This is a genomic window from Streptomyces sp. NPDC051322, assembly GCF_040689485.1.
Classification (GTDB): Bacteria; Actinomycetota; Actinomycetes; order Streptomycetales; family Streptomycetaceae; genus Streptomyces.
This window is the reverse complement of record NZ_JBFBAK010000005.1, coordinates 1-57,671: the sequence shown is the minus strand read 5'-3', so window position 1 is coordinate 57,671 and position 57,671 is coordinate 1. Positions and strand designations below refer to the sequence as shown.

Below are 57,671 nucleotides of genomic sequence, written 5' to 3'. Positions count from 1 at the left end.
AATGTCAGCCTTGAACATCACCGCTAAGCGATACATCATCGTCGGGGCTATAGGGATGACCCTCGCAGTCTCGGGCACGGCGTCCGCGGACGATACCTTCGACGGCACTGCACAGAATCCCACGGCATCCGGCAACGCCAATGGACAGGACCTCGAAGCCCGGGTCGAGAGCGGCGGGGTGCTCACCAAGTCGGACAACAACGGGAAAGGCCCTTCTGTCGGCCCGCTCACTCCCGTTTCCAACTGGACGCCACCTCCTTGCTGGTACGCCCCGACATACACCGCCGCAGAGTTCAAGAAGGATCAAGAACACACCTGGTCGCTCGGATCCACAGGACCCGAGTGGGACTCCAAGCAGCGCGACCATTATGCGGGCGGCCATCCGTACAAAGACTTCAACATGGCCAAGGCCGACAAAGGCTACTGGTGGACTTCGGGTGTTAACAAGAGCTTTCCACCAGGCTGGGACTCCTGCAAGGAACCTACTTTCTGGGTGGATAAGGGGGACCCTGCACCGCCGAAAGCAGCGAATCGGGCAGTAACCCCGGAGATCCTCGCTCACATCGCCTACGCCACAATCCGTGTCCCGGACACCAAGGTCAAGCTCGCCCCGGCCGGGGCGACCAAGGTCAACCTCCCCACCTGGGCCTGGCTCGATAAAACCGACTTCAAACCCGTCTCCGTTACGGCGTATGTACCGCTCACCGGCATGAGTGCCACCACCACTGCCACACCGAAGTCCCTCAAGCTGGAGCCCGGCACTGCGGACGCTGAGACCTATCCCGCCTCCGGCGAGTGCACCTTCGTGAACGGCTCGATCGGCACCCCCTACGCCAAGGGCGACGCCGACAAAACCCCGCCCTGCGGTGTCACTTACCTCCGCGCCTCCGGCAACAACGGGCCGTTCAAGCTGAAGGCCACCATCACGTGGAAGATCACATGGACCGGCCCAGGCACCGCCGGCGGCCGCCTTCCCGACGGCGCCTTCGGAAACACCCAGGACGTCACCGTCGACGAAATCCAAGCGATCAACCGCTGAGCGCTCCGAAGCTCCGGGACGCCGACGCTGATGGGAACTCGCCGAATGACCGGTTTGGGCACCGGACTACCGGGGACGGGACAAGCTTCGCTTGTTCGCTTCGCGGACTTTGGCGAGTAACTCCTCGCGTCGGCGTAGCTGCGCGGCCTCGACGTCGTCGCCATCCTGCGGCTCGGGCACGTCCGTCACGTGGCGTGCCTTCGCAGGGTCTCAGCCAGGCGTCGGGCCACGCTGGGGTTGCAGCATCCGAGTTCCACAAGTGGCGTCAGGTAGTCGCTGGTGAGGGAGATGGGGTCGAGCCCCAGCGACGGCAGCCGGATGTCCACTGCCGCCAGCGCCCTGCGCAACTCGTCCCGGGCCGATTCCGCATCTCTAAGTTGAGCGGCTTCCGTGCTGAGGTCTGCCGTGCCCATATCCGTTGTGCCTTTCGCTGTGCGTACACGTTCCACTGATGAGCATCGGTGCGTGCCGTTACGATCACCAGGGGTAACGGTTTTCGGAGCCCGGGAACGAAAACGGGAGTGACAGTGCCCGCACCGAAGGAACTTGACCCGTCTGCTTCCCTTGCCGCGCTCTACGGCGCCAAGGTGCGCAAGCTCCGGGTGCGGGCGGGTTGGACGCAGCGGGAGTTGGGCGACCAGATCCCGATTGCGCACAGCCGCATCGCCCAGTTCGAGCTGGGCAACGAGACTCCACCGGCCGACGTCAGCGGCAAGCTGGACGTCCTGCTGGGGGCAGACGGCGATCTGGTGGATCTGTGGGTGCACATCAAACGCACACCGATCCCGGATTGGGCGCGCAAGTTCGTGGCCTACGAGGCCGGCGCGACCAAGATGCTCAAGTACATGGCACACGCTGTTCCCGGTCTGCTCCAGACCGAGGGGTATGCGCGTGCACTGTTGCGGATCAGTCGGCCCCGTGACACCGATCCCGAGATCGAGGCGCTCGTCTCGGCAAGGATGGAACGCCAGGCCATCCTTGGCGGGCGCGTCCCACCCTTACTGTGGTGCATTCTGGACGAGGCGGTGATTCGCCGTCCGGTCGGCGGTCGTGCGGGCTCGCGTGAGCAGCTCGAGCACTTGCTCCGTATGGCCCGCACCCCTCACGTGGTCCTCCAGGTCCTTCCGTTCGACCAGGGTGAACATCCCGTCATGGGCGGATCGCTGACCCTGCTCAGCTTTGAACGCGGGCCGGACGTGGCGTACACGGAGAGTTCGCACTCCGGGGAGCTGATCGAGTCTGCGGAAACGGTGGCCGAGTATGCGTTGGCCTACGATCTGCTGCAAGCCAAGGCGCTACCACCTGACGCGTCCCTGACCGTGATCCGTTCGGCGATGGAGGAGTACAGCTGATGAGCGTGAACCGAGCACACCTGACCTATGCCCGGTGGCGCAAAAGCACGTACAGCAACGGACAGGGTGGCGACTGCCTGGAGATTGCCGATGGGGTGCCAGGCCTCGCGCCCGTCCGTGACAGCAAGAACCCCACCGGGCCCGTCCTGGCCTTCCAGACGACCGCGTGGGTGGCGTTCATAAGCAACGTACGTCGTTGAAACCAACTCCCTCTCCCCCACGCCGGCCCTGTGTCTACGGCCCCGCTCCGTCTGTGAACGTGTAGCCGCGGGACTCTCCAACCGTGCAGCCGGGCCCGAACCTGCCTATGGCCCTTGGCTGAAGTCACGTGCGGAGTACAAGTCGTCGCTGGCGAACCAGTGGCCTGGACGCCCAGTTCGAGCACGTTGTCGACCACGCCGACGATTAGCTGCCGTTTCGTCGCGGACATGGCAAACCGACCCCACGTTCCTCGTCCGCGGCCCAGACCTTCGAGACTCAGGGTGCGGTCGATCGCCGCCCGCACCGACTCGGCGACCCCGGCCAGATGCACGCCGACCTGGCACAGTCCGACGCCTGCCGCCCGAGCAGGCGGCCTCCACCCAGTTGCGGTCACGCTCCCGAAGCTCGGGGTCCGGGGTTCGAGTGCCGAGCTTCGAGCGCCAGTGGGAGCCCCCGAGCTTCGAGAGCCGGGACACGAGCTTCGAGAGCCGAGCTTCTTCTTTACCGGTAGGTAGGGGGGTTGGGAAAACCTCCCCGCCCGACCCACCGTGGTAACGGTGAGGAAATACGACTAATCCGGACCAACTTGCGGCGCGCGGGCGCGGCTGTTTACGGTGCGAGCAACTAAACGACCCCGACGCGGTGTTACCAGCACCAAGCCGGGGTCTCACCCCAAGATCGAACAGGACGATCTCGTGGCTACCCAAAACTCTAGCGCCGCCTTGCGCGCCCCCGCAGCCTTCCCCGCCCACCCGATGGCAACTGCCGGCTACGGCAAACGCTCGGCCCCCGACCAGACCCCACGCCAGGCCGACGACTTCCTGTTACTGCCCGAGCGGGAGCGGTACATCGCCGCCTTCATCGACCGGCTGCGCGACGGCGCCGCGATGACGATCAAGACCCTCGCCAAGCAACTCCCCCACTACGGACAGCAGGCCGTCAGCACAGCCCTCACCGCACTGTCCGTCGCCGGGCACCTGCGCCGAGTGCGCTGCCTGACCGGGACCGGCGACCAAGTCCGCTGGGCGTTCAGGACCTTCTGGTCACGAACCGCCCGCGACAACGAGTGGTGGACCACCTTCCTCGCCGCCGAGGGCAACTGCGTCGCTGGCAAGGACCCGGAGACCACCGCATCAGCGCCTGACCGGGGCCCGGCAGACGCGCCAGTGAAGGTACGGAGGGCGCCCGCGCCCCCGGCCGCCGCCGCTCGGGCCACACCGCCGGCGCCTGCGCCCACGCCGGTCACACCACAGCAGCCGGAACGGGTCCCGGAACACTCCTCGCCCGCGTACCAGGCGCTGGCCCAGCTCGGCGTCGTAGAGCAGCGGCTGGCCCTTTCGGCCGAAGACTGCGAGGAGTTGGAAGGGCTCGCGATGGAGTGGCTGGCGCGCGGGGTGACGCCCGCGTACATCGTCCAGGTACTGGCTGCCGGACTGCCCGCCAAACCGATCAACTCCCCCCTCGGCTTCGTCCGCCACCGCCTCAGGGAAAAGACACCACCGCACCAGTCAGCCACCCCAACGCCGAACGCGGTCGGCGCTCCGTCCCCTGGCCTGATGGTGGAGTGCACGAAATGCGGCACTCCCGGCCGCCCCGAAGCCCTTCCCGACGGCCTCTGCCGCCCCTGCCGCCGCACACCACCCAGCACCCAAGCGACCACCAACGCCGACACCGGCGCCCAGACGGTGCCCCCACGCGACGTCCACACCCACGTCGAAGCCCTCCGATCCCTGGCACGCAACCTCTGAGAATTTCAATACGAGGATGACTCACGTTATGAGCTTTACGAGTCTCTCGTAGCAAGTGAGGGCCGCAGCGAGGCCAAGGGGGTGGTTGAATACCGACCGCTCGCCCACGGAGCTGTACCACCGCCCCGTGGGTGATCACGTGAGTCACTCAGAGATCAACTGACCATGTAGGACACGGTCCTAGTTGAGGCATCCTGATGGCTTTCTGGGCGGCGTGGCGGTATCTGTTGCGGCCGCACCACGATCCGGACGAGGCTCTATGGACCGCGCTCTGTCAATCAATTGCGGGAGGAGATGACGGAATCGTCACGTGTGTCCGACAGCGCGCTTCACTGTATGCATGCTTAGCCATAGCCGTCGCCATATTGACGAGATTACGTTGAAGTGACCCCGCATCCTCTTTGGCCTTCATGAACGACTCGACGCTAATACTGAGACTCGTCGGCTCAGCAGACGAAGTGCCTGCGGCATTACATTTCACATAAATGGCCGCAACACTCTTCCCGACGATACCCTCGTCTCCCACATGGAACGTTGCCTGAGCATGCCGAGGGCCGATACCTGTATCTCTTTCGATGGACTCACGCCAATCTTCAAGCCGGCCGGTGGGCTGCAGTTTCGCCGAAAGTGTGAGTTTCAATTTCCTATCAGCAACCACTCGACAGTTCGCCGAATACTCGCCAGGATTTACGGCGTACTCGACGGATTGCGATGAAGCCGGAGCACCTCTTGGGATAGAGTCCTCCAACGAGCGCGTTGCACTCGCACTGGGAGGACCGAATAGATTAGAACAACTCTGAACATCGCGTGAAGCTCCGCTCGAACTTCCGTCCTCCGAATTGCCTCGCAGGACGTAGCCAACCCCTCCTCCCACCAGGAGCGCCAAGAGGATCGGCAATGAAATCCTAACAAACTGAGAACGTATCACTGCACTTCCCATGCTCGTTCACTATCAATCGGATGCTGGCAAGACAGCGTAGGACTCACCCTCAAATGCGCGCCCGATATCCCTGTCTGAATCATTGAGTCCGGCTTCGATTGCATGATCTGCGACGTTCCGCAGATCAGTGCGGTTCAGACCTTCTCTCGCGAGAACATGGTCCAGTGTATTTCCTGTTGCCGCTTTCACACTGTCCGCGATCTTTTGCCATTCGGCGCCGGTCTGGAAAATAACTTCATTATGGTTGTCGTGCTTCAGATTGTCGAATATGCCACCGACCACTCCGGAAGCGGAACCCCCTATCTGCCCGCCTGCGAATTCGCCACCCCGGACTCCCTCCAATGGCGAAGTGACGTAACCGACGCCAACTCCAACCAGTTTGTCCGCCCAACCCGCGGCCACCCCCAAGGCCTTGTTGTACTTTTCATCTTTCTCGTCAGAAGTATGCTCCACTTCCCATTCCCGGCCGTGACCGATTATTCCTTGGATCTCTCCAGCGTCCTGCGACAGATACCCCACGAGTTTATTTACACGCTCGGCGTGACTACCACTCTGACCGTCAAGAAACACCTCAGGGTGGTCAAGATGATAGTGCAGCAGGTTGGCGGTGTAGTTGCGCTGCCCCAGGTTAATTGCCGCATATCCGTCTGGGTTCCGCCCAAGCGTGTGCAGAAAGCGAATTACGTCATGTTGGTCGTCAAGACTTGCGGACGCTCCCTCGATGGGGAACATATTTTCCCGGATTTCCGAATCTGTAGTAGAATCAATAATTCGATGAATATCAGGCATATACTCCGCGCTGATACGTCCCAGGTTGTCGGCCATACCTGGCCGTACGAGATCGGGCTCCTTCGATATAGCAACCACAATGTCGTGCATAAGACTGGCTTGTTCCGGCGTGTGAATTGTCGCTGCGGACAGGGGGTCGGACCCGAAGTTGTGCCCTGTTGTCGCGGACTCCAGCGCCTTGCCCAGTGCGTCAAAACCCGGAAAATGTTGCGTCTGATTGGCACGCGGCGCAAACTTGCCGTTATCCTGCGGCCACACGCGCACATTATCGCCCTTGCCGACGAGATAGTTGAAGTGCTCCTTGTCGTGGAAGAATCTTGTCGAGGCAGCATGATTGTTCCCCAGAGCATCGAGGAACCCTGTCATGGGGTCAACACCTTGGTCATTCTGGCCGCCAGCGAAATTGAGATCCTCGTGAAGCATACCGCCCGAGTTCCAAAGGTTTGCGGGAGACGTATGTTTCTCGAAGCCGATCAGCTTGTTGCCGTATTGGTCCAGGAAGCGCGAGTCATAGTTTCCAGTGCGCATGAGGGAACTCATGAGCTGAAATCCGAAAGGACCCGTGGTCTCTTTAGTTGGGTCGGTGATGAACTGCTTGTCACCGTGATCGATGATCTGGCTCTTCCATTCACGCATAGCAGGACTGTTCGAGTATGAAGCCGTGGCAAGAGTCGCACTGAAGTCCTTTTGCAGCTCTTTCAGGAAGGAGGCGACCGTCGCCGGTTGATTACCCTGATGTGCATCATTGATCGCAGCCCAGAATCTTAGGGATCCGTTGCTCCCGAGCCCAGTCGCTACTTTCTCAGCAAAGTACGGATCGCCCTTGTGCATGGAGAACATCAACTGAAGCGTGCTCAGTTCATCACGGTCAAGCTTGGCGCCCTTCTTAGCAAGGGCTAGTGCTTCCCGGGCGTCCTTCTTCGTCTGCGCCATAGTCGTCGAGTCCAGCTTGTTCTCGTCGACCGTAAGCATATGTTTATGACCCGAGTATGGCTCGTCCATCTCGATGGCCATACGACGGCGCCGCTCCAGCATGAGGAGCTGGTCGTCGCTCCACGTGCAGATGTTGAGAACCCCAGTCAAATCCTTGGTTTCGATCGCCAGTCGCTCGAACTTCGACTTCCACCCATGGATTTTGCCACGGAGATCTTCCGTGTCTTTCTTGAGAGACGTGATCGTCCCTTGCAGAGCTTTGGGATCAATGCCCGAGAAGTTGGGCGGAATTCCACCCGATATGTCACGCCTCACTTCATCTTCCCCGTTCGCGGTCGGATTTACATCTGCCGACCCGCAGCTTTGGACGTTCCGGACTGCGAATGTTTAGATTCCCATGTGGCGATGTTTGGCAGCCTGCGGTGATATCTTCTCAGGCTCCTCTCTAATCCTCGCTTCAACCGCGGGTAGGAGGTTGTCAATGAGCGTCCTGAGATGCCTACGCTTACCCTCGATCTCGGCGTGCCATGCTTTCGCGTTCTTGCCTGCCCATGACTTCCTCTCGCCGACATCCTTCGATGCCTTATGAAGCTTCTTCTTGAGATCCTCGACGTGATTCGTCAAATCCTTCTTCAAGGCCTCCAGCTCAACCCTGACGGGATTTCGCACGCCCGTCTGTTCATCCCCCATGTCCCCCGCTTCCGATATCAATGATGCAATTGCGACCCGATATGTGATGCAAGTGGCGGGCCGTCAGCTGCAGTCGGAGTCTTGCCAAAAAGGTTCTCGTTTCAATCAGTTGACATTTTATCAGTTCGGCGCCTCGTCGGGGCGTGATCAGGTTCCGTAGGCGTCCAGGTTGATGGCGATGGCCGGGGTTGGGAGTGCTCGTTCCGGTTCGTCGCGGATGGGTCGGGTGGTTTTGGCGATCTTGTCGGCTCCGAGGGTTTTCAGCGCGCCGATGGCAAGGCGTTACGGAGGGTTGCCATGACGCGTGTGCGGGGCCCGGCGTGGATGTCGGAGGCGTCCTCGGCGAAGGTACCGAGCGGCGGGCGGCGATAGACCAGATGCTGGGCACGCTCGCCGGCCAGACGTCTGCCGCCTACATCCGCCGGTCGTATCAGCGGTTGACGGTCTGGATCTGCTGGACGTTCACGTCCTGTGTCGCCTCGAAGGTGCTGTCCGACAGGTCACCTTGCGCACCGTCTGTCCCCCTTCCACGAGCTCGCCCAGGTCGCTGATGCCTTCGGTACGACTGCCCGCTCGATGTCCGAAGGTGCGTGACACCGCACAGCGGGGGCCGGCCGGCGAAACCCTTGGTGTACGGGGGACCGATACTGCCATCACCGTTGCCCCGGCAGTCACCAGAAGCGGGGGACGTCTCGGCACCCGTTGGTACCGGGCTCCAGACGCAGAGCCACTTGCCCCGCCGCACATATCTGAGCGCCGTCCTCCTGTGCTTCCCACGAGCCGCAGGCATCTTCCGAGTTTGGCGTGGGTGGACGACGGCGAAGTCGATGTCAGCAAGTTGACGCCTTGGCAGCGGAATCGGACAGCCAATGGCTCGCGAATCCCGCGGTCGTAACGCAGTTCGGACATGACCAACTCTGGCTACAGATGCTGGGCAAGAAATAGAGCGGCTGCGCAGTTCAGGCTGTGCGGAGGGGCCTCAAGAACCCTTGTAGTCCCTCTGCACGACCTGCCAGGCAACGAAACCATCGGCATGCGACGGACGGACCTCGAAAGAGAAACCGTCGCCGCCGGCAAAGGCGAACGAACCCGGCCTGCGACCGCAAGCAATGTCGATATCTCCGGACGCCCCGGTACTCTCCGCCGTGAAGTGCATCACCACCGCGCCTGCCCCGACACAGACGACCTCCAGGACATAACGCTTTTCCCAGCGTAGCTTCGTCGTCTTACGACGTATCACACCGTTCTTCGCCAGCGCGCCACCATGCGTGACCGCCTTCCCCTTCGGAAGCGCAGCCTCGGCCTGCTTGCGGAGTTGTGCGTCGCTCAGGGTCGTCGACGGTGACGGGTTAGCGGACGCGGGGTCGCTCGCAGGCGAGGAAGCCCCGCTCCGCGGCTCGGAATCACCGGACGTACAGGCGGAAGTTGCCAGAGCCAGGATGACGGTTGCGCCAAGAGCAAGCGCGGGCATCCGCTGCTTCCGGTTCAGTATGCTGAGCATCGCCGCGGTGACCTTCTTCGTAGACGTCAACATCGGCTGATAATACGGATCGCCGGAACGATCAGAACGGTGGTAGCACAGGCTGCCCCTCCAGCAGGTCCGCGTCGTCAGCCGACCCCGCATCATCAGTACCCGTCCCAGATCGTTTCAGGCCCTGGCGAGGGCCGCTCCCCGGTCGGCACTACTTTGAGCTTGGCGTGGGTAAATGCGGCAGTCAGCGGTCGAGACTGGCGGTTCGTCACCCCGCAGCGGCTCACCGAGGCGCGATCGTAGGCCAGGTACTACTTGGGCAGCTACCAACTGGCGGGGGGAGTTGTTCCTTGTCCCAGAGGACAACACTCGACCTCGGCCAGGACAAAGTTCAGTGAAGGCTACAAGGTGTTCGAGGCGGCAGCTGAAATCCAACGGCCGTCTGCAAGCGCCGAAGGGGAAATAACTTGATCACCTCGACAAAGGCGGCTCGTCTCTCGGCGGCGTTCTGCTCTTTCATCGTCGTCTCGGGTGCAAGTGCATGCACCGCGGCTGACCCTGCTGTGGCCTCTCACAGATCCGCCCAGCCTCCCTCAAGCTCTCCCAGCAAGGGCCAGGCCGAGTGGCTCACAGCTGCGCAAAGGAAGCTTCCCGAAATCCCAGCTGGGGAAAAATTGGTTGCTTCGGGTTCGAAACGAATAGAAGGTACTGGAAGAATTTCCGTCCCTCTGCCCCATCAGGCTGGGATAATAAAATTCGAAGTTGCGTGCGCAGGGAACGGGAGCTTCGATGTTATGCGCACCACCAGGAAGCCACACTCCGGCGACATTCCAACTGTTGAGTGTGCCGGAAAAGCGCAGGGTCTTACCTACCAGGGCGACGATCTCCAAGAGCTCACCCTCCAGGCTTACGAGAAATCGTCCGCAGTTGCTTCATGGAGGTTCGTCCAGGAATCGCGTTGACGACTCGTGCCCTGCCGGAACCCTCCGGCAGGGCACGAGGGACACGTGGAGTTTTGGTGGCGCAACTGGCGCTCCGACGACGGCGCACGGGCCGCCCGCCTGACCACACCCGGCGCAAGGAAGGCCCGCTACCGCCACCGGCGAACACCCGAACGCGGCCGACGCCTCCGCCCGAGGCATAGCCAAATGAGCTAGCCGGCCCGAAGTGCGTACTGAGGAAGCCCGGTCGTGTCTAGGTCCCCGCCGAGATCACCGGGCAAGGGCACCGGCTCGCCGTACTTGCCGTGGACGACGCCCTTGTACTCGTCCTTCGACGGGCGGGTGAACAGCGACCATGTCCCGGTACGCGGGTCGATCTGCAGCAACCGCGCAACGCCAGCTGCCGCGTACCAAGCGGTCTTCTCGTTGATGCCCTTCAGCCGTTCGTTGGGCGAGATGACCTCCACAGCCAGTTCCACGGCGTCCGCATCCAGCAGCCAGTCATCGGCATCCTTGAACGTGCGGGGGCCGACGGTCAGATCCGGGGTCGAGTAGTCGTCGGGGTCATCCGGCATCGGTACCGACACGTTCTCGAAGGCCTCCTGCGCAGCGTCCAGACCGGGACGGATAGCATCCCGCAGGTAGATGACGATCCCGGCATGCTTGCCGCTCGGGCTCGGGGACATCACGAGAGTCCCCCCGATGATTTCGACGCGCATGCCGGTGGCCTGCTCGATACTTTCGGCGGCCTCACGCAGACGCCCCCGGCGGACAGGAATGGGGTGGTGTGCCTGGCCTGCCAAGGTATCTCCTCCTCGCCCGCGAGCTCATACGGCGTTCCTCACTTTAGAGCAGTCATCGGGTAGCAGCGCGGTTCCCTGGACACCAGTCGGTGCACAGGCCGGCGAGGTCATGAGAGCGGGTGGGCACGTTCCGACCGTCGCAGGCTTGCAGCGAAACCTGGAGCCGTCGCACCCACCTGCCGGAAGCCTAAGCGGCAGCGGCGGGGGAGAGACGGTGTTCGAGGAATGACTGCACAAAAGGCTCATGCCCCGCCGGAAAATTCCGGCGGGGCATGAGCCACACATGGGGTGGTGGAGATGGCGGGAATCGAACCCGCGTCCAACGGTGCAGAACCAGGGCTTCTCCGAGCGCAGTTCGCTGTGATTTTCTCGGCCCCGGAGATCTCGCGAACAAGTCTCCGACAGGCCCAGTCACTGTTTGGTTTCCCATCGATCCCCGTGACCGGGACCGATGGTTTAGTTCCCTAGCTTATGCCAGGATCCGGGTCGGGAACTTCCCCGGGCTGACACCCATTTTGGGTCCTTCAGTCGCTGTTATTAGGCAGCGAGGGCGAAGGACTGGGAATCGCGCTTAGAGTTGGCGATTATTGTTTGCGACATATGGTTTACGAGATCATTGCCGCTTCCTCGGCTCGCTTCACCTGCTTCGACAGCCGCTGTCGAAACCGATCATCCCCATGTTGATTTTTCAAACAGTCTCACTGCGCAAGCAGTGCCACTGCTCAAACGGTGATGCCGCGCCCCGTGGGGTGCAGAGCCATCGTACGTGAACAACGACGGACCGTGCCAGCGTATTCCCCCACCGCCGGCCGGGTGTCCGTCCAGCGTCAGGCACGCTGCTTCCTGCGCACCGCGGAGATCGCCCGGTCCGTCTCGCGCCGGTCCTGCTTCTCGCGGAGGGTCTGCCGCTTGTCGTACTCCTTCTTGCCCTTGGCCAGCGCGATCTCGACCTTCGCGCGGCCGTCCTTGAAGTAGAGCGCCAGCGGCACGATCGTGTGACCGGACTCCTGGGTCTTGGACTCCAGCTTGTCGATCTCGATGCGGTGCATCAGCAGCTTCCGCTTCCGGCGGGCACTGTGGTTGGTCCAGGTGCCCTGGGTGTACTCGGGGATGTGCACGTTGTGCAGCCACGCCTCGTGGTTGTCGATCTGCACGAAGCCGTCCACCAGGGAGGCCCGGCCCATCCGCAGCGACTTCACCTCGGTGCCGGTCAGCACCAGCCCGCACTCGTAGGTGTCGAGGATGAGGTAGTCGTGCCGCGCCTTCTTGTGCTGGGCGACCATTTTGCGCCCTGTTTCCTTAGCCATAGTGCGACCATTTTCGCACTACGACCCTCCCCCGAGGCCACTCAATACTGTCTCGGCTCTCGCCTCGGCCCGATCACCCGCCGTCACGTCCGGTGTGATGCCGTGGCGGTCGACGCTGCGGCCCGCCGGAGTGCGGTAGTGACCGACGGTGAGCTCTGCCACCGAGCCGCCCGGCAGCGGGCTGGGCATCTGGACCGATCCCTTGCCGAAGGTGCGGGAGCCGACCGTCACGGCGCGGCCGCGGTCCTGGAGAGCGCCGGTCAGCAGCTCGGCTGCGCTCATGGTGCCGCCGTCGATCAGGACCACCAGCGGCCGGCCGGTGTCACCGCCGGGCTTGGCGTAGACGGCTCGCTGGGTGCCGTGCACGTCGTAGGTGGCGACCAGGCCGCCGTTGAGCAGGGCGGAGGCGGCGGCCGTGGCCTCGGAGACCAGACCTCCGCTGTTGCCGCGGAGGTCGAGAAGGATGCCGCCGCCGGCCGGGGCGGTCCGGACGGCGCGGTCGACCTGTGCGCCGGAGCCCCGGGAGAAGGCCGTGACCTTGACCAGCGTGGCCTTGCCGGACAGTTTGCGGACCGTGACCGCGTCGGTGGCGAGGCGGACTCTGCGCAGGGTCCTGGTCCAGCCCTGGTGGCCGCGCTGCACCCCGACGGCCACCGCCGTGCCGGCTGCCGACGCGTCGTCGCCGCCGCGGAGCTGCGCGACGACAGCGGTCACCGGGCTGGTGCCGACCTGGCGGCCGTCGATCGTACGGAGCCGGTCACCGGCGCGGAGGCCGGCCAGCGCGGCCGGGCCGCCGGGCTGGACCTTGGCCACCTCGATATGTCCGTCCCGGCTGCGTCTGACCCAGAGGCCCACGCCGGTGTACTCGCCGTCGAGCGCGTCCTCGAACTCCTTGTACTCGGAGCGGTCGTAGACCGCGCCCCAGCGGTCCCCGCTGCGGCTGACGACCTCCTCGGCCGCCTTCGTACCGGACTTGCCGTCGGCCTCGGCTTCGGATGCCGCCCTGGCCAACTCTGCGCGGTCGACGGTCGACGCCACGTCACGGGTGTGGGACGGCCGCGGCACCCTCGCGTCGCTCTCCGGCCAGGAGTTGGTGGCGGCCGCGGTGGCCAGGACGCTGACAAAGACCAGTGTCAGGACGGCCCCACGGCGAACGCTGCGGGGCGATGAACAGAAGTCCGGTCCTGACATGGCGCCCACTGTAGAACAACCCCCGTGCGGTGCATGACTGGTTGGCCGTTCACCGCGCGGGGGGAGTTTCACACCTTCAGGTACTTGCGCAATGCGAAAAGCGCGGCAAGTGCAGGCATCAGCAGCCCGATTGCCAGCACCAGGGGCAGCTTGGAGAGGACCGCGTCCCAGCCGATGAAGTCGATGAGATTCAGCTTTTCGTGCAGCGCGAGTCCGTGGTCGATCAGGAAGTAGCGGCCCACCAGCAGCATTCCGCAGGCGACCAGGCCGCCGAGCAGACCGGCGAACGCGGCCTCCATGATGAACGGCATCTGGATATAGAAACTCGACGCGCCCACCAGGCGCATGATCCCGGTCTCGCGTCTGCGGCTGAACGCCGACACACGGACGGTATTGACGATCAGCATCAGCGCGATGACGAGCATCAGCGCCATCACGCAGAGTGCGGCCACATTCATGCCGTTGAGCAGAGCGAAGAGGTTCTCCAGGATGCCGCGCTGGTCCTGGACGGTCATCACACCGTCCCGGCCGGCGAACGCGGTCGCGATCACCTTGTACTTGGTCGGGTCCTTGAGCTTGACGCGGAACGACGACTGGAGTTGGTCCGGAGTGATGGAGCCCGTCATCGGGGACCCCTTGAACTCCTGCTGGTAGTGCTTGTACGCCTCGTCGCTCGACTCGTAGGTCACCTTCTGGACGAGGTCGGTCATCTTGTTCAGATCGGTTTCGATCGACTTCTTCTGCTCGTCGGTGACGGCGCCCTTGGCACACTTGGGGGTGGACGTCGCATCCCCCTTGGAACAAAGGAAGATCGAGACGTTGACCTTGTCGTACCAGTAGCCCTTCATCGTGTTCACCTGGTCGCGCATGAGCAGCGAGCCGCCGAACAGGGCGAGGGACAGGGCGACGGAGACGATGACCGCGAAAGTCATCGTGAGATTGCGGCGGAGACCCACGCCGATCTCCGACAGGACGAACTGGGCGCGCATGGCGTCCTTTCAGTGCTGGTAGCCGTAGACGCCACGCGACTGGTCGCGCACGAGACGGCCCTTCTCGAGTTCAATGACGCGCTTGCGCATCTGGTCGACGATCTGCTGGTCGTGGGTGGCCATCACCACGGTGGTTCCGGTGCGGTTGATCCGGTCCAGCAGCTTCATGATGCCGACGGAGGTCTGGGGGTCGAGGTTGCCGGTCGGCTCGTCCGCGATCAGCAGCATCGGGCGGTTGACGAAGGCCCGGGCGATCGCCACGCGCTGCTGCTCACCACCGGAGAGCTCACCGGGCATCCGGTCCTCCTTGCCGCCGAGGCCGACGAGATCGAGGACCTGGGGAACGGCCTTGCGGATTTCACCGCGCGGCTTGCCGATGACTTCCTGCGCGAACGCCACGTTCTCCGCGACGGTCTTGTTGGGAAGCAGCCGGAAGTCCTGGAAGACCGTGCCGAGCTGGCGGCGCATCTGCGGCACCTTCCAGTTCGACAGACGCGCGAGGTCCTTGCCGAGGACGTGCACCATGCCGTGGCTGGTGCGCTCCTCGCGGAGCACCAGCCGCAGAAAAGTCGACTTACCGGAACCGGAGGAACCGACCAGGAAGACGAACTCCCCCTTCTCGATCTCGAGGGAGACGTCCCGAAGGGCGGGACGGTTCTGCTTGGGGTAGGTCTTGGAGACGTTGTCGAATCGGATCACGAGTGCACCACGTCGGCCGGGAATAGGTGTGCGTGACCTTACGCGAACCGGCTGTGCGCCCGCAGGCAGCGTCCGTGGATGCGTGATATGTCCAGGTTATCGACGGGGCATTTGCGGGTTTTCTCCGGGTGCCATGAGGGTAGAGAGCGCTCGTCATTCGGCCGGACGCGCCGAAAGGCGCAAAAGCTGGCACAGTGGTAGGGGGAACAAGGGGAACAGTTCCGTTTCCCTGTGCGTTGGGCGGAGAGTAAGCGTGTGAGCGGCTCCGCCGCGCGGGAGGAGGAGTGCGCATGACCTACGACCGACTGGTGTGTGCGAACTGTGCATCCCCCGTCAGCGAGGGCCGCTGCCGAGTGTGCCGGGCCAGCAGGGAGCGCCTGCAGCAGCAGGAGGGGTTCCTGGGCGGCCTCAGTCCGGTGGCCCTGATCGCCCTGCTGATCCTGCTGGTGGCGGCGTTGGCACTGGTGGCGCATCAGACCGTCTGACGTTCGCCGCGTCGCGTGTGACCTGAGAGAGGGCCCGGGTTCCGATCGGAACCCGGGCCCTCTCTCAGGTATGCGCTGAACGCTTAGGCGATGTTGCCACCGCGGCCGGCGAGACGCGGCAGCATACGGAAGCCGATGCCACCGGCGATCATCGTCGCGGCACCGAGGATGAGGAAGGTGGTCTCTCCCGCACCGGTCTCGGCCAGCTCCTGCTTGGCCTTGCCCTGCTCCACCGGCTGCGAGCCGAGGTTGTCGGGCGCGGTGCCGGTGTTGTCTGTGCCGGTGCCGCTGGTCGAACCGCCGTTGGTCGTGTCACCAGACGCGCCCTGGTCCCCGCCGCCGTTGGTGCCGGAGCTGGAACCCTGCGAGTCGCTACCCTGCGACGTACCGGTGGACGTGCCCGTCGATGTTCCGGTGGACGTGCCCTCCGACGTACCGGTCGAGGTGCCCGTCGATGTTCCGGTGGACGTACCGGTCGAGGTGCCCTCCGACGTACCGGTGGACGTACCGGTCGAGGTGCCCTCCGACGTACCGGTCGAGGTACCCGTCGAGGTGCCCTCCGACGTACCGGTCGAGGTGCCCTCCGACGTACCGGTGGACGTACCGGTCGAGGTGCCCTCCGACGTACCGGTCGAGGTACCCGTCGATGTTCCGGTCGAGGTACCCGTCGAGGTACCAGTGGACGTACCGGTCGAAGTGCCCTCCGACGTACCGGTGGACGTACCGGTCGAAGTGCCCTCCGACGTACCCGTCGATGTTCCGGTGGACGTGCCCTCCGACGTACCCGTTGAGGTACCCGTGGACGTACCGCTGTCGACGCCGCCGATCGGGTTGGTGCCGCCGTCCTCGTCCGCCGTCTGAATGGACACCCCGGCAACGCCGGGAACGTTGACAGCGATACCGGCGGCCTGGGCCGCCCCCGCGGCGGTCAGCGAGGCGCCCGCGGCGATCACTGCGCCGGCGGCTATGCGCGCTACGCGAATCCGCGTCTTTTTGGTCATCTGGCTGCTACCCCCAGTAGCTCATCGTTAATGGTGCAGCGCACGGGGCAGGCGGGCCGTAAGGGGTGTGTGTCGCGCCCCCCGATCACACGCGCCCCAGAAATACGCATGCCGCGTGTCACCCTTCCCAGTTTTAAAGACCGCGTCAAGGACGTTGCGGGCGCGATGCCCGGCTTGCGGCGACTTGCCCGGCGTACGGGAATACGACTGTGACGGAAAAGAAGAACTGCCGTCCACAGGACGGCAGTTCCCTGATCGACAATGTCGACAAAACGCCAACTGGTGGGCCGGCTACTTCTCCTGCTGCTTGCGCCAGCGAATTCCGGCCTCGAGAAAGCCGTCGATCTCGCCGTCGAGCACCGACTGAGGGTTGCCGACCTCGAATTCGGTACGGAGGTCCTTGACCATCTGGTAAGGGTGCAGGACGTACGAACGCATCTGGTTGCCCCAGGAGTTGCCACCGTCGCCCTTGAGCGAGTCCATCAGCGCCTGCTCCTCCTGGCGGCGGCGCTCGAGGAGCTTCGCCTGCAGGACGTTCATCGCGCTGGCCTTGTTCTGGATCTGCGAGCGCTCGTTCTGGCAGGAGACCACGATGCCGGTCGGGATGTGGGTCAGCCGCACCGCGGAGTCGGTGGTGTTGACCCCCTGACCGCCGGGGCCCGAGGCGCGATAGACGTCCACCCGCAACTCGGTCTCGTCGATCTCGATGTGGTCGGTCTGCTCGACCACCGGCAGTACCTCGACGCCGGCGAAGGACGTCTGGCGGCGGCCCTGGTTGTCGAACGGCGAGATCCGCACGAGCCGGTGGGTGCCCTGCTCGACGGAGAGCGTGCCGTAGGCGTACGGCGCCTTGACCACGAAGGTGGTCGACTTGATGCCGGCCTCTTCCGCGTACGACGTCTCGTAGACCTCGGTGCTGTAGCTGTGCCGCTCGGCCCACCGCAGATACATGCGCTGCAGCTGCTCCGCGAAGTCGGCGGCATCGACGCCGCCGGCCTCGGCCCGGATGTTGACGAGCGCCTCGCGCGCGTCGTACTCGCCGGAGAGCAGCGTGCGGACCTCCATCTCGTCCAGTGCCTTGCGCACTGCGACGAGCTCCGACTCGGCCTCGGCCTGGGTGTCGGCGTCGTCCTCGGCCTCGGCGAGCTCGAAGAGCACGCTCAGATCATCGATCCGCGATCGCAGCGCCGCGGTCTTACGGACCTCGGCCTGCAGGTGGGAAAGCTTGCTGGTGATCTTCTGCGCCGCTTCCGGGTCGTCCCACAGGGACGGTGCCGCGGCCTGCTCCTCGAGCACGGCGATATCGGCCCTCATCTTGTCGAGGTCCAGGACGGCCTCGATCGACCCCATGGTCGAGGAGAGGGTTTTCAGCTCTTCGGATACATCGACGACTGCCACGCCACCAGCGTAACGGCTCGGAGCAAGGTCCTTCCCCGGGCTCCGGAAGGGGCGGAGGCTCCGCTAGCGCTGGGACGGCGCCGACTGCCGGTTGTCCTGGGAGGGGGCACCCCCGTGGTCGCTCGACGAGGTGGCCAGCCAGCCTCCGATGCCCAGTGCCACAGCCGCGACCAGGGTGGCCGCGCCCAGTTTGATACGGCGCCGCCGGACCGCCTCGGCGGAGGATCGGTGGCGCGCCGAACCCGGCTGGCGCAGGCTCGGGGAGCGGGGGGCGCGGGCGGTGCCGAGGGGGCCGCCGGCCAGTTCGTCGGGGCCGGGGACGCGCATGCTGGTGTGGGTGTCCCGGTTGGAGTCCGGGGAGGAGCCGGGGACCAGCGGTACCGCGCCGCGTCGGCGCGGCTCGGCGGGGTTGGAGGGCTCGTACGACGCCTCCTCGTACGGCTGCTCCTCGGATTCCGACTCGTCGGGCTCGTCGACGTCCAGCGGGGGGATGCCCGCGAGGTGCGGGAGCTGCGCACGCAGCCGCTCGCCGAGCTCCGATGCGCGCAGCCGCGACGCCGGGGCCTTGGCGAGGCACTGGACGAGAAGCTGCCAGAGGTCGTCCGGGATGCCGGGGAGCGGGACGACCGTCTCGGTGACATGGCGTCGCAGCACCGCGCCGGGGTGACCGCCACCGAAGGGAGTGAAGCCGGCCAGGAGTTCGTACAGGACGGTCGCCAGGGCGTAGATGTCGACGGAGGCGCGTGGCGGGAGGCCCTCGATGATCTCCGGGGCGAGGTAGTCGGGCGTACCGATGATTTTGGTCGCCCGGGTGCGGCGCGGGACGTCGATGAGTTTGGCCACACCGAAGTCGGTGAGCAGCGCCGGGTGCGAACCGCCCGGACCGAGCGGGCCCTGCATGTCGAGCAGGATGTTCTCGGGTTTGACGTCCCGGTGCACGATGCCCGCCTTGTGCGCGGCGGCGAGACCGTCGGCGATGTCCGCGACGATCGCCACGGCGGCCTCGGGACTCAGGCGGCGCTCGCGGTCCAGCCGGGTGCGCAGGTCGGTACCGCGGACGAGGTCCATGACCAGGGCGAGGTCGTTGCCGTCCACGACGAGATCGCGTACCGCGACGACGTGCGGGTGGTCGAGACCGAGCAGGGCGGTGCGTTCCTGGACGAAGCGGCCGACGAGCTCCTGGTCGGCGGCGAGGTCCTCGCGCAGCAGCTTGATGGCGACCGGTCCCTCGGGCCCGTCACCCAGCCACACCGTGCCGGCGCTCCCCCGTCCCAGGATCTGGTGAGCGGTGTACCGGCTGCCGATCTTCCGTGCCAAGACTGCTCCCTCAGCGGCTGGCGCTGTGCCTGTGCGGGGGCTGGCCCCCGGACACTCGCTCTCAAAATACGCGGGCGTCGGGGTGTTCACTGCCCCGGTTGGCACCGACCTTCACTTCTGCGGGGTATTTCGTCCCGCAGAAGTCGACATGTTGACAGACCGGCCCGGATAAGGGCCCGGCGGCGCGGGTCAGTTGCCCGTCGATCCGCCGATGCCCTGAAGGAAGTCCTTGACCGAGTGGTATCCGTCGGCGATCTCCGCGAAGAAGCTCTTCGAGGTGCCGATCCAGTCCTGGAGCGGGGTCAGTTCCCAGATGAGCCACGAGCCGACGAAGAGGATGACGACCATGAAAAGGCAGCCCTTGAGGCAGCCGAGGCCGGGGATCTTCATCGGGTTGGAGCTGCGCTGCCTCGGCTGCCGGGGCTCCCGCTGGGCGGGGGCCTGGGGCTGCTGCGGCGGCGCGTACTGCTGCTGCGGGCGCTGCTGCCGCTGAGGCGCGTACTGCTGCTGGGGCTGTTGGGGAGCGTACTGCTGACGAGGCTGCTGTGACTGGTATTGCTGCTGCGGTTGTTGCGGCGGGTACTGCTGCGGCTGCTGCCGGCGCTGCGGGCGGTGGCGCAGCGGGTCCTGGCTCGGGTCCAGGTACTGCACCTGAGTCTGCTCGTTGCGGTCGCGGGCCGCGCTCAGCTGGCTCTGCCACGGGTGCGGCTGCTCGGGCTGGTCCGGCGCCTGGTTCCCCGGCCCCGACTGCGGCATCGGTGGCAGCACAGCCGTCGGGTCCGCCGTGCCGGAGCTCGGCAGCACGCTGGTGCGCGCATTGGGGTCGTACGCACCCGCGTCGCTCGGGAGCACCTGGGTCGGGTCGGCCGCCCCCGGTGTGTCGGGGACCGCGGCGGGCGCCGGATCGGGTGCCAGCAGCGCGCCCACGCCCAGCGCGGCAGCCACCTGCGCCGCTGACGCGTGCACGCCGACACCCTCGGCGACCGTACGCAGCCCCCTGGCGAGGTTCTCGGCACTCGGGCGGCGGTCGGGGTCCTTGCTGAGGCAGCGCTCGATGACCGTCCACAACGCGTCGGGGACGGTGGTCGGGCGGCGCGGCTCCTCGCTCAGATGACGCTGGAGCACCTCGAGCGCGGTACCGCCGGCGAACGGCGGGCGGCCGGTGACCAGCTCGTACAGCAGGATGCCCGCGCCGTAGATGTCGACGGCGGAGGTCTGCGGCCGGCCCTCGGCGGACTCCGGCGCCACGTAGGCGGGCGTGCCGACGAATTCGTGGGTACGGGTCAGCCCCGGCGAGTCCGCGAGCCGCGCGATACCGAAGTCAGTCAGCATCGGGTGCATCTGTCCGTCGGCATCCTGCTTCACCAGCACGTTGGCCGGTTTCAGGTCGCGGTGCACCACGCCGTCCGCGTGACTGGCGGCCAGTGCGTCCGCCACCTGTGCGGTGAGCAGTGCGGCGGCCATCGGGCTGAACGGGCCGTTCTCACGAAGGTAACGGTGCAGGTCCGGGCCGTCGACCAGGTCCATGACGAGGGCGAGCAGATCACCCTCGACGACCAGGTCGCGGGTGCGCACGATGTTCGGGTGGGTGAGACGCAGCAGGACGGAGCGTTCACGCAGAAAGCGCATGACCACGTCAGGGTCGCCGGCGAGTTCCTCCTTGAGGACCTTGATCGCGACGGTTTCGCCCGGCCGGCCCTGCACGGCCGCCTCGGCGCCCGCGGTCTCCCTCTGACTGGCTCGCCAAACAGTGCCCGTGGCGCCGCGGCCGAGCGGTTCCTCGAGCAGGTACTTGCTGCCTACGGGCCGCACGTCATGCGCTCCCTGCTGATCGTCGTCCTTGCGTGGTCCACCGGCCCCCGCCGCCCGGATGTCCGCCCCACTGTAATGCCGCCGGCGAAATCACTGTCGGGGATCTTCGGAGGGTGGGCCGGCTGTGTCCGCTGTGAAGACGCGAGCACCGTGCCGATGGTTGCCGGGCAGTCGGGGCGCGTAGTCCGTTCGTGGTCTCAAGCAGGCACTTTTGGGTTCAGAGCCGACCATTCAAGATCACTTGGCGGCTACCCCCGGGCGTGTTGTCGGTGGCAGGTGCGAGGATGCCTGAAGCACGGAGATGTCGGGGTCGGGAGCCCCGCGATCCGTGCCGACCTGTCGGGTGGGGGAGATCACAGGGCAGCAGCCCCCTGCCAGGCACCCTCCGCAGAAGGGACCGCTGACGGCTATGCAGATCCGGCTGACCGTCCTCGCGCCGCGCAGCGGCCGATCCGCGTCCGAGGCGCGCTCCTGTGACGTGGTCGTCACCGCCCCCGCCGGGGCGCCTCTGGCCACCGTGGCGTCGGGCCTGGCCACCGCGGTCGCGGGGCCGGACGGCCCGGGCTCGAACAGCGTCGTGCTCTACGCGGGACGGCTCCGCCTCGACCTGCAGCGCAGTGTGCTGGGCGAGCCACCCCTGGTGGACGGTGCGGTGCTCTCGCTCCAGTTCCCCGCCGAGGAAGAGGACCACGGCGCCGGCGCGGCCGCCCAGCTGCATGTGGTCGCCGGGCCCGATGCGGGCGGTGTGCACCTGCTGCACGGCGGTCAGATCCGGATCGGCCGCTCCGGCGACGCCGATGTTCCGCTGGACGACCCCGACGTGTCGCGGCTGCACTGCGCGGTGACGGTCGCGGACGACGGCCGGGTCACCGTCGCCGATCTGGGCTCGACCAACGGCACCACGCTGGACGGCGCGGAGGTGGGCGAACGCCCGGTCCGTTTCACCCCGGGGTCGCTGCTGAGGGTCGGTGAATCCGCCCTGCGGATCGCCTCGGCGGACGCTGCGGGCCAGGCGGACGGCGGTGCGCCGGCCGCGGTGCCGGACGGGGAAGGTCACCTGCGAGTGGCCCGCGGCAGTGCGGACGGGATCGGTGCGGGCGGTATCGGTGCGGGGGAAACGGCCCCCGGTAGCCCCGGATCGGACCGGAGCGCCGCGCCCGGCGCCACACCCGCGCGTCCCGCCCCCGGGCCCGCCGCCGGACCGGCCGCGCCCCAGCAGCCCGCACCCCGGCAGCCCGTACCGCAGCAGCCCGCCGACCGCCGTCCCGCCGGGGACTCCGGGCACGGTGGCGCCGGATCGGGCCGCATCCCGGTGCAGGCAGGGCCAGGCTCCCGGCGGGTCAGCGACCGCGGCGACGAGACGGTCCGCGACCCCTACAGCAACCTGTACGACGAAGCCGCCGCCGCGTACGCACAGGACCCCGGATTCAGCACCCGGGGCCGCCAGGGCACGCCCGCGCGCGGTACCCGGGTGCCGGTCGAGCACGAGCGGGCCGGCGAGCCGCTGCCGGACAGTGACGCGGACACCTTCCGCAGGCGCGGTGGGATAGGGGCCTGGGCGAGGCGGCTGGCGGGCGGCAGGCCCGACCCGGTGCGCGACCGGGTGCCCGTCCAGGCCACCGGCCCCGACCGTACGAGTGACCCGGGCCGCCCCGTCGCCCAGCCGCCCGCCCCCGACGCCTGGCCGGACCCGGCCTCGCTGCTGCTGACCGCGCTCGGCCCGGGCCCCCGGCTGTGGGAGCGCGGGCCCGGCCACCGCGAAGCGCTCGTCGTCCGGCTCGGCACGGCGGACCGCAGCGGACCGGGGCCGCTGGGCGTGCTGCCCGCGGTGCCGGTGACCGTATCGCTGCGGGAAGCCGGTTCGCTCGGGCTCGCCGGCCCCCGCGAGCGGCTCACCGGGCTGGCCCGTTCGGTCATCGCCCAGCTCGCGGCCCTGCACTCCCCGACCGACCTGGAGATCGTGCTGATCAGCACGGACCGCGCCCGCTCGGTGCAAGCGCGCAGAACCGACTGGTCATGGCTCGGCTGGCTCCCCCATGCGCGGCCGGCCCACGGGCAGGACTGCCGGCTACTGCTCTCCTACGACCGGGAGCAGGCCACCGCTCGGACCGCCGAGCTGGTGCGCCGCCTGGATGACGGCCCGCTGGGCACCGGCTGGGCTTCGGCCGGCACCGAGGCGGTGTCCGCGGCCGCCGAGCAGCACGAGGGCCCGTACACCGTGGTGGTCGTGGACGGCGATCCCGGATCGGCGACGCTGCGCGAGACCACCGCCCGACTGGCGTCCGCGGGCGCCGCAGCCGGCATCCACCTGCTGTGTCTCGCCGAAACGCCACCCGCCTCCCCCGCGTCGCCGCTGGAGGCGACCTATGAGACGGCCTGCGCCGCCTCCCTCGCCTTCCGTGAGTGCGGGGCCGCCGCCCTGTTGAGCGGCGATGTGGCGACCACCCTGCGGCTGCTGCGTACGGCCGGCGGGCAGTCCGCCGGCCGCGGCACACCGGCCGTGGTGGACGCGGTGTCGGCGGCCTGGGCCGAGCGGTTCGGCAGGGCCCTGGCCCCGCTGCGCGCGGACGGCCAGGTCAGTGGATCAACCGCGCGGCAGACCGCCGCGCTGCCTCCGTCGGCCCGGCTGCTCGACGAACTGGGGCTGGCCCGTGCCACCCCCGCATCGCTCATGGCGCGCTGGGCGTCCGCCGCCGATGCCACCGCGGTACTGGGGGCAGGCCCGCGCGGCCCGGTCACCGTGGACCTGGCCACCGAAGGACCACATCTGCTGATCGAGGGCCCGGCGGGCAGCGGCCGTACGGAACTGCTGCGCGCCGCCGCCGCCTCGCTGGCCGCCGCGGGCCGCCCCGACCGGCTCGCCCTCATCCTGGTCGACGGAGCAGGCGGCGAACGCGGGGACGGGCTGCGGGTCTGTACGGATCTGCCGCATGCCTCGACCCATCTGGTGGCGTCGGACCCGGTCAGGATGCGGGAGTTCGCGCAGGCGCTCGGCGCCGAGCTCAAACGCAGGTCCGAACTGGTCGGCAAGGACGACTTCACCGCATGGCACCGGCGCCACGACGCGGCAGGCCGGCAGGCCGGCAGGTGGCCCGCCGGAGCGGACGACCCGTACGGCGAACTCGACTCCCCCAGCGGCACCCTGCGGCTGCGCCCCGCCGCCGCCCTCGCGGCGGCCGTGCCGGGCCCCACCCCGCTGCCCCGGCTCGTCGTCCTGGTCGACGATTTCGACGCACTGGTCGCCCCGGCACTCGGCAGCCCCGGACGCCCCGCGGCCGGTTCGGTGGTGCGGGCCCTGGACGCCGTGGCCAGGGACGGCGAACGCCTCGGCGTGCACCTCATCGCAGCGTCCGCGCGCCCGGACCGTACCGAGGACACCGAACTCGCGCGGTTCAGCCGGCTGCGGGTGATTCTCGACCCGCCACCCGTGGCCCCCGCGCCCGATGCCCCGTCACCGGGCCGCGGCCGGCTGGGCCGCCCCGACCGCGGGGTGACACCGTTCCAGGGCGGCCGGGTCACCGGCCGCATCCCGCGCACCGGCACACTGCGGCCCACCGTCGTACCACTGGAGTGGGAACGCATGGGCGACCCGCCGACCCGTCGGCCGGTGCGTGAACTGGGCAACGGGCCCACTGACTTGGCGTTGCTGGCCAGCGCGCTCGAGCGGGCGGCCCGGTCGGTGGACGCGATACCCGTCGCGTCGCTGACGGACTGACGTAACGTCACAGGCCCATCACGATCAGGTGAGGGACCCCAGGAGTGGTATTGCGGCGCTCAAGTGCCGGGGCGTAGGACTGAGCCCACGGGACAACGGCGTCGCCGACGTCATGGGCGCGCCGACCGCACGCGCATGGGAGAGGTCGGGGCACAGATGCGCACATCTGGCACAGCAAGTACAGCTCTACGCTCACGCAGGGCCGTTCTGGCGGTCGTCGCCGCCGGGTCGCTGGTCCTCGCCGCGGGATGCGGCAGCGACGGCAAGAAGGGCGACGGCGGTGGCGCAGCCGCGGACAAGAGCAGCGCGCCTGCCTCCGGGGTGCAGCTGCCCAAGCTCAACGGCACCAAGCTCGAGGTCGCAGCCGTGTGGACCGGCCCCGAGCAGGCGAACTTCATCAAGGTCCTCAAGGAGTTCGAGAAGCGCACCGGTGCATCGGTCACCTTCGTCCCGGCGCAGGACCCGATCGTCAACTTCCTCGGTACGAAGATCGCCGGCGGCGCCCCGCCCGATGTGGCGATGATGCCGCAGGTCGGCGCGATCACCCAGGCCGTCGCCAAGAAGTGGGCGAAGCCGGTGGACGCCGCGACCAAGGCGGAGCTGGACAAGAACTACGCGCAGGTCTGGAAGGACCTCGGCGCGGTCGACGGCAAGCAGTACGGCGTCTATTTCAAGGCCGCCAACAAGTCCCTGGTCTGGTACAACACCAAGGCGTTCCAGAACGCGGGCGCCACTGTGCCCAAGACCTGGCCCGACTTCATGAAGACCGCCCAGACGATCTCGGCCTCGGGTGTCACCCCGGTCTCGGTCGGCGGCGCGGACGGCTGGACCCTGACCGACTGGTTCGAGAACATCTATCTCTCGCAGGCCGGCCCCGACAAGTACGACCAGCTCGCCCAGCACAAGATCAAATGGACCGATCCTTCGGTGAAGGCGGCGCTCACCACTCTGGCGCAGCTGTTCGGGAAGCCGTCGCTGATCTCGGGCGGCGCGGACGGCGCGCTGCAGACCGAGTTCCCCGCGTCCGTCACCCAGACCTTCACCGGCGGTGACCAGCCCAAGGGGGCAATGGTCTTCGAGGGCGACTTCGCGCAGACGAACATCGCCCAGACCAAGGCGAAGGTCGGCACCGACGCCAAGGTGTTCCCGTTCCCGGCCGTGGGCGCCAAGTCCCCGGTGGTCACCGGCGGCGACGCGGCGGTGATCCTCAAGGACTCCAAGGGCGCCCAGGCACTGCTGACCTGGCTGGCCTCCACCGACGCGGCGAAGATCGCGGCGTCCTCGGGTGGCTTCGTCTCGCCCAACAAGGGCCTGGACACCGCGGCATACCCGAACGACGTCCAGCGCACCATCGCCGAGGCGCTGATCGCGGCGGGCGACGACATCCGCTTCGACATGTCCGACCAGGCACCGCAGTCCTTCGGCGGTACGCCGGGCAAGGGCGAGTGGAAGGACCTGCAGGACTTCCTGAAGAACCCGAAGGACATCGCGGGCACCCAGCAGAAACTGGAGTCCGACGCGGCCAAGGCCTACAAGAACTGACGGCGCGATGACCTCTGCTGTGGCGGGGGGCGCGATCAACTCGGCGCCCCCCGCGGGAAAGCCGCGCAAGAGCGTGACAGGCACACGTAAAGCAATGGCGGTCGGCTTCCTGCTGCCCGCACTCGTGCTGCTCGGTGCGCTCGTCGTCTACCCGATCGGGTACTCGGTCTACCGGTCGTTCTTCGACCAGGCAGGCTCCCATTTCATCGGCATCGACAACTACAGATCGCTCTTCACCGACGACGCCATCCGCACCGCGATCAAGAACACCGCGATATGGGTGGTGGTGGCACCGACCGTTGCCACCGTGCTCGGCCTGATCTTCGCCGTCCTCACCGAACGGGTCCGCTGGGGCACCGCTTTCAAACTGGTCGTCTTCATGCCGATGGCGATCTCGATGCTCGCGGCAGGCATCATCTTCCGGCTGGTGTACGAGCAGGACCCGGGTCGCGGCGTCGCCAACGCAGTCTGGGTCGGCGTACACGACACCTTCGCCGAATCGGCCGGTTACCCGGGTGCGCACCCGCTGCCAGTGGCACCGATCAAGGCGGGCGGCGGCGGCTCGTTCATCACCAAGCAGCCGGTGAGCGCGGGCACTCCGGTGCAGCTGCCGCTGGTCGGTGTGCTCCCGACGAAGATGCCCTCGTCGGCGAAGCCCGCCGAAGCGGCGAAGCCGGCCGGCGGTTCGATCACCGGCACCGCCTGGCTCGACTTCACCCTGGGCGGCGGTGGCAAGCCCAACGTCATCGACCCGAAGGAGCTCGGCCTCAAGGGCGTCACCATCCAGGCGGTCAAGGACGGCAAGGTGGTGGCCAGCGCCAAGGCATCGGCCGACGGCACCTTCACCCTGCCCGCGAAGGCGGACGGGGCCCGGCTGAAGCTGCCCGACTCCAACTTCCGCGAGCCGTACAACGGTGCCAACTGGCTCGGCCCGACCCTGGTCACCCCGTCGATCATCGGCAGTTACGTCTGGATGTGGGCCGGCTTCGCCATGGTGCTGATCGCCGCAGGACTGGCCGGACTCCCCCGCGAACTGCTGGAACAGGCCCGGGTGGACGGCGCCAACGAGTGGCAGGTCTTCCGCCGGATCACCATTCCGCTGCTGGGTCCGGTCCTCGCGGTGGTCATGGTCACCCTGATGATCAATGTGTTGAAGATCTTCGACCTGGTCTTCATCATCGCGCCGGGCTCCTCGCAGGACGACGCGAACGTGCTCGCCCTGCAGCTCTACCGCTCCTCGTTCGGCACGGACGCGGATCTGGGCGTCGGCAGCGCGATCGCCGTCCTGCTGCTGCTGCTGGTCGTACCGATCATGCTCGTCAACATCCGCCGGATGCGGAAGGAGGGGCGCCGATGACCACCGCGGCCCAGGTCCCGGCAGACGGGGCTCCGCACGACGGCGCTCCGGCCGACGGCAGTTCCACGGGTGGGGCGCCGACGGTCCCGGTGACCCGGCCGAAGCAGCCGCTGGCCACACGCATCGCCGCCCGCGCGGGCGGCAGCGTGATGCGGGTCTTCCTCGTGCTGGTCGGCCTCTTCTGGCTGATGCCGACCATCGGTCTGCTGCTGTCCTCGCTGCGCGGTCCTTCGGACATCGCGGCGACCGGCTGGTGGAAGGTGTTCACCGCCCCTTCCCAACTCACCTTCGACAACTACTCCAAGATCCTCGACAACAAGGTCATCACCGACTCGCTGCTCAGCACCATCGAGATCACCGTCCCGGCGACCGTGCTGGTCGTGGTGATCGGGTCACTGGCCGGATACGCCTTCGCCTGGATGGATTTCCCCGGCCGCGACTGGTGGTTCCTGATCGTGGTCGGCCTGCTGGTCGTGCCGGTGCAGGTCGCACTGATCCCGGTGTCGAAGCTCTTCGGCGAGATCGGCCTCTTCGAGACCACAGCGGGTGTGGTCATCTTCCATGTGGCCTTCGGTCTGCCCTTCGCGATCTTCCTGCTGCGGAACTTCTTCGCCGAGATCCCCAAGGAACTCCTCGAAGCGGCGCGGCTGGACGGGGCGGGCGAAGTCCGGCTCTTCACGCGCGTCGTCATGCCGCTGGGCGGCCCGGCCATCGCCTCGCTCGGCATCTTCCAGTTCCTGTGGGTGTGGAACGACATGCTGGTCGCGCTGATCTTCGCGGACTCCAAACACCCGCCGATCACCGTGGCGCTCCAGCAGCAGGTCAGGCAGTTCGGCAACAACATCGATGTGCTGGCGCCGGGCGCGTTCGTCTCGATGGTGATCCCGCTGGCGGTCTTCTTCGCGTTCCAGCGGCAGTTCGTGAACGGAGTGATGGCGGGCGCGGTCAAGTAGCGCTTACGGTGCCCGGCCGAGCCGGGCGCCGTAAGCTCCGGCGGCAGCGCCCGGCGGAAGGCCCGGCGTGAAGCCATGGCGGGGAGGCCCGGCGGGATGCTTCAGTCGGCCGTTTCAGTGCGAACCGGCCGCCTGCCCACGGACCTTGCGCACCATCCGCCGCACGAAGCGGGGCGCGAACCTCCGGGCGAAGGGGGCGTGCTTCTTCGCCGGCCGCTCAGGAACCGCCCGGATGGTGAGCGCGCCGGTTCCCGCCGCGACAGTCAGCACGAACGGCAACCGCGTCGGACGTTCGTCGCCCTCCCCCAGACTCACCGCCATTCCCCAGTTCCCGCCGGTCAGCGGCTGTTCCGGCCGTTCGGCGCGCAGCAGCGAACGGCCGGGATCGTCCGTGGCGGCCAGCGTGGCCGCCACCCGCACCGTGCGCCGGGAGCCGGACTGCTCGGTGAGGTGCAGTACGGCGGGGACCGTGGCGGCGGCCTGCCACACCGGGAGCCGCGCTTCGAGCAGCAGCGGTTCCGGCAGTACGCACAGGTCCCGTCGGTCGAGTTCGCCGAACTGGCCGGTCAGTCCACCGGTCGTGCGGCCGATGTCCAGCGACAGATTGCCGTGGGGGGTGGTCCAGTACGGCAGAACCAGTCGGGCCGGCTCGCCTACCACGGCAGCCCGGCAGCCCTGGGCGGCCGCCTCGCTCCGGGCCGATCCGAGCCGGACATCCTTGGTCCACCCGGCCAGGTGCACGCGGACCACGACGTCCCAGACCCCCCGGGTCAGCGGTTCACCGCCGGCAGCGGTCTCGGGGGAGACCGTCGCCTTCGCCCGCAGCACCATCCGTACGTCGTCCTGCCCGGCGCCCTGCACGCGCTCCCGGCTGAATTCGACGGGCTGGTAGAACTCGGCCGCGGTGGACCGCTCCCGCACCACCACTTCGGCCTTCGACGCGTCGACCCGGGCGTCCGGGCGGACGCCGAGCTGCGCAAAGGTGTCGCTGCCGTCCAGCCCGGCCGGCAGTCGGACCAGTTCCTCACCCACCGCACCGTGCAGCTGAACGGGTTTCTTCCCGGCCAGCATCCCGGCGGTGAATTCCACCTCCAGGGCGCCGTCCTGCCAGGTCAGGCCGGTCAGTTCGGCATGGGCGCCGATGGTCTTCTCCCATCGGGCGCACTCCTCGACATCCCGGTAACTGTCCGCCGTGATGAGCGCGCCGACGATCTGCTGCATGGGAGCCATGCCCGCCAGGACACCCGGGCCGAAGTATTCGACCACCACCTTGTGCATCTCCTGGAACATCTGCTGCCGATAGCCGTCCGGCATGGCCAGCAATCGCCTGCCGCGCATCCGCTCGATCATCTCGTTGCGGAACCAGCGCCGGTGCAGCTTGTCTCTCAGCGGCCCCGGTTCCGTGTACTTCGCCACCACGTCGAGTGCCTCCCGCAGATTGCGGAAGTAGCCCACCGGGTCCAGCTGCTGGAAACCGGCGTTGGCGGCGTCGTCCCGCCTGACGTGGTGATAACAGACGTAGTCGCTCAGTACCGCGACACTGCCCGCGGTCAGATAGGCCTCGGTGACGAAGACGTGGTCCTCGAGCCGGCGCCGTCCCTCGGGAAAACGCAGCCCGTGCTGTTCGAGGAAGGCCCGCCGGAACATCTTGTGCGGGGTGAGACTGTCGATCAGCGGCGCGTTCTTCACCGTGGCGCGCGGCCTGTTCGTCCGGAACAGCTCGCGTGGCACCGGCCGGCCGCGGCCCGCCATCTTGCCCACGACGACATCCGCCGCATGCTCGACGCCGTAGGCATACATGCGCTCCAGGGCTTCGTCGCTGAGCCAGTCGTCGTTGTCGACGAACATCACGAACTCACCGGTCGAGGCCTCGATCCCGACGTTGCGCGGTTTGCCCGCCCAGCCGGAGTTCTCCTGATGGATGACCCGGATGTTCGGGTGCTCCGCGGCGAGCGCGTCCAGCCGGGCCGGGGTGCCGTCCGTCGAACCGTCATTGACGAAGACGACCTCGTACGCGTCCTGGGGGAGGCTCTGCCGGAGCAGCGACGCGATGCAGTCCTCGATGTACGGGCCCGGATTGTAGACCGGGATGACCACGCTGACCTTGATCGTCATGCTTGTGCACTCACTCCCGCCGCAGGATCACCCCCACCACCTCAGGCACATTACTACCATTTCAGACATTTCCTATTGAATGATTGTTTGCTTTGTTGTCGTCCTGACGAGAGTCCGCGTCCTCAGACGCCCTTTCCGGCCGCCGACACGGCCGGTTCCGGCTGCTGGACCGGGCTCTGCCGAGCCACCACGCCTCCGGGCGCCTGCCAGGGCGCCCGCCCCGACCACAGCAGTGGCAGTCCGACAACGGGCAGCACCCACACGAGCACCATCAGCCGGGGGCCCACCGACACGTCGGGGTGCCCCGCCTGGTTGATCAGTCCGGCGATTCCCACGGCCAGCACCACCGCCGCAAGGGCGCGCCCCCGGCGCAGTACGCCCCAGACCCCGGTCGCCAGCAGCGCCACCGTCAACGGCTCGACGCACTGATCGCGCAGCCATTCGGTCCAGAAGTTGCGGCTCAGCAGCAGGAAGCGGTGCCAGGGGTCGGCGACGTCCGGACGGCTGAAGTGGAACGCCAACAGGTCCTGCATGCTGTCCCGGGTGGACGGCAGGTGCAGCACGCCGATGCCGGTCTGCACCAGTACGGCCGCCCCCGCGCACAACCCGAGAAGCAGGGTCAGGTTCCGGGGTACCGGACAGCCCCGGGAGCGGCGTGCCGCAGCGACGCCGAGCAGGGCCAACGCCAGACAGCCCGCGAGCAGCAACGTCTGGGAGTACTTGGCCAGTGCGGCCAGCGCGAAGCCGGCAGCAGCGGCCCCCACCCACCGCCACGAGTGCTCGGGCCGGTGGAGCAGGCCCACGCAGCCCAGCACCACGGTCAGCACGCCCACCAGCATCAAGCCCTCGGTCATCGGCCGCATGGACTGCGCTCCGATCGGCAGCGCGTAGTAGAGAACCTGTCCGGCGAGCGCGACGGGCACACCGGTCCCCAGCGTGCGCAGTACCGCCACAACCAGGGCGCTGGCAGCCACCGTGACGGCGACCGCGGCGGCCCACAGTCCCCAGGTGATCCCCAGGGCGGCGATGAACGGCACCAGGAAGGCGGGGTACGCGGGACGCGCCACGAAGATCGCGGACATCCGCGGCGTCGCGAACAGTGACATGTACCCGGACACACCACCTTGCTCGGTGACCGTGCGCACCCTGTTCTCGGCGTTCTTGCGGCAGGCCCGGTAGGAACGTTCGCCGTTGCCCGGATCGGTGAACTTCCTCAGGTCCAGCCGGTCCGCCTGCGCGCCCCGGGCCCGCTGACTCGCACAGTAGAAGTCGATGGTGTGGGCGGCCGCCTGCTCGCGGCTCTGACCCGACAGCATCAGGCTGTACGACACGTAGTGACGCGTGTCCGACGTCGCCCGGCCGGTGACCTGGAACAGCTGGGTGAGCGCGAACGCCGCGGCGATGAGAAGGAACCACGCGACGAGCGAGCGGGGGCGGCGAACGGCGGGAAGGAAAAGTCGGTGCATGAAGAAGCGCAACGCCGATCACCTTGCCCGGGTCACGCGGCACGGCCCCAACCGGACCAGCGCACCACCCGCCACGCCTGCGCCGGCATGGCGGAGGGAATCGCGCCGGATCAGGCCTTGAGCCCCGCAACCGCCGCCGCCGCGAGACCGTCCAAATACCCCTTGGGGAGGCCGTCCCTGACCACCACGAGCCGCCAGTACAGCGGGCCGACGATCAGCTCGAGTGTCCGCTCGGGATCCGTGCCCTCGGGGAGCTCGCCGCGGGCGACCGCAGCACGGACCACCGCGGCGGCCACCCCCTTCTGCTGGTCGAGCAGCGCCGCTTTGATGGCGTCCGCGATCTCCGGCTGACGTGCCGCCTCGACCAGCAGGTCGGGGATGACCTGGGAGGCGACGGGGTGCCGCAGCGCGTGCGAGGCCACTGCCAGGAGCGCGCGCACATCTCCGTACAGCGAACCGGTCGCGGGCGCCGGCAGGCCCTGCGCCGCGAACGCGGTGACCAGGTCGAGCACCAGGTGCAGCTTCGACTTCCAACGGCGATAGACGGCGGTCTTGCCGACGCCCGCCCGGCGCGCGATGCCCTCGATCGACATCCGGGAGAAGCCGACCGCGGCCAGCTCCTCGAAGACGGCCGCGCGGATCGCCTCCGTCACATCCTCCCGGAGCACGGCGGCTCCGGCGGGGGCTCGGCGGGGCGGGCGGGGAGCGCTGGAAGTCATACCGGCGATGTTACGTGACGACGCAACGGTTGCGTTTCGACGTCAGGGCGTCTTACTGTCAGCGTTACGACGATACGGACCCGTCCCAACGTCTTACCTCGTCATGCTCCCGTCGCCCCGCCCTCCCTCCTTCTGTCGAAAGCGACTGCCGTGAGCCCCAACACCGTCCCGGCCGCGCCCGCGCCACAGGCGCAAGCGCCGGAGATCCCCCCGCAGCCGGACCCCCGGAGCCCCGGTGAACTGGCCGCTGCCTATGGCCTGACCGTCAGCGGCGCCCGGCCGCCCCTCGGTTCATACATCCGCCAGGTCTGGAGCCGCAGGCACTTCATCACGGCCTTCGCGACGGCCCGGCTGACCGCGCAGTACAGCCAGGCCAAGCTGGGCCAGATCTGGCAGATCATGACGCCGCTGCTGAACGCAGCCGTCTACTACTTCATCTTCGGGGTGCTGCTCGGCACCAGCCGAGGCGTCCCCGACTTCATCCCGTTCCTGGTCACCGGCGTCTTCATCTGGACCTTCACCAACAACTCGATCCAGACCGGCACCCGCGCCATCAGCGGCAGCCTGGGGCTGGTGCGCGCCCTGCACTTCCCGCGTGCCTCGCTGCCCATCGCCTACGCCGTCCAGCAGTTTCAGCAGCTGCTCTTCTCGATGGGCGCGCTGGTCGTCATCCTGGTCTGCTTCGGCGAATACCCGAAGCCGGCCTGGTTGCTCGTCGTCCCGGCGCTGGTCCTGCAGACAGTGTTCAACACCGGGCTGTCCATGGTCATGGCCCGGCTGGCCGCCAAGACGCCGGACATCTCCCAGCTGATGCCCTTCATCATGCGTACCTGGATGTACGTCTCCGGCGTGATGTGGAGCATCAAGAAGGTGCTGGCCAGCGACCACCTCCCGCATATCGTGCTGCTGGCGCTGCAGGCCAACCCGGCCGCCGTCTACATCGACCTGGTGCGCTTCGCGCTCGTCGAGAGCTTCACCGCCTCCCAGCTTCCCCCGCATGTCTGGGCCCTCGCGATCGGCTGGGCGGCCGTCGCCGGGGTGGGCGGCTTCATCTATTTCTGGCAGGCAGAGGAGCAGTACGGACGTGGCTGAGAACGGCTCACCGGCCCCCACAGTGATCGTCGACGACGTCCATGTCGTCTACAAGGTGTACGGCAGCGGAGCCGGCAAGGGCACCGCGACCTCGGCGCTGAACAGGATCGTCAGCCGCAAACCCCGCCCCGGCGTACGCGAGGTGCACGCCGTGAAGGGCGTCAGCTTCGTCGCCCACCGGGGGGAGGCGATCGGCCTGATCGGCTCCAACGGCTCAGGCAAGTCCACCCTGCTGAAGGCCATCGCCGGACTGCTCCCGCCCGCCCGCGGGCGGGTCTTCACCCAGGGCCAGCCGTCACTGCTCGGGGTCAACGCCGCGCTGATGAGCGATCTGACCGGCGAACGCAACGTCATCCTCGGCGGACTCGCGATGGGCATGAGCCGGGAAGAGGTACGCGAGCGGTACCCGGGCATCGTCGACTTCTCCGGGATCAACGAGAAGGGCGACTTCATCTCGCTGCCGATGCGGACGTACTCGTCCGGTATGGGCGCCCGGCTGCGCTTCTCGATCGCCGCCGCCAAGAGCCACGACGTACTGATGATCGACGAGGCGCTGTCCACCGGCGACGCGAAGTTCCAGAACCGGAGCCGCCGGCGCATCGAGGAGCTGCGTGCGCAGGCCGGCACCGTCTTCCTGGTCAGCCACAGCAACAAGTCGATCACCGACAGCTGCGAGCGGGCCATCTGGCTGGAGTCGGGGACCGTGCGGATGGACGGGCCGGCCGAGGAGGTCATCGCCGTATACGAGAACTACACCAGGAAATAGGCCACCGCCTCTGCTGACAGCGCAGCCCGGCCCCGCCTGGAGAACCACCAGGCGGGGCCGGGCTGCGAAAGCCGCTGTCGGACGCTCGTCAGCGTCGGCCGCGGGTCGGCCGCCGCATCACACGTGCGTGCGCAGCAGGGTCCGCATGGTCCGCATGGCGACCGACAGATTCGCCAGGTCGAACGCGTCGGAGGACTGGATCTCCTCCAGCGTGGAGCGTGAACGCCCCAGGATCGACGCGTTCTTCTCCTCCCAGGCCTTGTACCGCTCCTCCGGGGACGCCGACCCGTCACCCACCGACAGCACGTCCTGGGTGAGCCCGGCATGCACCGCGTACAGGTCCTCACGGATGGAGGCGCGGGCCATGGACTGCCAGCGGTCGGCCCGCGGCAACTCGCTGATCCGGTCCATCAGCTTGGTGATCGTCAGCCGGTCGGCGAGGTCGTAGTACACCTCGGCGACCGTCATCGGCGCGGTATCCGTGCGGTCCGCGATCGCCACGATGTCGAGCGCGGGGAAGACGGACGAGAACCCGGCCACCCGGCGCGCCAGCTCCTCCGGCACCCCGACCTCGGTCAGTGTGTCGAGGATGCGCTGATACCACTCGAGGTCGACGCCCTTGAGCAGATTCGGCAGCTCGGAACGGACCTGCTCCACCCCTTCGGTGAAGAAGTCGATGGTGTCGCTGAGCTCCAGCGGCTGCGGGCGGTTGCCGAGCAGCCATCGGGCGCCGCGCTCGACCAGCCGGCGCGAGTGCAGCCGGATGCGGGTCTGCACATCGGCATCGACCTTGGAGTCGAGCTCCTCCACGGCGTCCCAGACCTGAGCGAGCCCGAAGATCTCACGGGCCGCGAACTGGGCCCGCACGATCTCCTCGATCGATGCGCCGGTCTCCTCCCGCAGCCGGTGCAGGAAGGTCGAACCTCCGCTGTTCACCGTGTCGTTGACCAGCACCGTGGTGATGATCTCGCGGCGCAGCGGATGCCCGGCGATCGCTTCGGGGTAGCGATCGCGCAGTTCCTGGGGGAAGTAGCGGTGCACCAGATCCTGCAGATACGGGGCGTCCGGCAGATCGGTGGTGATCAGCTCCTGGGCTGCCGTGATCTTGGTGTAGGCGAGCAGCACCGCGAGCTCGGGCTGACTCAGACCCTTGCCGGCATTGAGGAGTTCACGGATCTGCCGGTCGGTCGGCAGGAACTCCAGTGCCCTGTCCAGGTGGCCGTCCCTGGCCAGCCGGCGCATGACGCGCTGGTGGGCGTGGAGCAGCGAGGGCGCCTGGGCCTTGGCGTTGGCGAGCGCGGTGTTCTGCGCGTAGTTGTTGCGCAACACCAGCCGGCCGACCTCGTCGGTCATGCCGGCGAGGATCTTGTTGCGCTGCTTGACGGTCAGGTCGCCGTCGGTGACCAGACCGTTCAGCAGGATCTTGATGTTCACCTCGTGGTCGGAGGTGTCCACGCCCGCGCTGTTGTCGATGGCGTCGGTGTTGCAGCTGCCGCCCGAGCCGTCGGCGCCGGACCTGGCGTACTCGATGCGGCCGAGCTGGGTCAGCCCCAGGTTGCCGCCCTCGCCGATGACCTTGGCGCGCACGTCCACACCATCGACCCGGATCGCGTCGTTCGCCTTGTCGCCGACCTCGGCGTGCGTTTCCGCGGAGGACTTCACATACGTACCGATGCCGCCGTTCCACAGCAGGTCCACCGGGGCCTTGAGGATGGCCTTCATCAAGTCGGCCGGCGTCAGCTTGACCACGCCCGGCTCGATGCCGAGCGCTTCGCGCATGTGCGCGTTGACCGGGATCGACTTGGCCGAACGGGGGTGGATGCCGCCGCCCGCCGACAGCAGGCTCTTGTCGTAGTCCGCCCACGAGGAACGCGGGAGGTCGAACATCCGCCGCCGCTCCGCGTACGAGGTGGCCGCGTCGGGGGTCGGGTCGATGAAGATGTGCCGGTGGTCGAAGGCCGCGACCAGACGGATGTGCTCGGAGAGCAGCATCCCGTTGCCGAAGACGTCACCGGACATGTCGCCGACGCCGACGGTGGTGAAGTCCTCCGACTGGGTGTCGTGGCCCAGCTCCCTGAAGTGCCGCTTGACGGACTCCCAGGCGCCACGTGCGGTGATGCCCATGCCCTTGTGGTCGTAGCCGGCGGAACCACCGGAGGCGAAGGCGTCACCCAGCCAGAAGTTGTAGGAGCCGGCCACCTCGTTGGCGATGTCGGAGAAGGTCGCGGTGCCCTTGTCGGCAGCGACCACGAGGTACGTGTCGTCCCCGTCGTGGCGGACCACGTCGGCGGGGGGTACGACCTCACCCGCCACCAGGTTGTCGGTGATGTCGAGCAGCGCGGAGATGAACATCTTGTAGGCGGCGATGCCCTCGGCGAGCCAGGCATCGCGGTCCACCGAAGGATCCGGCAACTGCTTGGCGACGAAGCCGCCCTTGGCGCCCACCGGCACGATGACGGTGTTCTTCACCATCTGCGCCTTGACCAGGCCGAGGATCTCCGTACGGAAGTCCTCGCGCCGGTCGGACCAGCGCAGACCACCGCGGGCGACCTTGCCGAAACGCAGGTGCACACCCTCGACGCGGGGCGAGTACACCCAGATCTCGTACGCCGGGCGGGGGGCGGGCAGGTCGGGGATGGCCTGCGGGTCGAACTTCATCGAGACGTAGGCGTGCGGCCGGCCGGCCTGCGCCGCCGCACCCTTGCTTCCGCCGCCGGCGCTCTGACCCCCGCTTTCGCTTCCGCCGCCGGCGCTCTGGAAGTAATTGGTCCGCAAGGTGGCCTTGATGACCGTGAGGAAGGAGCGCAGGATCCGGTCCTCGTCCAGGCTCGCGACCTGATCCAGGGCACCCTCAAGCTCTTCGAGCAGTCCGTCGATCAGCTCGGTGCCGGCCCGCTGCCGGTGGGGGGCCATCCGCGCCTCGAAGAGGGAGACCAGCAGCCTGGTGGTGTGGACGTTGTTGCAGAGGGTGTCCTCCATGTAGTCCTGGCTGAAGGTGGACCCGGCCTGCCGCAGGTACTTGGCGTAGGCGCGCAGCACCATCGCCTGCCGCCAGGTCAGCCCGGCGCCCAGCACCAGGGCGTTGAAGCCGTCGTTCTCCGCCTGCCCGGTCCAGGTGGCCGCGAAGGCGTCCTGGAAGCGGTCGCGCGCGTCGTCGGCGAGCAGTTCGCTGCCGCCGCCCCCGCCGGCCAGGGGCTGCGGCAGCCGGAGCCCGAAGTCGTAGATCCAGGCATGCGTGCGGTCCGCGCAGCGCAGCTCGTAGGGGCGCTCGTCGGTGACCTCGACACCCAGCTTCTGGAGCGCCGGCAGCACCGCCGACAGCGAGACCTGGGTGCCGGCCCGGTAGATCTTGAAGCGGCGCTCCCCGGGGGCGGCGCCGACCGGCTCGTACAGCGAGAGAGCGAAGTCCTGCTCGCCCTGCGTCAGCTGTTCCAGGTGGCCGAGGTCGGCCACCGCGGCCCGCGGTGAGTGGTCGGCCTTGTACCCCTCGGTGAAGGCCTGACCGTAACGGCGCAGCAACTCGGCCGCGCGCTCCTCGCCGCACTCGGCGTTCAGCGCCTCGGAGAAGCCGTCGGCCCAGGAACGAGCGGCTTCGACCAGACGCTTCTCGATGCGTTCGGTGTCGGTGTCAGTGAGCTGGGGCAGCTCGGTGCCCACCGGCACCCGCACCACGAAGTGCAGGCGGGAGAGGATCGACTCGGTGTTCCAGGCGGTGAAGTCGACGTTGGTGCCGCCGAGCTCCTCCTTGAGGATGTCGATGAGCCGCAGCCGCACACCGGTGGTGTAGCGGTCGCGCGGCAGATAGATCAGCGCGGAGTAGTAGCGCCCGTATTCGTCCCGGCGGAGATACAGCCGCAGCCTGCGCCGCTCCTGGAGGTACAGCACGCTGGTGACGATGGAGCGCAGCTGGTCGACGGGCGTCTGGAAGAGCTCGTCGCGCGGGTAGGTCTCCAGGATCTGCATCAGATCGCGGCCGTCGTGGCTGTTGGGCGTGAAGCCCGCGCCTTCCAGCACTTCGGCGACCTTGCGGCGGATGACGGGCACCCGGCGCACGGACTCGGTGTACGCGGCGGACGAGAAGAGACCGAGGAAGCGGCGCTCGCCGACCACGTTGCCCTTGGCGTCGAACTTCTTCACTCCGACGTAGTCGAGGTAGCTACGCCGGTGGACCGTCGAGCGGCTGTTGGCCTTGGTGAGCACCAGCTGCCTGTGCTCACGCGCCTTCGCGCGGGCGTCCGCCGGCAGCCGGCCGAAGGAGGGCGACACGGGGTGCGTGTCCTCGGCGCTGTGGTGCGGGTCGGAGCGCAGGATGCCCAGGCCGGTGCCCGCCACCGCGGCGAGCGAGTCGTCCTCGGTCAGCGCGTACTCGCGGTATCCGAGGAAGGTGAAGTGATCGGTGGCGAGCCAGCGGAGCAGCTCACGGGCCTCCTCGACCTCCTCGTCGGGCAGATCTTCCGCGGTCGGCTCGGCAGGCAGCTCATCAGCGATGCGCAGCGCGGAGTCGCGCATCTTCTCCCAGTCCTCGACTGCCTCCCGGACGTCCGAGAGCACCCGCAGCAGATCGTCGGTGATCTGCTTCAGGTCGGAGCGGTCGGTCTCCCGGTCGATCTCCACATGGATCCAGGACTCCACGAGGGCGTCGTGCACGCCCTGGATCTTCTCGCCCTTGTCGAGCACCTGGAGGAGCTTCCCGGTGATGTCCCGGCGGACCAGAACCTGCGGGTGAATCACCACATGGATGCCACGGCCCTGGCGGGACAGCTCATTGGTGACCGAGTCCACAAGGAAGGGCATGTCGTCGGTGACCACTTCGACGACCGAGTGGCTGCAGGTCCAGCCGTTCTCCTCGACAGTCGGGGTGTGCACCCTGACGTTCGCGGTGCCCTGCGGCCGCTTCTCTGCCAGCCGGTAGTGCGAGAGTGCCGCTCCGAAGACATCGACCGGATCGCGGTCGTCCACGTCCTCCGGTGCGGTGTGCAGGTAGTAGCGCTGGAGATACGCGAGGACGGCGTCCTGGTCGGGACTCTCGCCGCCCGTTGCCCCGCTCGGAAATTGCCCTCCGGCAGGGCTCTTCTCAGCTACCAGGGCCGCGCGTGCGAGCAGTTCGGCCTTGGCTTCGTCCAGCTTGGTCTGCATGTCCTCTGGCTCCTGTCGCGCGCCGTTGCGTGACGTAGGTGAAAGAAGCGGTCCAACGCCACGACCACGACGCGGGGTATCCGGTCGAAGTCGACGTTATGCCGCAATGAGAGATGCCCGTGACGTTATTGGCCAATTTGAGAGGCCGGTCCGGGTTCTGGATGTCAGCGATCGCCCGGAGACGGTGGTCCTCCGGGCGCAGGGCAGAGGCGTCGATGCCCCCGCGAGATATCGCGCTGATCACGAGCCAAGGCTATCGCTCCCTGACCGGTGGGCGTCATGAGCCGGATCTGTCCAAGTCCGGCCGCCGAATTTGGACGCTTCGGCCAGTTGCGATCCACCGGCTCCCGGGCTGCCCCGGCTACTCCGTCAGAGAGCGGGCCACCCGCACGGCATCGGCCAGCGAATCCACCACGGGCACCCCTGCGGCCTCCAGACCGGCCCGGCTGTGCGAGCCGCCGGTATAGAGCACTGCCTGCGCCCCGGCGTGGGCCGCCGCCACGGCGTCGTCGACCGCGTCGCCGATCACCACGACCTGCTCCGGCGCCACGCCCTCCAGCGCGGCCAGATGGCGCACCATCTGCTCCGCCTTGCCAGCGCTCGACGACCCGATCCTGCCGTCCACCCGGATGAACCGCTGCTCGATACCGTGCGTCCGGACGATCGGTATCAGATGGTCGTGCGGCGCCAGCGAACACAACGACTGGGTCAGCCCCGCGGCCTGCCAGTCGGTCAGCAACTGCTCGGCTCCCACGGCGAGCCGGGCGTGCTCGGCGAGCGCCCAGTAGTGCCGGTGAAACGCCTCGTCCATCACGCTCCACTCGGCGTCGGTGGGCAGTCGCCCCATCAACCGCTCGTAGAACCGCGGAACCGGTACGCAGTACAGCTCGCGGTAACGCTCCAGCGTGATCGGGCTCAGGCCGACCTCGGCGAACGAGGCGTTGGTGGCGTCGATCACCGCGTCGATGTCGTGGAACAGCGTGCCGTTCCAGTCCCAGACGAGGTGGGTGGCGCGCGCCTGCACGGCCGCGACCGCATGTGTATCCATCTCTGCCCCCCTACTCAGCCCGCGTGCAACTCCCCCATGCCCAGAACCGTACCCGCCGGCACCGACAGCCGACCGGATCAGCCGATCAGGTTCGGGGTCTCCTGCACCCCGAACCAGAGCAGCTCGTGGTCCTCGGCCCCGTCCACAGTGAACTGTGCGTCGTCGTCCCCGTGGTCCGCGGCCCCCAGCGCCGCGGCCGCTGCGGCGACATCGGCCTCCGCGTCGTCCGCGTCGACATGCACGGCAGCGGCCTTGGCCAGCGGTACCGCGGAAGCGATCCGCACTTCGCCCAGTGCACTCGCTTCGAGGCCGCGGTCCGGGTCGGCCACCGCATCCTGGTCGGGCACGTCCACAGCGACCACCACCCGGCGGCGCGCGGTGTCCGGCGCACCGGCCAGCAGCCTCAGCGAAGCGGAAGCCGCCCGGTTGAGCGCGGCGTACTCCAGCTCCTCGATGTCGTCCGACACATACCACTCGCGCAGGCCGGGGGTGACCGCATAGGCGGTGAGCGGCCCCGGACCGAGCTCGCCCGCCGCGTACACCGCCGCGAGACCGGGGAGGGTCGTTGGGACATACACACGCATGGCCGGCCGCTTTCGTCGTCGGTGCGAGCGCTCATCGGTCGAGCGCCCAGGTGGAGGCGGTTCAAGAATACGTACGGAGTCCCCCTTCGGGGTGCCGATGCGAGCCACCGACCCGTCCATCCCGCGGGTACCTGTGACGCGGCACGCGCGCCTGCGTACTCCGCCCCGTCACTCGGATAGGTGAACTCTCACACCCCCGCCGGCTGGGGGTGACGCTCCTTGCCACGGCCTCCGTCCCGGCCGTAGAAGAAGATCAGCAGAAGTTACCGCCCGGTACGAACACCGGGCCCGGCAGAGCGGGGCACGTACGTCATGGACCGGACCAGGCCGGCGGGCAGGCACGATCACCAGAGGCCCAGCACCACCCCGCGTCAGCGGCGGCGCCTCAAACCGCACTACTGGTTCGCCGAGCGGCTCCTCGCCGTGCTCAGCGGGCAACGGCCGGTGCACTGGATGCTCGGGCACACCATCGGCGAGGCCTACGACCAGCTGGTGCGGCTGGCGCCCGGCACACCGCTGCGGGCCCCGGGGATCAGGCCGGTCGTGCGCCACTGCGGCGAATTCGTGCCGGCCCCCGGTGTGATCGAGGCCTTCGCGCGGATCGGTACCGGCGAGCACGTACAGGCCATGGCCTTCCGTCTCGAGCAGGGCGCCGACCTGCGCTGGCGGTGTGCGGCAATCGAGCTCGGTGGCGAGCGGGTGGGGGTCTGAGCGCGAGCCGGGGCCGGCACCTCTGCGGTGCCGGCCCCGGCTCGATCCGACCTACTGCGGCCCCAGGTGTCTTTCGGACGCCCGGCCGCAGCTGATGCGCTACTTCTTGCGGCGGCGGCCGCCGCCCTTCTGGGCCTTGCGGCGCTCGGCGCGCGTCAGCCCGTCCGCCTCGGAGCGCGATGCGCCGTCCTCGCTCTCGAAGTCGCCCTCGACGACACCGCCGTCGCCATCCACGGTGGGAGCCGAGAAATGCAGCCGGTCGGGCCGCTGCGGGGCGTCCAGACCCTTGGCGCGGATCTCCGGGCGAGCGCCCGCGGGCACCACGTCACGCTTGTCCAGTGAGGTCTTCTCCGCCGCCTCCTCGGCCGACGGAGCCTCCACCGGGACCTCCTCGACCTGCTGCTCGACCTGGACCTCCAGGTTGAACAGATAGCCGACGGACTCCTCCTTGATGCCCTCCATCATGGCGTTGAACATGTCGAAGCCCTCACGCTGGTACTCCACCAGCGGGTCCTTCTGCGCCATCGCCCGCAGGCCGATGCCCTCCTGGAGATAGTCCATCTCGTAGAGGTGCTCACGCCACTTGCGGTCCAGCACGGAGAGCACCACACGCCGCTCCAGCTCACGCATGATGTCGGAGCCGAGCTGCTTCTCCCGGTCCGCGTACTGGTCGTGGATGTCGTCCTTGATGGACTCGGCGATGAAGTCGCCGGTGATCCCCGCCCGGTCGCCCGCCGCGTCCTCCAGCTCCTCGACGGTGACCTTCACCGGGTAGAGCTGCTTGAACGCGTTCCACAGCCGGTCCAGGTCCCACTCCTCGGCGAAGCCCTCGACCGTCTCCGCCTGGATGTAGGCATCGATGGTGTCGTCCATGAAGTGCTGCACCTGCTCATGCAGGTCCTCGCCCTCCAGGACCCGGCGGCGCTCACCGTAGATGACCTCACGCTGCCGGTTGAGCACCTCGTCGTACTTCAGGACGTTCTTCCGCGTCTCGAAGTTCTGCTGCTCGACCTGGGACTGGGCGGAGGCGATGGCACGGGTCACCATCTTGTTCTCGATCGGCACGTCGTCGGGCACGTTGGCCATCGACATCACCCGCTCGACCATCTGCGCCTTGAACAGACGCATCAGGTCGTCGCCGAGCGACAGGTAGAAGCGGGACTCACCGGGGTCCCCCTGCCGTCCGGAACGACCGCGCAGCTGATTGTCGATACGGCGCGACTCGTGCCGCTCGGTGCCCAGCACGTAGAGACCGCCGAGCTCCTTGACCTCGTCGTGCTCGGCCTTGACGGCCCGCTCGGCGCGCTCCAGAGCGGCGGGCAGCGCCGCGGCCCACTCCTCGACGTTCTCGTCCGGGTCGAGGCCGCGCTGGCGCAGCTCGGCCTCGGCGAGGTCGTCCGGATTCCCACCGAGCTTGATGTCCGTACCACGGCCCGCCATGTTGGTGGCGACGGTGACGGCGCCCTTGCGGCCGGCCTGGGCGATGATCGGCGCCTCACGGTCGTGCTGCTTGGCGTTGAGCACCTCGTGCTGCACGCCGCGCTTGGAGAGCTGCTGCGAGAGGTACTCGGACTTCTCGACCGAGGTGGTGCCGACCAGGATCGGCTGGCCCTTCTCGTGCTTCTCCGCGATGTCGTCGACGACCGCGTCGAACTTGGCGACCTCGGTGCGGTAGATCAGGTCGGACTGGTCGGCCCGGACCATCGGCCTGTTCGTCGGGATCGGGACCACACCGAGCTTGTAGATCTGGTGGAACTCGGCGGCCTCGGTCATGGCCGTACCGGTCATACCGGAAAGCTTGTCGTAGAGGCGGAAGAAGTTCTGCAGGGTGATCGTCGCGAGCGTCTGGTTCTCGTCCTTGATGTCCACCCCTTCCTTCGCCTCGATCGCCTGATGCATGCCCTCGTTGTAGCGGCGGCCGGCGAGGATACGGCCGGTGTGCTCGTCAACGATCATGACTTCGCCGTCGATGACGACGTAGTCCTTGTCGTTCTTGAAGAGCTCCTTGGCCTTGATCGCGTTGTTGAGGTAACCGACGAGCGGGGTGTTGACCGATTCGTAGAGATTCTCGATGCCGAGCCAGTCCTCGACCTTGGCGACACCCGGCTCATGGATGGCCACGGTGCGCTTCTTCTCGTCGACCTCGTAGTCGCCGGTCTCCTCGATGCCCTTGAGCTGATTGCCGGCCTCGCCCTTGGTCAGCCGGGTGACGAGCTTGGCGAAGTCGCCGTACCACTTGGTGGCCTGGTCGGCCGGACCGGAGATGATCAACGGCGTACGCGCCTCGTCGACCAGGATGGAGTCGACCTCGTCGACGATGGCGTAGTTGTGGCCGCGCTGGACGAGCTCGTCCTGGGACCAGGCCATGTTGTCGCGCAGATAGTCGAAGCCGAACTCGTTGTTCGTGCCGTACGTGATGTCGCGGCCGTACTGCTCACGGCGCTGCGCCGGAGTCATGTTGGCCAGGATGCAGCCGACCTCGAGGCCGAGGAACTTGTGGACCCGCCCCATCATCTCGGAGTCGCGCTCGGCCAGGTAGTCGTTCACCGTGATCAGGTGGACGCCCTTGCCCGACAGCGCGTTCAGATAAGCGGGCAGCGTACCGACCAGGGTCTTGCCCTCGCCGGTCTTCATTTCGGCGACGTACCCCAGGTGCAGAGCGCTGCCACCCATGATCTGCACGTCGTAGTGGCGCTGCCCGAGAACGCGCTTCGCGGCTTCACGGACCGTGGCGAACGCCTCGGGAAGCAGGTCGTCCAGACTCTCGCCGTCGGAGAACCGCTGCTTGTACTCGTCGGTGAGGGCCCGCAGCTCGGCGTCGGAGAGGTTGACAAAATCCTCTTCGATGGAGTTGACCTGGTCCGCAATGCGGTGCAGCTTGCGCAGGATCTTTCCTTCGCCTGCACGCATGAGCTTGTTGAAGACGGACACGGGGGTTGGTCTCCTTGCCGGTCGGGCCGGTCGAAATCATCGGTCGGGCTGGGGTCGAACGGTGTCTCGGGCTGGGTAGGGCAACGGCCATCGTAAGCGAGGACCCCGCCGCGCCGGGAGGCCTGCCGCCCAGGACAACGGCCGAGGCGTCCGGAAGGTGCCGGGACGACCCCGAAAAAGGCATAGCGCCTGCCCGGTCCGGGACGGAGAATCACGTGATGGACCCCGTGATACTCACATCGGAGCGCCTGCTGCTGCGCCCCTTCAAGGCCGAGGACGCCGAAACCGTCCACCGGGCCTGCCAGGACCCCGATATCCAGCGCTGGACGGTCATTCCGTCACCTTACGGACGTGCGGACGCGGAGACCTTCGTGGGACAACTGGTGCCGGACGGCTGGCGAACCGGCACCAGCCTGGCGTTCGCCGTGCTGCCGCGCGAGGGCGGACCGCTGCACGGCGCGATCTCCGTCTTCCAGCGCTCGCAGCCGGGCACTTGGGAGATCGGGTACTGGACGGCGAAGGAGCAGCGGGGCCGCGGCTTCACCGCCGAGGCGGTGTCGGTACTGGCGCACTGGTCGCTCTCCACGCTGGGGGTCGAGCGCCTGGAGTGGCGGGCCGAGGTCGGTAACACGGGCTCCCGGGCGGTGGCGGAGAAGGCCGGCTTCCGGGTCGAGGGGACGCTGCGCTCGAATCTGCTGAACAAGGGCGTCCGCAGAGATGCCTGGGTGGGGGCGCTGCTGCCCTCCGATCTCGGGCTGCCGACGGAGCATGCGTACCTGCCGACCGAGTACAAGCCGAGCTGAGCCGCGGCAGCGGTGTCGATGTCAGTGCCCCGCTCTATCGTTCGGGGCATGACTTCCGTGCCGTCTCCAGCCGTCGAACTCTCCGCCGACGAAGCCCGCCGGATCGCCCTGCGCGCCCAGGGGCTCCTCGGCGCGCCGGACCGGCGTGGCGGGGTGCGCGGGGTGCTGCGCCACCTGGGCGCGGTACAGCTGGACACCATCTCCGTACTGGCCCGCTCGCACGAGTTGATTCCGTACGCCCGGCTCGGGGCGGTGGGCCGCAGGACGGTCGAGGACGCCTACTGGACCGAGGGCCACTCCTTCGAGTACTGGTCGCACGCCGCCTGCATCCTGCCCGTCGAGGAGTGGCCGCATTTCGCCTTCCGCCGCCGGGCTTACCGCGACCGCCCGCAGTGGCACCACGAACTGCCGGACGGCGCGTACGACACCGTCATCAAGCAACTGCGCGCCGAGGGCCCGCTCACCGCCACGGAACTGGGCGGTGCGAAGAACGGCGGCGAATGGTGGGACTGGTCGGCTTCGAAGGTCGCGGTCGAGCGGGCGCTGATGTTCGGCGAAGTGGTGTGCACCGAGCGACGCAGCTGGAAGCGGGTGTACGACCTGGCGGAGCGGGCCATCCCCGATCCGCTGCTCCATGACGACCTGGACGACAGGGAGTGCATACGCCGCCTGGTTCTCCTGGCAGGGAAATCGCTGGGCATCGGCACCCGTACGGACATCGCGGACTACCACCGGCTCAAGGGAGAGCAGTTCGACGCGGTCGTCGCGGACTCCGGGCTGGTTCCCGTGTCGGTGCAGGGCTGGACCAAGCCCGCGTGGGCGGACCCGGCAGCTCTGACGACCCCGCCCCGCGGCCGCCACCGCACGACGCTGCTCTCACCCTTCGACTCGCTGGTCTGGGAGCGAGCCCGTACGGAACGGATCTTCGGCTTCACCCACCGGCTGGAGGCGTACGTGCCCAAGCCGAAGCGGGTGCACGGTTACTTCGTCATGCCGCTGCTCTCCGGCGGCCGGCTGGTCGGACGGGTCGACCCCGCTCGCGAGGGCGCCACTCTGGTGGCCAGGCAGGTATCGCTGGACAACCACAAGGCGGTCCGGCCGATGGCCCAGGCCCTCACCGAGGCGGCCCGCTGGGTCGGCTGCACGGACGTCCGCATCGAGCGAGTCAACCCGCCGACGCTGCGCCCGGCGCTGGCCGCAGCGCTGGCGGCGGAAGGCGCATCGGCCTGAAGCCTCGACCTGCAGCGGGCCGGGCGGGCGGATCTGTCGGCGGTCTGTCAGCGGATCTCGAGGATCTTCTCCCGCATGGCATACACCACGGCCTCCATCCGGGAGTGCAGTTGCAGCTTCTCCAGGATGTTGCGCACATGGTTCTTCACGGTGTTCTCGGAGATGAACAACTCCTTGGCGATGTCGCGGTTGTTCATCCCGGTGGCCACCAGCTTCAGCACTTCCAGCTCACGGTCGGTGAGCCGCGGCGCGGGCACCAGCCTGCGCTCGTCGGTGCGCTGAATCATCGACTTGAACTCGGTCAACAGCTTCGAGGCCATCGAAGGACTGATCTGCGATTGGCCGTCGGCCACTGCCCGGATGGCGGTGGCCACCTCGTCGGTCGAGATCTCCTTCAGGAGATAACCCGTGGCGCCGGCCTTGATCGCCTCATAGAGGTCGGCCTCCTCGTCGCTGATCGTCAACATGATGATCTTCGCGCTGGGCGCCACCTCCTTGATGGCGGTGCACGCCTCGATGCCGCCGCGCTTGGGCATCCGGACATCCATCAGCACGATGTCGGGCAGCAGATCGGCGGCCTTGTCGACCGCCTCGGCCCCGTCGCCCGCCTCACCGACCACCTCGATGTCCTCCTCGGCGGCCAGGACGATCTCCAGACCACGACGGAAAAGGGCGTGATCGTCCACCACCAGGACCCTGATCGGTTCCTCGGGTGGTGCCGCACTGCTGCGGTCCATGTGGCCCTCGTCCTCGTCGTACGCGGGACCGAAGCTGTCCGCCATCGTTCCTCCCCCTGAAGGCCATGGCCCGGAGTTCATGTTCTGCGCCAACCGCAGCTCACAGAGCGCCTATTGGCGTGTCACGCCATGCTTTCATGCCCTGGCGGCGGAGCGGTGGTCCCGTCACCGCGCGGCGGTGCCCCTGGGTGCGCTGCGCGCTTCCAGGGGCACCGCCGCGGTTCAGCAAGTCATCCGCCGAGCGCACCACCGGCGCCGCCCGCCTCGACATTGGCGAGCGGGTCCGTCGTCAGGTGAATGACACCGTAATCGTAGGCGTGCCGCCGGTAGACGACACTGGGCTCCTTCGTCTCCGAATCGACGAACAGATAGAAGTCGTGCCCGACCAGCTCCATCTCGTAGAGAGCCTGGTCAAGAGACATCGGTGCCGCGACGTGGGTCTTCTCGCGGACCACCAGCGGTCCCTCGCCCTGCACTTCGAGCGGGCCCATCCTGGTGGTGGGAATGGATGGCGACGTCCGGTCGGCCACGAGCTCCCCGCTGCCGTTCAGCTGCGCCGCCTGCGGCACTGCCTCGACGACCTCGGCAGCCGACATACGACCGACACCCCTGCGGTTGTGGCGCTTCTCGTGCTGCTTGCGCAGCCGCGCCTCCAACTTGCCGGTGGCCAGATCAAGCGCTGCGTACGGGTCGCCTGCCGCCGCCTCCGCCCGGATGACCGGGCCTCGGGAGTGCAGCGTGATCTCCACTCGGTCCGAACGGTCGGCCTGCCGCGGGTTGTGCTCCTTCGAGACCTCGACGTCGAGGCTGATCACCTTGCCGTCGAGCTTCTGGATCTTCTCCAGCTTCAGCTTCTCGGCCACGTGCTTGCGGAACCGCTCGGGTACTTCGGTCTTGCGGCCCTTGACGACGATGTCCACGCAGAACTCCGTTCCCGGATCACTCCGCTCAACGGCGGAGCAACTCCCTCTTGCACCAGACTCCGATGAGCACCGGAGTCTCGGACTTGGCGACTTTCACCTCCTCCTCCCCCGTCGGGAAGATCCCCACCCCACCAACTTCTGAGCTCCGTGGAACCAGCAGAACCCGGAAAGTGCGTCCGCGCACGCCCGTGCATTTGGTGAGTCGCAGCTTTCGCCATTCCTCACAACCGAACATAGCTCGCCCGGACGGGTGTCGGCACCCGCTACTCGCGCGTACCTCCGTTCAGGTGCTTTTTGCGGCTCACTACCTGCAACGATGTACGCCTCTGATCAGTTCCGGTTTATTTCGAAAGCAAGGGGCGGGGCGCCGACCACGGCGGCGCACGGTTCGCCGCCGCCGGGGAATCCGCGACTGCCCACGGCACGTACCGCACGAGCCGCTTCCACCAGCGATGCGCCGGTCGTCATGAGATCGTCCACAAACACCACCCTGCCCGCTTCCAGCAGCCGTACGCCCCCGGCCACCACGTGCAGCGCACCGGCCAGATTCGCCAGCCGCTGCCGGGCGTCCAGGCCCGTCTGGTCGGCGACGGTCCTGCACTGTCCGAGCACGGCGGTAACCCGGGCCGCGGTGCCCGTTCTCCGCAGCTCCCGCGAGGCGGCGCAGGCGATCCGACGCGCCGGATCGTGGCCGCGTGCCCTGACCGCGGCGCGCGCCGAAGGCACGGGCACCAGCAGCAGCGGCCCCCCGCCACCGGGTGCGGACGAGACGGCGGCCCGCACCGCACCGGCGAGCGCTCGGCCGAGAGCCCCGGCAAGACCCAGTGCGCCCCGCTCCTTGTGGGCGAGCAGCACCGCTCGCACCGCGTCCTCGTACGGCGCCGCTCCGAACACCGCGGGCAGTCCCGCCGGCTCGGGGTCGGGTCTCGCCCGGCGAGCCGGAGCGCCGTACAGCGACCGGGCACATTCCTCGCACAGCACCGTGCGAGGTCTGCCGCAGCCGCCACAGGCGACCGGAAGTACGAGATCCGAAATTTCCCGCCACCATTCCCGCATGGCGACCACTGTGCCGAGTTACCCGACCTCGATCCACCCCTGTGGACAACTCACGGTGGCTATCCCGGGTAGACCGGAGACGTTCCTTCTTCGACCACGGTTTTCCAATTCGAACGCAGGGGCAAACGCACAATTCCGTCCTCGGCCGAGAGCGCCATCACCGGGAGCCGGTCGTCGTCAGAGGCGGCCACCGCGGTGATCCGGTTGGCGCCCGGCAGCGTGTTCGCCCCCGAAACCGAGCCGTCCACCTGCATGTAACGCACCTGCTGCACGCTGCCGGACTCCTTCCCGACCACCAGAAGGCGGCTCCGACCGGCCCATGACACGGTGGCCACGTCGGCCATCTGCGGCGCTGCCGGGCGCAGCTCCTCTACGGTGACCGTCGTGCTGCCGGAGCCCTGGCGCACCACCCGGCCGACCTTCAGTACCGTATGGCCGTTCTGCGACAGCAGCAGCGCGATCCGCACTCCGTCCGACGACACCCGCAGGCCCTCGATGCGGGCACCGTCGAGCCCGTCGATCATGACCTCCTGCGGCTCACCGGTCCCCCCGGCGAAACGCAGCAGTCTCGGACGATCGGGGTCCCGGTCGGCCACCCACAGATCGCCGCGCCCGTCCCAGCTCGGCGCGGACAACCGTTCCTTCTCATTCTTGCCATGGCTGGTGTACAGCGACTGCGCCGGTTCGGTGCCCGAGACGAGCGACGCCACGGAGAGAACGCTCCCGCTCTTCGAGACACCTGCCGCCCGGCGTTCGTCGCGCGCCACTGCCACCGTGCTCAGCGGCTTGTCGCCCGAGCCGAGCGGCCCACGCACCGGTTCCGGATCGGCCTTGCCGGTGGCGGCGCTCCCGCTCGCCTGCATGCGGACGAGCCGCCCCTTGGCGTCGACGAAATACTCGCCGGCCGGGGTGCCCGTATTGCTGTCCGGCGCGTAATCCTCTGCCTGGTCACCGCTGAGCACACACAGCTGGGAACCGTCCGAACGCTGCAGCTCCACCTGGTCGAGCCGCATCGACGTCGCGTCCCGCACAGTGAAGAGCAGTTGCGCCGCCATCTTCCGGCACTGGCCCTGACCGACTCCGGACGCCTTCTCGTTGAGCGGCACCACCAGTGCGTTCCGGTCGTCGATCGTCAGCGTGCGGACGCCCTTCTTCAGGGTCGTGCCGGTAGGGAACCGGGAGCCCACCACGGGTTTCAGCCAGTTGGTCGGGCCCTCCAGAAGCGAGGCGACGGCCTGCGTCAGCGGATCCATCCGCGTCTCCGGGTCTATGCCCTGACGCAGGTACACGGGGTCGGCGACCAGCCAGCCCTCGCCCGTTGCTCCTTCGCCGCCCGGACTTCCGGACGGCGGGACGGAAGAAAAGTAGTACTTATTGACGGATTGGTAATTGCGCTGGAAGTCCGAGAGGCTCAGCAGCAGACCTGCGGGAAGGTCGTCGATGCGCCAGTCCTTGTTGTTCTGCCGGACCAGATGAATGGCGTTCCGGTACTTCCCCTCGTCCGGCCGGTAGACATGCTGCTTGTCGATCACGGCGACCTCAGTGCCGCTCAGCTGATACGTCGCGGACACCTGCGGCGCATCACGGTCACTGGCCGGATCGGCCCGCCGGGTGGGGCCGTCGGCCAGCAGCGTCGTCCGAGCACCCGGATCCCAGCTTCGCGACGCGGTCTTCGTCAAATACTTCCTGGCCGTGGCGAACTGCAGATCATCACTGGTCATGGCCTCCAGAAAGCCGTCGACGATCTCGGCGGGAGCCGCCCCCTCCCGTGGCGGCACGGCATACACCTTGACCTGCGAGTCGGTGCGCTGCGACGGGTCAACCGCTTCGATGTCCCCGTTGCTCGGCATGGACACGCAACCGGCCAGCATCATCCCCCCGCAGCCGAGCAGTGCGTACAGCCGCAGTCCGCGCCCGCTGCGGCGCTTCCCCCCCTGGTCAGCGCCCACGCGCAGTGCCCTCCCGGTCCGAAGCTTGCGTGGTCGGCTCCCCCGCACGAGGCACCACCCGAGCGCCACTGCCCGGCAGCGCCGTCGGATCCGCGGGTATGGCACGAGGCGGAGACGGCAGCGGCGAACGCTCCCCCACCGGCTGGGACGGCACGGCGGTGAGCCGTCCCTCGTCGGCCCTGATTCGGGCCCGTCCGTGCCGCGAGTCCTCCGGCTCCAGCGGGATCGGCGAACCACGCAGAGGCTCGTCCGCCGTGCGCGGAAGAGTCAGCCGGAACTGCGAACCGCCACCCGGCTCGCCCCAGGCCTGCAGCCAGCCCCCGTGCAACCGCGCGTCCTCCACAGCGATGGACAGTCCCAGACCGGTGCCCCCCGTGGTGCGGGCACGCGCCGGGTCGGCCCGCCAGAAGCGGCTGAACACCCGGGTCGCCTCACCGGGCTTCAACCCCACGCCGTAATCACGCACCACGATGGCGACCGCGCCGCCCGCAACGCCGAACCGCACGATCACGTCCTTGCCCTCCCCGTGCTCCACCGCGTTGACCACGAGGTTGCGCAGCACCCGCTCGATCCGCCGTGCGTCCACTTCGGCAATCACCGGCTGTTCGGCACCGACGACGCGGATCCGGCTGCCCTTACGCTCGGCAAGCGGCTCGGCGCCGGATATCACCCGGCGCACCGTCTCGCGCAGATCGATCGGCTCGGCCTCCAGCGCCGCGGCGCCCGCGTCGAAGCGGCTGATCTCCAGGAGATCTGCGAGCAGCGACTCGAAGCGGTCCAGCTGATCGCCGAGCAGCTCCGCGGAGCGCGCGGTCACCGGATCGAAATCGCTGCGGGCGTCATGAATGACGTCCGCAGCCATCCGCACGGTCGTCAGCGGGGTCCGCAACTCGTGCGAGACATCGGAGACGAAGCGTCGCTGCATCCGCGACAGACCCTCCAGCTGCTGGATCTTCAGCTGGAGATTCTGCGCCATCTTGTTGAAGGCTTCACCGAGCCGGGCAATGTCGTCCTCACCGGTGACCTTCATCCGCTCCTGGAGCCGGCCGGCGGAGAGCCGCTCGGCGATCCCGGCGGCCATCCGCACCGGTGTCACGACCTGCCGGACCACGAACCAGGCGATGGCCCCGAGCAGCACCACCACGAACAGCCCCGCGGTCGCCAGCGTGCGCACGACCAGGGCGAGGCTCTTCTCCTCCTGAGCCAGCGGGAACAGGTAATAGAGCTGGTACGGCTTGTGGTCGATGTCCTCGAGACGCTGTCCCACCACCAGGCCGGGCTCAGGATGGCGGCCGTCGAAGTACTTGATCTCCGTGTACCGCTTGTACGGCGTCGTCCCCTGGTCGACGCTGCTGCGCAGCTCCGCAGGGACACTGTCGGGGCTCACCGAGCCGGACGAACGCTGCCCGCCGGTACCCGCATCGGCGCTCTCCGAGGTGGGCGCCAGGGTGATCACGTTGTACGCCCCCTGCCCGCCACTGGCGAGCTGCGCGACGAGATCGGTACGCCATTGCGTCGAACTGCTGGCCGCCCTGCTGTCCCCGGTGTCGCTGTCGGAGACCACAGGCACATTGGCCTTGTCCTTGGCCACGGTGAAACCGCCGGCGGCCTGCGAGACCGCCGCCTTCTCCTTGGCGTCCAGCAGGCCGTTGCGTACCTGGCCCACGACGACGAACCCGAGCACCAGGACGACGGCCACCGACATCAGCAGTGTGCCCGCCACCACCCTGAGCTGGATGTTCCGCCGCCAGAGCCGCACCGCGGGCAGCAACGGACGGCGCACCCAGCGCGCGACGAGCCGCAGCATGGAGCTCCCGGGCGCGCCGTCCGACAACAACCGGCCACCCTGCCGCAGCCGGCGACCGAACATTCCCGGCGAACGCGTCCCGGAGCTCCCGCCGGACATATCCGCCGGCTGCTGACCGAGCCGGGACGCACCCCCCTGCGAACCGGCAGGCCGCTCCGTGTGCGCTCCCGGCTCCCCGGGCGTCGGAGCAGCACTGCTTGTCGTCATGTCAACTCGGTCCGGCCTTGTAACCGACACCACGCACGGTCACTACGATCTCCGGCCGCTCCGGGTCCTTCTCGACCTTGGACCGCAGCCGCTGGACATGCACATTGACCAGCCGGGTGTCCGCCGCGTGGCGATACCCCCACACCTGTTCCAACAGCACCTCGCGGGTGAACACCTGCCACGGCTTACGGGCCAGCGCGACCAGCAGATCGAACTCCAGCGGGGTCAGCGCGATCGACTGCCCCTCCCGCTTGACCGAGTGACCGGCCACATCGATGACCAGGTCACCGATCGCCAACTGCTCCGGCGCCGGCTCCTCGGACCTCCTCAGCCTCGCCCTGATGCGGGCGACCAGTTCCTTGGGCTTGAACGGCTTGACGATGTAGTCGTCGGCCCCGGATTCCAGGCCCACCACGACATCGACGGTGTCGCTCTTCGCCGTGAGCATCACGATCGGCACACCCGACTCGGCCCTGATCAGCCTGCAGACCTCAATACCGTCCCGTCCGGGCAGCATGAGGTCGAGCAGCACCAGGTCCGGCTTGGCCTCTCTGAATGCGGCCAGTGCCTTGTCGCCGTCCGCTACAAATGACGGCTCAAAACCTTCACCACGCAGCACAATGCCGAGCATCTCGGCCAGTGCGGTGTCGTCGTCGACGACAAGGACGCGTCCCTTCATACCGCCATCATCCCATTAGCTAATCGTTACCTGGCGTGACCTGGCACACAACGCGGTGAGTGCATCCCCCGTGACAGGGGAAACGGCTCCTGCTTCCGTGACGATCGCCGTCACGAGTTCCGGGGGCGTGACATCGAACGCAGGGTTGTACGCCCGCGTTCCCAGCGGAGCCACCGGGGCCCCGCCGCCGAATTCGGTGACCTCGCTGCCGGGCCGCTGCTCCACCTCGACGGACGCCCCGTCCGGGGTGGACAGATCGATCGTCGTCGTGGGAGCCACCACGATGAACGGCACATGGTGATACTTGGCAAGCACCGCGAGGGGATAGCTTCCCACCTTGTTGGCCACCGAGCCGTCGGCAGCGATCCGATCGGCACCGATCAGCACCGCGTCCACCTCGCCTGCCGCGAAGAGCGAGCCTGCGGCGTTGTCCGTGAGCAAGGTGTACGCCATACCGTTGCGCGCCGCTTCGTAAGCCGTCAGCCGCGCCCCCTGGAGGAGCGGACGGGTCTCGTCCACCCACAGGCGCCGCAGACTGCCAGCACGGTGCGCTGCCAGTGCCACGGCGAAAGCCGTACCTTCCCCGGCCGAGACGAGCGCGCCCGTGTTGCAGTGCGTCAGGATCCGGTGCCCGCCGCCCGGCAACAACTCGTCGAGCAGCGCCAGACCCCGCCCGGCCATCTGCGCACTGGCCTCGGCGTCCTCCCGATGCAGTGCCTTGGCTTCGGCCAGTGCCGCCGCTGCCGCACGCTCGGGGTCAGCCCCACCTCCGACAGCCGCGCGGTACGCCTCAGCCACCCGGCGCACCCCGTAGCCCAGATTGACCGCGGTGGGCCTCGCCCGCTCCAGCAGCGCGGCTGCCTCGTCCACGTCGTAGCCGCGGACCGCGGCGAGCGCCACTCCGTACGCCCCGGCGACTCCCAGCAGCGGGGCACCCCGAACGGCGAGCGTTTGAATCGCCTGCACCAGCGCCGGCACATCCGTGCACACCAGTTCGGCCTCCTCGGCGGGCAATCGGGTCTGGTCCAGCAGCACCAGCACCGGTCCCTCCGGTGGCTCCCCCCAACGCAACGAAGGGAGCGGGGGAGGTTTGCTGTCCAACGGGGGTTGCACGTCCTGATCAGCCATCCGCACAGTCTGCCCCGGAACGCACCGACAATTGAAGGTCCCACGGAGATACGGGGCCCGGTCCGCAGCCGGACAACGCGTGGCACGATGGCTGGCAGCCTGCTGCCGCGTCGTGCGGACAGGTATGCGAAGGAGCGACAATGAACGAGTCTCCGGGTTGGGCCTCGCCCGGATCCGCCCCCTCCGACGGCCAGGAGCCGGGCGTACCGCGCCCGACCGAGCCGCCGTCCGGCCAGGGGCAAGCCGCTCCCGAAGTCGCCCCCCGATGGTCCAGCGACCAGCCGCCGGCCGCGCAGTGGACCCAGTCGGCTCCTCCAGGGCCCCGGGCCGCACCGCCGCAGCCCGCCCCCGGCCGGGGCGGGGGCCCTGCGCAGGGCGGTGGGTGGGGCGCGCCGCAACCGGGCGGCTGGGGGCAGCCCCCCGTGGCGAAGCCGGGCGTCATCCCGCTCCGCCCACTCGGCGTCGGCGAGATCCTCGATGGTGCCGTGTCGACGATGCGCGCCCACTGGCGCACGGTGCTCGGTGTCACGATCGCCGTGGCCGCGGTCGTCCAGCTCTGCTCGATCCTCCTCCAGCACTTCTTTCTCCCGAAACCGGCCCAGATCGATCAATCGGCCGACTCGACCGAACAACTGCGCCAGAGCCTGGACTCGCTCCGGACGAGCATGCTCGACCTCGGCCCGGTCTCCGTGATCTCGCTGATCGGCACCATCTTCACCACAGCGGTCCTGACCATCGTCGTCAGCCGTTCCGTGCTGGGCCGTCCGGTCACCCTGTCCGACGCCTGGGGCGAGGCGAAGCCGCAGCTCCCGCGTCTGGTGGGACTCAGTCTGCTGCTGCCACTGATCTACGCAGCCGTGGTGACGATCGGCATCCTTCCCGGCCTCCTGACCGGCGGCGCGGCAGGCGCCGGACTCAGCGTCCTCGGCGGTCTGGCCGCTCTGGTGGTCGGGGTCTGGCTGTGGATCCGTCTCAGCCTGGCCGGGCCCGCGCTGATGCTGGAGCGGCAAGGCATTCCAGCCGCGATGCGACGCTCCGCCAAGCTCGTCAGAGGAGTGTGGTGGCGAATGTTCGGCATCATGCTGCTCACCGTGTTGCTGTCGCTGATCGTGTCGATGATCATCAGCGTGCCGTTCAATGTCATTGCCATCGCCGCGGACGGCAAGAGCCTCGGAAGCCTCTTCTCCGGCAGCTCCCCGGAGTTCGGCTGGTCCTACCTGATCATCAGCGGTATCGGGGCTGTCATCACCACGGCACTCACCTACCCGTTCTCCGCAGGAGTCACGGTGCTTCTCTACGTGGACCAGCGCATCCGTCGCGAGGCCCTCGACATCGACCTCGCACGGTCCGCGGGCGTATCGGGCTACCGGACCTCCGGGGGCTGATGCAGTGCCGATGCCGGGGGGCATCGTGCTGCTCACCGGTCTGGAGGCCGCGCCCATCGACGAAGTCCTGATCCCAGTGCTCCCGCAGCTCACCGGGCGGCACACAGTCGTCGTGGGCTCGGTCGCCGATCCGCATACCGAAAAGATGGCGAAGTCTCGCGGCACTTTGGACGCCGTGTACGAAGCCGCAGCCGGAACTCAGGCACAGGGAGAGCGTCGGCGTACCGCGGAACAGTTGATGCGTCACGGCGTTACCGTGGTCGACGCGGCCCCTGCGGACATTGCCCCAGCTCTCGCGGACACGCATCTCGCGCTCAAGGCGGCAGGCCGTCTCCAGTGCCGCAGCAGACAGCGTTTGCCTCGGCGCCCTGGTGGCCGGCATCGTGCGGGGCCGGAAAAAATGGGCGCAAAAAACCGGCGCATGGGGGTCTGGAACGCGGAAAAGCCCCGCACCATACGGTGCGGGGCTCCCCACAATAATTGTTCGGCGGCGTCCTACTCTCCCACAGGGTCCCCCCTGCAGTAC

At 67.9% G+C, this 57,671-nt stretch carries 44 protein-coding genes, 1 other RNA gene and 1 pseudogene (1 of these 46 running past the window's edge); 18 read left to right on the top strand and 28 right to left on the bottom strand.

Features of this window, described 5'->3' with window-relative positions:
* Positions 1–14, top strand: the final stretch of a protein-coding gene (locus AB0436_RS13575; RefSeq protein WP_366468013.1) for a hypothetical protein. It extends 646 nt beyond the left edge of the window; 14 of the gene's 660 nt are visible here — the last part of the coding sequence; its start codon lies beyond the left edge, outside the window; the stop codon is at positions 12–14.
* Positions 2–1,039: a hypothetical protein gene (locus AB0436_RS13570; RefSeq protein ID WP_366468012.1), complete on the top strand. Its 1,038-nt coding sequence runs from the start codon at positions 2–4 to the stop codon at positions 1,037–1,039. The genes AB0436_RS13575 and AB0436_RS13570 overlap by 13 nt, the downstream gene beginning before the upstream one ends.
* Positions 1,040–1,224: 185 nt before the next feature.
* Here AB0436_RS13570 and AB0436_RS13565 read toward each other — a convergent pair whose 3' ends face one another.
* A complete protein-coding gene (locus AB0436_RS13565) occupies positions 1,225–1,452 on the bottom strand; it encodes a hypothetical protein (RefSeq protein WP_366468011.1) in 228 nt (75 codons plus the stop codon).
* A gap of 114 nt (positions 1,453–1,566) precedes the next feature.
* On the opposite strand from AB0436_RS13565, the gene AB0436_RS13560 reads away from it, so the two are divergent.
* From AB0436_RS13560 to AB0436_RS13550, 3 genes are all read left to right on the top strand, one after another.
* Positions 1,567–2,391, top strand: a complete 825-nt coding sequence (locus tag AB0436_RS13560) for a Scr1 family TA system antitoxin-like transcriptional regulator (RefSeq protein ID WP_366468010.1) — start codon at positions 1,567–1,569, stop codon at positions 2,389–2,391.
* On the top strand, positions 2,391–2,591 hold the full coding sequence (locus tag AB0436_RS13555; RefSeq protein ID WP_366468009.1) for a DUF397 domain-containing protein: 201 nt from the start codon (positions 2,391–2,393) through the stop codon (positions 2,589–2,591). Before AB0436_RS13560 ends, AB0436_RS13555 begins: the two co-directional genes overlap by 1 nt.
* A gap of 696 nt (positions 2,592–3,287) precedes the next feature.
* Positions 3,288–4,340 (top strand): MarR family transcriptional regulator, encoded by a 1,053-nt coding sequence (locus AB0436_RS13550; RefSeq protein WP_366468008.1) that lies wholly within the window; start codon positions 3,288–3,290, stop codon positions 4,338–4,340.
* A 952-nt stretch (positions 4,341–5,292) separates the two neighbouring features.
* Here AB0436_RS13550 and AB0436_RS13545 read toward each other — a convergent pair.
* The 9 genes from AB0436_RS13545 to ftsE form a co-directional block, all read right to left on the bottom strand.
* Positions 5,293–7,317, bottom strand: a complete 2,025-nt coding sequence (locus AB0436_RS13545) for a hypothetical protein (protein ID WP_366468007.1) — start codon at positions 7,315–7,317, stop codon at positions 5,293–5,295.
* 72 nt (positions 7,318–7,389) lie between these two features.
* Entirely contained in the window at positions 7,390–7,692 is a 303-nt protein-coding gene (locus tag AB0436_RS13540; RefSeq protein WP_366468005.1) for a hypothetical protein, read from the bottom strand.
* Between the two features lie 979 nt (positions 7,693–8,671).
* Positions 8,672–9,226 carry a hypothetical protein gene (locus tag AB0436_RS13535; RefSeq protein ID WP_366468004.1) on the bottom strand — a complete coding sequence of 185 codons (555 nt, stop codon included), beginning with the start codon at positions 9,224–9,226 and terminating at the stop codon, positions 8,672–8,674.
* 1,090 nt (positions 9,227–10,316) lie between these two features.
* A complete protein-coding gene (locus AB0436_RS13530; RefSeq protein ID WP_366468003.1) occupies positions 10,317–10,907 on the bottom strand; it encodes a Uma2 family endonuclease in 591 nt (196 codons plus the stop codon).
* A gap of 289 nt (positions 10,908–11,196) precedes the next feature.
* Positions 11,197–11,584: a transfer-messenger RNA gene (ssrA, locus tag AB0436_RS13525) on the bottom strand.
* 150 nt (positions 11,585–11,734) lie between these two features.
* Complete coding sequence (gene smpB, locus AB0436_RS13520) at positions 11,735–12,214, bottom strand: SsrA-binding protein SmpB (protein WP_365850889.1); 480 nt, start codon at positions 12,212–12,214, stop codon at positions 11,735–11,737.
* An 18-nt stretch (positions 12,215–12,232) separates the two neighbouring features.
* Positions 12,233–13,405 (bottom strand): S41 family peptidase, encoded by a 1,173-nt coding sequence (locus AB0436_RS13515; protein WP_366468002.1) that lies wholly within the window; start codon positions 13,403–13,405, stop codon positions 12,233–12,235.
* Between the two features lie 68 nt (positions 13,406–13,473).
* A complete protein-coding gene (gene ftsX / locus AB0436_RS13510; RefSeq protein WP_366468001.1) occupies positions 13,474–14,394 on the bottom strand; it encodes a permease-like cell division protein FtsX in 921 nt (306 codons plus the stop codon).
* 9 nt (positions 14,395–14,403) lie between these two features.
* Positions 14,404–15,093, bottom strand: a complete 690-nt coding sequence (ftsE, locus tag AB0436_RS13505) for a cell division ATP-binding protein FtsE (protein WP_164266073.1) — start codon at positions 15,091–15,093, stop codon at positions 14,404–14,406.
* Between the two features lie 290 nt (positions 15,094–15,383).
* Between ftsE and AB0436_RS13500 the strand changes: the two genes are divergently transcribed.
* Positions 15,384–15,578, top strand: a complete 195-nt coding sequence (locus AB0436_RS13500; protein WP_366468000.1) for a hypothetical protein — start codon at positions 15,384–15,386, stop codon at positions 15,576–15,578.
* 83 nt (positions 15,579–15,661) lie between these two features.
* Here the strand turns inward: AB0436_RS13500 and AB0436_RS13495 are convergent, their stop codons facing one another.
* Positions 15,662–15,811 carry an LPXTG cell wall anchor domain-containing protein gene (locus tag AB0436_RS13495; RefSeq protein WP_366467999.1) on the bottom strand — a complete coding sequence of 50 codons (150 nt, stop codon included), beginning with the start codon at positions 15,809–15,811 and terminating at the stop codon, positions 15,662–15,664.
* A gap of 157 nt (positions 15,812–15,968) precedes the next feature.
* Here AB0436_RS13495 and AB0436_RS13490 point away from each other — a divergent pair, with 157 nt between their 5' ends.
* Entirely contained in the window at positions 15,969–16,439 is a 471-nt protein-coding gene (locus AB0436_RS13490; RefSeq protein WP_366467998.1) for a hypothetical protein, read from the top strand.
* Positions 16,440–16,870: 431 nt separating this feature from the next.
* Here the strand turns inward: AB0436_RS13490 and prfB are convergent, their stop codons facing one another.
* The 3 genes from prfB to AB0436_RS13475 form a co-directional block, all read right to left on the bottom strand.
* Entirely contained in the window at positions 16,871–17,977 is a 1,107-nt protein-coding gene (prfB, locus tag AB0436_RS13485) for a peptide chain release factor 2 (RefSeq protein WP_366467997.1), read from the bottom strand.
* 63 nt (positions 17,978–18,040) lie between these two features.
* Positions 18,041–19,294 carry a serine/threonine-protein kinase gene (locus AB0436_RS13480; RefSeq protein ID WP_366467996.1) on the bottom strand — a complete coding sequence of 418 codons (1,254 nt, stop codon included), beginning with the start codon at positions 19,292–19,294 and terminating at the stop codon, positions 18,041–18,043.
* Between the two features lie 189 nt (positions 19,295–19,483).
* Positions 19,484–21,106, bottom strand: a complete 1,623-nt coding sequence (locus AB0436_RS13475; protein WP_366467995.1) for a serine/threonine-protein kinase — start codon at positions 21,104–21,106, stop codon at positions 19,484–19,486.
* A 409-nt stretch (positions 21,107–21,515) separates the two neighbouring features.
* Between AB0436_RS13475 and AB0436_RS13470 the strand changes: the two genes are divergently transcribed.
* The 4 genes from AB0436_RS13470 (at position 21,516) to AB0436_RS13455 (ending at position 28,673) form a co-directional block, all read left to right on the top strand.
* Positions 21,516–24,821, top strand: a complete 3,306-nt coding sequence (locus tag AB0436_RS13470; RefSeq protein ID WP_366467994.1) for an FtsK/SpoIIIE domain-containing protein — start codon at positions 21,516–21,518, stop codon at positions 24,819–24,821.
* Positions 24,822–24,977: 156 nt separating this feature from the next.
* Positions 24,978–26,363: an ABC transporter substrate-binding protein gene (locus AB0436_RS13465; RefSeq protein ID WP_366467993.1), complete on the top strand. Its 1,386-nt coding sequence runs from the start codon at positions 24,978–24,980 to the stop codon at positions 26,361–26,363.
* A gap of 7 nt (positions 26,364–26,370) precedes the next feature.
* On the top strand, positions 26,371–27,720 hold the full coding sequence (locus tag AB0436_RS13460; RefSeq protein ID WP_366467992.1) for a sugar ABC transporter permease: 1,350 nt from the start codon (positions 26,371–26,373) through the stop codon (positions 27,718–27,720).
* Positions 27,717–28,673, top strand: a complete 957-nt coding sequence (locus tag AB0436_RS13455; RefSeq protein ID WP_366467990.1) for a carbohydrate ABC transporter permease — start codon at positions 27,717–27,719, stop codon at positions 28,671–28,673. The genes AB0436_RS13460 and AB0436_RS13455 overlap by 4 nt, the downstream gene beginning before the upstream one ends.
* A gap of 114 nt (positions 28,674–28,787) precedes the next feature.
* Here the strand turns inward: AB0436_RS13455 and AB0436_RS13450 are convergent, their stop codons facing one another.
* The 3 genes from AB0436_RS13450 to AB0436_RS13440 form a co-directional block, all read right to left on the bottom strand.
* Entirely contained in the window at positions 28,788–30,788 is a 2,001-nt protein-coding gene (locus AB0436_RS13450) for a glycosyltransferase family 2 protein (RefSeq protein ID WP_366467989.1), read from the bottom strand.
* 122 nt (positions 30,789–30,910) lie between these two features.
* The gene (locus AB0436_RS13445) at positions 30,911–32,254 is read right to left on the bottom strand and encodes a hypothetical protein (protein WP_366467988.1); all 1,344 of its coding nucleotides are present in this window, start codon (positions 32,252–32,254) and stop codon (positions 30,911–30,913) included.
* A 110-nt stretch (positions 32,255–32,364) separates the two neighbouring features.
* The gene (locus tag AB0436_RS13440) at positions 32,365–32,973 is read right to left on the bottom strand and encodes a TetR/AcrR family transcriptional regulator (protein WP_366467986.1); all 609 of its coding nucleotides are present in this window, start codon (positions 32,971–32,973) and stop codon (positions 32,365–32,367) included.
* Between the two features lie 204 nt (positions 32,974–33,177).
* Here AB0436_RS13440 and AB0436_RS13435 point away from each other — a divergent pair, with 204 nt between their 5' ends.
* Together AB0436_RS13435 and AB0436_RS13430 are read left to right on the top strand one after the other, a co-directional pair.
* Positions 33,178–34,065: an ABC transporter permease gene (locus AB0436_RS13435; protein ID WP_366468307.1), complete on the top strand. Its 888-nt coding sequence runs from the start codon at positions 33,178–33,180 to the stop codon at positions 34,063–34,065.
* Positions 34,058–34,831, top strand: a complete 774-nt coding sequence (locus AB0436_RS13430; RefSeq protein WP_366467985.1) for an ABC transporter ATP-binding protein — start codon at positions 34,058–34,060, stop codon at positions 34,829–34,831. The genes AB0436_RS13435 and AB0436_RS13430 overlap by 8 nt, the downstream gene beginning before the upstream one ends.
* Positions 34,832–34,948: 117 nt before the next feature.
* Here AB0436_RS13430 and AB0436_RS13425 read toward each other — a convergent pair whose 3' ends face one another.
* From AB0436_RS13425 to AB0436_RS13415, 3 genes are all read right to left on the bottom strand, one after another.
* On the bottom strand, positions 34,949–39,967 hold the full coding sequence (locus tag AB0436_RS13425) for an NAD-glutamate dehydrogenase (RefSeq protein ID WP_366467984.1): 5,019 nt from the start codon (positions 39,965–39,967) through the stop codon (positions 34,949–34,951).
* A gap of 361 nt (positions 39,968–40,328) precedes the next feature.
* Entirely contained in the window at positions 40,329–41,015 is a 687-nt protein-coding gene (locus AB0436_RS13420) for an HAD family hydrolase (protein ID WP_366467983.1), read from the bottom strand.
* A 77-nt stretch (positions 41,016–41,092) separates the two neighbouring features.
* Positions 41,093–41,599, bottom strand: a complete 507-nt coding sequence (locus AB0436_RS13415) for a hypothetical protein (protein WP_366467982.1) — start codon at positions 41,597–41,599, stop codon at positions 41,093–41,095.
* A gap of 312 nt (positions 41,600–41,911) precedes the next feature.
* Here AB0436_RS13415 and AB0436_RS13410 point away from each other — a divergent pair, with 312 nt between their 5' ends.
* Entirely contained in the window at positions 41,912–42,310 is a 399-nt protein-coding gene (locus AB0436_RS13410; protein ID WP_366467981.1) for an Rv3235 family protein, read from the top strand.
* 99 nt (positions 42,311–42,409) lie between these two features.
* Here the strand turns inward: AB0436_RS13410 and secA are convergent, their stop codons facing one another.
* Positions 42,410–45,241 (bottom strand): preprotein translocase subunit SecA, encoded by a 2,832-nt coding sequence (gene secA / locus AB0436_RS13405; protein ID WP_366467980.1) that lies wholly within the window; start codon positions 45,239–45,241, stop codon positions 42,410–42,412.
* A 218-nt stretch (positions 45,242–45,459) separates the two neighbouring features.
* Between secA and AB0436_RS13400 the strand changes: the two genes are divergently transcribed.
* A complete protein-coding gene (locus tag AB0436_RS13400; RefSeq protein ID WP_366467979.1) occupies positions 45,460–46,044 on the top strand; it encodes a GNAT family N-acetyltransferase in 585 nt (194 codons plus the stop codon).
* A 48-nt stretch (positions 46,045–46,092) separates the two neighbouring features.
* Entirely contained in the window at positions 46,093–47,274 is a 1,182-nt protein-coding gene (locus AB0436_RS13395; protein ID WP_366467978.1) for a crosslink repair DNA glycosylase YcaQ family protein, read from the top strand.
* Positions 47,275–47,321: 47 nt separating this feature from the next.
* Here AB0436_RS13395 and AB0436_RS13390 read toward each other — a convergent pair whose 3' ends face one another.
* The 7 genes from AB0436_RS13390 to mtnA all read right to left on the bottom strand — a co-directional run bounded on the left by AB0436_RS13390 (position 47,322) and on the right by mtnA (position 55,760).
* Positions 47,322–48,056 carry a response regulator transcription factor gene (locus AB0436_RS13390; protein WP_366467977.1) on the bottom strand — a complete coding sequence of 245 codons (735 nt, stop codon included), beginning with the start codon at positions 48,054–48,056 and terminating at the stop codon, positions 47,322–47,324.
* A gap of 185 nt (positions 48,057–48,241) precedes the next feature.
* The gene (raiA, locus tag AB0436_RS13385; RefSeq protein WP_366467976.1) at positions 48,242–48,931 is read right to left on the bottom strand and encodes a ribosome-associated translation inhibitor RaiA; all 690 of its coding nucleotides are present in this window, start codon (positions 48,929–48,931) and stop codon (positions 48,242–48,244) included.
* Positions 48,932–49,264: 333 nt separating this feature from the next.
* Positions 49,265–49,990 carry a ComF family protein gene (locus AB0436_RS13380; RefSeq protein WP_366467975.1) on the bottom strand — a complete coding sequence of 242 codons (726 nt, stop codon included), beginning with the start codon at positions 49,988–49,990 and terminating at the stop codon, positions 49,265–49,267.
* Positions 49,991–50,049: 59 nt separating this feature from the next.
* A complete protein-coding gene (locus tag AB0436_RS13375; protein WP_366468306.1) occupies positions 50,050–51,864 on the bottom strand; it encodes an LpqB family beta-propeller domain-containing protein in 1,815 nt (604 codons plus the stop codon).
* A 64-nt stretch (positions 51,865–51,928) separates the two neighbouring features.
* Positions 51,929–53,953, bottom strand: coding sequence for an MtrAB system histidine kinase MtrB (mtrB, locus tag AB0436_RS13370; RefSeq protein WP_366467974.1), 2,025 nt, complete (start codon positions 53,951–53,953; stop codon positions 51,929–51,931).
* A 1-nt stretch (position 53,954) separates the two neighbouring features.
* Complete coding sequence (mtrA, locus tag AB0436_RS13365) at positions 53,955–54,632, bottom strand: two-component system response regulator MtrA (protein WP_005486885.1); 678 nt, start codon at positions 54,630–54,632, stop codon at positions 53,955–53,957.
* A gap of 15 nt (positions 54,633–54,647) precedes the next feature.
* Positions 54,648–55,760, bottom strand: coding sequence for an S-methyl-5-thioribose-1-phosphate isomerase (gene mtnA, locus AB0436_RS13360; protein WP_366467973.1), 1,113 nt, complete (start codon positions 55,758–55,760; stop codon positions 54,648–54,650).
* Positions 55,761–55,900: 140 nt separating this feature from the next.
* Between mtnA and AB0436_RS13355 the strand changes: the two genes are divergently transcribed.
* The gene (locus AB0436_RS13355; protein ID WP_366467972.1) at positions 55,901–57,145 is read left to right on the top strand and encodes a hypothetical protein; all 1,245 of its coding nucleotides are present in this window, start codon (positions 55,901–55,903) and stop codon (positions 57,143–57,145) included.
* A 22-nt stretch (positions 57,146–57,167) separates the two neighbouring features.
* Positions 57,168–57,479, top strand: a pseudogene (locus AB0436_RS13350) (DUF58 domain-containing protein); the annotation flags it as partial.
* Positions 57,480–57,671 lie beyond the last annotated feature (192 nt).

What these genes read in the sequence shown, in the direction of transcription:
- AB0436_RS13460 (WP_366467992.1), top strand. Translation starts at nt 26,371, where the DNA reads ATGACCTCTGCTGTGGCGGGGGGCGCGATCAACTCGGCGCCCCCCGCG.
- AB0436_RS13465 (WP_366467993.1), top strand. Translation starts at nt 24,978, where the DNA reads ATGCGCACATCTGGCACAGCAAGTACAGCTCTACGCTCACGCAGGGCC.
- AB0436_RS13455 (WP_366467990.1), top strand. Translation starts at nt 27,717, where the DNA reads ATGACCACCGCGGCCCAGGTCCCGGCAGACGGGGCTCCGCACGACGGC.
- AB0436_RS13540 (WP_366468005.1), bottom strand. Translation starts at nt 7,692, where the DNA reads ATGGGGGATGAACAGACGGGCGTGCGAAATCCCGTCAGGGTTGAGCTG.
- AB0436_RS13565 (WP_366468011.1), bottom strand. Translation starts at nt 1,452, where the DNA reads ATGGGCACGGCAGACCTCAGCACGGAAGCCGCTCAACTTAGAGATGCG.
- mtnA (WP_366467973.1), bottom strand. Translation starts at nt 55,760, where the DNA reads ATGGCTGATCAGGACGTGCAACCCCCGTTGGACAGCAAACCTCCCCCG.
- AB0436_RS13420 (WP_366467983.1), bottom strand. Translation starts at nt 41,015, where the DNA reads ATGGATACACATGCGGTCGCGGCCGTGCAGGCGCGCGCCACCCACCTC.
- AB0436_RS13555 (WP_366468009.1), top strand. Translation starts at nt 2,391, where the DNA reads ATGAGCGTGAACCGAGCACACCTGACCTATGCCCGGTGGCGCAAAAGC.
- AB0436_RS13440 (WP_366467986.1), bottom strand. Translation starts at nt 32,973, where the DNA reads ATGACTTCCAGCGCTCCCCGCCCGCCCCGCCGAGCCCCCGCCGGAGCC.
- AB0436_RS13515 (WP_366468002.1), bottom strand. Translation starts at nt 13,405, where the DNA reads ATGTCAGGACCGGACTTCTGTTCATCGCCCCGCAGCGTTCGCCGTGGG.
- AB0436_RS13500 (WP_366468000.1), top strand. Translation starts at nt 15,384, where the DNA reads ATGACCTACGACCGACTGGTGTGTGCGAACTGTGCATCCCCCGTCAGC.
- AB0436_RS13445 (WP_366467988.1), bottom strand. Translation starts at nt 32,254, where the DNA reads ATGCACCGACTTTTCCTTCCCGCCGTTCGCCGCCCCCGCTCGCTCGTC.
- AB0436_RS13570 (WP_366468012.1), top strand. Translation starts at nt 2, where the DNA reads ATGTCAGCCTTGAACATCACCGCTAAGCGATACATCATCGTCGGGGCT.
- AB0436_RS13410 (WP_366467981.1), top strand. Translation starts at nt 41,912, where the DNA reads ATGGACCGGACCAGGCCGGCGGGCAGGCACGATCACCAGAGGCCCAGC.
- AB0436_RS13395 (WP_366467978.1), top strand. Translation starts at nt 46,093, where the DNA reads ATGACTTCCGTGCCGTCTCCAGCCGTCGAACTCTCCGCCGACGAAGCC.
- AB0436_RS13450 (WP_366467989.1), bottom strand. Translation starts at nt 30,788, where the DNA reads ATGACGATCAAGGTCAGCGTGGTCATCCCGGTCTACAATCCGGGCCCG.
- smpB (WP_365850889.1), bottom strand. Translation starts at nt 12,214, where the DNA reads ATGGCTAAGGAAACAGGGCGCAAAATGGTCGCCCAGCACAAGAAGGCG.
- mtrA (WP_005486885.1), bottom strand. Translation starts at nt 54,632, where the DNA reads ATGAAGGGACGCGTCCTTGTCGTCGACGACGACACCGCACTGGCCGAG.
- AB0436_RS13375 (WP_366468306.1), bottom strand. Translation starts at nt 51,864, where the DNA reads ATGATGCTGGCCGGTTGCGTGTCCATGCCGAGCAACGGGGACATCGAA.
- AB0436_RS13425 (WP_366467984.1), bottom strand. Translation starts at nt 39,967, where the DNA reads ATGCAGACCAAGCTGGACGAAGCCAAGGCCGAACTGCTCGCACGCGCG.
- AB0436_RS13470 (WP_366467994.1), top strand. Translation starts at nt 21,516, where the DNA reads ATGCAGATCCGGCTGACCGTCCTCGCGCCGCGCAGCGGCCGATCCGCG.
- AB0436_RS13400 (WP_366467979.1), top strand. Translation starts at nt 45,460, where the DNA reads ATGGACCCCGTGATACTCACATCGGAGCGCCTGCTGCTGCGCCCCTTC.
- AB0436_RS13390 (WP_366467977.1), bottom strand. Translation starts at nt 48,056, where the DNA reads ATGGCGGACAGCTTCGGTCCCGCGTACGACGAGGACGAGGGCCACATG.
- AB0436_RS13380 (WP_366467975.1), bottom strand. Translation starts at nt 49,990, where the DNA reads ATGCGGGAATGGTGGCGGGAAATTTCGGATCTCGTACTTCCGGTCGCC.
- ftsX (WP_366468001.1), bottom strand. Translation starts at nt 14,394, where the DNA reads ATGCGCGCCCAGTTCGTCCTGTCGGAGATCGGCGTGGGTCTCCGCCGC.
- AB0436_RS13355 (WP_366467972.1), top strand. Translation starts at nt 55,901, where the DNA reads ATGAACGAGTCTCCGGGTTGGGCCTCGCCCGGATCCGCCCCCTCCGAC.
- AB0436_RS13415 (WP_366467982.1), bottom strand. Translation starts at nt 41,599, where the DNA reads ATGCGTGTGTATGTCCCAACGACCCTCCCCGGTCTCGCGGCGGTGTAC.
- AB0436_RS13535 (WP_366468004.1), bottom strand. Translation starts at nt 9,226, where the DNA reads ATGTTGACGTCTACGAAGAAGGTCACCGCGGCGATGCTCAGCATACTG.
- mtrB (WP_366467974.1), bottom strand. Translation starts at nt 53,953, where the DNA reads ATGACGACAAGCAGTGCTGCTCCGACGCCCGGGGAGCCGGGAGCGCAC.